At 64.7% G+C, this 55,398-nt stretch carries 53 protein-coding genes and 1 tRNA gene (2 of these 54 cut by a window edge); 28 read left to right on the top strand and 26 right to left on the bottom strand.

Annotated features, from left to right (window positions below; all coding sequences use genetic code 11):
* On the bottom strand, positions 1–1,312 hold the 5' portion of the coding sequence (locus BLQ85_RS11710) for an FUSC family protein (RefSeq protein WP_371327278.1). The gene continues 989 nt to the left of window position 1, outside the view; only the first 1,312 of its 2,301 coding nucleotides appear in the window; its start codon is at positions 1,310–1,312; its stop codon lies beyond the left edge, outside the window.
* 58 nt (positions 1,313–1,370) lie between these two features.
* Positions 1,371–2,360 (bottom strand): inositol monophosphatase family protein, encoded by a 990-nt coding sequence (locus tag BLQ85_RS11705; protein WP_074577151.1) that lies wholly within the window; start codon positions 2,358–2,360, stop codon positions 1,371–1,373.
* Between the two features lie 141 nt (positions 2,361–2,501).
* Between BLQ85_RS11705 and BLQ85_RS11700 the strand changes: the two genes are divergently transcribed.
* Together BLQ85_RS11700 and cysE are read left to right on the top strand one after the other, a co-directional pair.
* Complete coding sequence (locus BLQ85_RS11700; protein WP_074577149.1) at positions 2,502–3,293, top strand: RNA methyltransferase; 792 nt, start codon at positions 2,502–2,504, stop codon at positions 3,291–3,293.
* Between the two features lie 9 nt (positions 3,294–3,302).
* Positions 3,303–4,076 (top strand): serine O-acetyltransferase, encoded by a 774-nt coding sequence (cysE, locus tag BLQ85_RS11695; protein WP_074577147.1) that lies wholly within the window; start codon positions 3,303–3,305, stop codon positions 4,074–4,076.
* 77 nt (positions 4,077–4,153) lie between these two features.
* Here the strand turns inward: cysE and BLQ85_RS11690 are convergent, their stop codons facing one another.
* The 3 genes from BLQ85_RS11690 to yjgA form a co-directional block, all read right to left on the bottom strand.
* On the bottom strand, positions 4,154–4,492 hold the full coding sequence (locus BLQ85_RS11690; protein ID WP_007872341.1) for a DUF4870 domain-containing protein: 339 nt from the start codon (positions 4,490–4,492) through the stop codon (positions 4,154–4,156).
* Between the two features lie 75 nt (positions 4,493–4,567).
* Entirely contained in the window at positions 4,568–5,161 is a 594-nt protein-coding gene (gene mog, locus BLQ85_RS11685) for a molybdopterin adenylyltransferase (RefSeq protein WP_074577144.1), read from the bottom strand.
* Positions 5,158–5,766: a ribosome biogenesis factor YjgA gene (gene yjgA / locus BLQ85_RS11680; protein WP_254806413.1), complete on the bottom strand. Its 609-nt coding sequence runs from the start codon at positions 5,764–5,766 to the stop codon at positions 5,158–5,160. The genes mog and yjgA overlap by 4 nt, the downstream gene beginning before the upstream one ends.
* 25 nt (positions 5,767–5,791) lie before the next feature.
* Here yjgA and pmbA point away from each other — a divergent pair, with 25 nt between their 5' ends.
* The gene (gene pmbA, locus BLQ85_RS11675; RefSeq protein WP_074577140.1) at positions 5,792–7,207 is read left to right on the top strand and encodes a metalloprotease PmbA; all 1,416 of its coding nucleotides are present in this window, start codon (positions 5,792–5,794) and stop codon (positions 7,205–7,207) included.
* An 8-nt stretch (positions 7,208–7,215) separates the two neighbouring features.
* Positions 7,216–8,115, top strand: a complete 900-nt coding sequence (locus BLQ85_RS11670) for a DMT family transporter (RefSeq protein WP_074577137.1) — start codon at positions 7,216–7,218, stop codon at positions 8,113–8,115.
* A gap of 15 nt (positions 8,116–8,130) precedes the next feature.
* Here the strand turns inward: BLQ85_RS11670 and BLQ85_RS11665 are convergent, their stop codons facing one another.
* The 3 genes from BLQ85_RS11665 to BLQ85_RS11655 form a co-directional block, all read right to left on the bottom strand.
* A complete protein-coding gene (locus BLQ85_RS11665) occupies positions 8,131–8,580 on the bottom strand; it encodes a GatB/YqeY domain-containing protein (RefSeq protein ID WP_074577134.1) in 450 nt (149 codons plus the stop codon).
* 120 nt (positions 8,581–8,700) lie between these two features.
* Positions 8,701–8,913 (bottom strand): 30S ribosomal protein S21, encoded by a 213-nt coding sequence (gene rpsU / locus BLQ85_RS11660; protein WP_007872347.1) that lies wholly within the window; start codon positions 8,911–8,913, stop codon positions 8,701–8,703.
* Positions 8,914–9,239: 326 nt separating this feature from the next.
* Positions 9,240–10,196: an alpha/beta fold hydrolase gene (locus BLQ85_RS11655; RefSeq protein WP_074577132.1), complete on the bottom strand. Its 957-nt coding sequence runs from the start codon at positions 10,194–10,196 to the stop codon at positions 9,240–9,242.
* Positions 10,197–10,304: 108 nt separating this feature from the next.
* Here BLQ85_RS11655 and BLQ85_RS11650 point away from each other — a divergent pair, with 108 nt between their 5' ends.
* Complete coding sequence (locus tag BLQ85_RS11650) at positions 10,305–11,132, top strand: AraC family transcriptional regulator (RefSeq protein ID WP_074577129.1); 828 nt, start codon at positions 10,305–10,307, stop codon at positions 11,130–11,132.
* On the opposite strand, the gene BLQ85_RS11645 is transcribed toward BLQ85_RS11650, so the two are convergent.
* From BLQ85_RS11645 to nirB, 8 genes are all read right to left on the bottom strand, one after another.
* Positions 11,129–12,361: a BaiN/RdsA family NAD(P)/FAD-dependent oxidoreductase gene (locus BLQ85_RS11645; protein WP_074577127.1), complete on the bottom strand. Its 1,233-nt coding sequence runs from the start codon at positions 12,359–12,361 to the stop codon at positions 11,129–11,131. The genes BLQ85_RS11650 and BLQ85_RS11645 overlap by 4 nt on opposite strands.
* A gap of 26 nt (positions 12,362–12,387) precedes the next feature.
* On the bottom strand, positions 12,388–13,512 hold the full coding sequence (locus BLQ85_RS11640) for a sterol desaturase family protein (protein ID WP_074577744.1): 1,125 nt from the start codon (positions 13,510–13,512) through the stop codon (positions 12,388–12,390).
* A 94-nt stretch (positions 13,513–13,606) separates the two neighbouring features.
* Positions 13,607–14,599: a hypothetical protein gene (locus BLQ85_RS11635; protein WP_074577125.1), complete on the bottom strand. Its 993-nt coding sequence runs from the start codon at positions 14,597–14,599 to the stop codon at positions 13,607–13,609.
* A 67-nt stretch (positions 14,600–14,666) separates the two neighbouring features.
* Positions 14,667–15,434 carry a uroporphyrinogen-III C-methyltransferase gene (gene cobA, locus BLQ85_RS11630; RefSeq protein WP_074577743.1) on the bottom strand — a complete coding sequence of 256 codons (768 nt, stop codon included), beginning with the start codon at positions 15,432–15,434 and terminating at the stop codon, positions 14,667–14,669.
* Positions 15,435–15,439: 5 nt separating this feature from the next.
* Complete coding sequence (gene ybiB, locus BLQ85_RS11625; protein WP_074577123.1) at positions 15,440–16,348, bottom strand: DNA-binding protein YbiB; 909 nt, start codon at positions 16,346–16,348, stop codon at positions 15,440–15,442.
* Between the two features lie 43 nt (positions 16,349–16,391).
* On the bottom strand, positions 16,392–19,325 hold the full coding sequence (locus tag BLQ85_RS11620; RefSeq protein ID WP_074577121.1) for a nitrate reductase: 2,934 nt from the start codon (positions 19,323–19,325) through the stop codon (positions 16,392–16,394).
* Between the two features lie 28 nt (positions 19,326–19,353).
* Positions 19,354–19,740 (bottom strand): nitrite reductase small subunit NirD, encoded by a 387-nt coding sequence (nirD, locus tag BLQ85_RS11615; protein WP_074577119.1) that lies wholly within the window; start codon positions 19,738–19,740, stop codon positions 19,354–19,356.
* Positions 19,741–19,754: 14 nt separating this feature from the next.
* Positions 19,755–22,190: a nitrite reductase large subunit NirB gene (gene nirB, locus BLQ85_RS11610; protein WP_074577117.1), complete on the bottom strand. Its 2,436-nt coding sequence runs from the start codon at positions 22,188–22,190 to the stop codon at positions 19,755–19,757.
* Between the two features lie 390 nt (positions 22,191–22,580).
* Here nirB and BLQ85_RS11605 point away from each other — a divergent pair, with 390 nt between their 5' ends.
* Together BLQ85_RS11605 and BLQ85_RS11600 are read left to right on the top strand one after the other, a co-directional pair.
* Positions 22,581–23,864, top strand: a complete 1,284-nt coding sequence (locus BLQ85_RS11605; protein ID WP_074577116.1) for a type IV pili methyl-accepting chemotaxis transducer N-terminal domain-containing protein — start codon at positions 22,581–22,583, stop codon at positions 23,862–23,864.
* Positions 23,865–23,929: 65 nt separating this feature from the next.
* The gene (locus BLQ85_RS11600) at positions 23,930–25,678 is read left to right on the top strand and encodes a bifunctional protein-serine/threonine kinase/phosphatase (protein WP_074577113.1); all 1,749 of its coding nucleotides are present in this window, start codon (positions 23,930–23,932) and stop codon (positions 25,676–25,678) included.
* A gap of 373 nt (positions 25,679–26,051) precedes the next feature.
* Here the strand turns inward: BLQ85_RS11600 and BLQ85_RS11595 are convergent, their stop codons facing one another.
* The 9 genes from BLQ85_RS11595 to BLQ85_RS11555 form a co-directional block, all read right to left on the bottom strand.
* Positions 26,052–26,864, bottom strand: coding sequence for an alpha/beta fold hydrolase (locus BLQ85_RS11595; protein WP_074577111.1), 813 nt, complete (start codon positions 26,862–26,864; stop codon positions 26,052–26,054).
* 230 nt (positions 26,865–27,094) lie between these two features.
* Positions 27,095–28,309: an MFS transporter gene (locus BLQ85_RS11590; protein WP_074577108.1), complete on the bottom strand. Its 1,215-nt coding sequence runs from the start codon at positions 28,307–28,309 to the stop codon at positions 27,095–27,097.
* 161 nt (positions 28,310–28,470) lie between these two features.
* Positions 28,471–28,929, bottom strand: coding sequence for a chemotaxis protein CheX (locus BLQ85_RS11585; protein ID WP_007864517.1), 459 nt, complete (start codon positions 28,927–28,929; stop codon positions 28,471–28,473).
* A gap of 11 nt (positions 28,930–28,940) precedes the next feature.
* Entirely contained in the window at positions 28,941–29,312 is a 372-nt protein-coding gene (locus tag BLQ85_RS11580) for a response regulator transcription factor (protein ID WP_007864515.1), read from the bottom strand.
* Between the two features lie 63 nt (positions 29,313–29,375).
* The gene (locus BLQ85_RS11575) at positions 29,376–31,499 is read right to left on the bottom strand and encodes an ATP-binding protein (protein ID WP_074577105.1); all 2,124 of its coding nucleotides are present in this window, start codon (positions 31,497–31,499) and stop codon (positions 29,376–29,378) included.
* Between the two features lie 145 nt (positions 31,500–31,644).
* Positions 31,645–32,454: an ABC transporter ATP-binding protein gene (locus tag BLQ85_RS11570; protein WP_007864510.1), complete on the bottom strand. Its 810-nt coding sequence runs from the start codon at positions 32,452–32,454 to the stop codon at positions 31,645–31,647.
* A 16-nt stretch (positions 32,455–32,470) separates the two neighbouring features.
* On the bottom strand, positions 32,471–33,436 hold the full coding sequence (ntrB, locus tag BLQ85_RS11565; RefSeq protein WP_074577103.1) for a nitrate ABC transporter permease: 966 nt from the start codon (positions 33,434–33,436) through the stop codon (positions 32,471–32,473).
* A gap of 60 nt (positions 33,437–33,496) precedes the next feature.
* Entirely contained in the window at positions 33,497–34,741 is a 1,245-nt protein-coding gene (locus tag BLQ85_RS11560) for a CmpA/NrtA family ABC transporter substrate-binding protein (RefSeq protein ID WP_074577101.1), read from the bottom strand.
* Between the two features lie 367 nt (positions 34,742–35,108).
* A complete protein-coding gene (locus BLQ85_RS11555; RefSeq protein WP_074577098.1) occupies positions 35,109–35,741 on the bottom strand; it encodes an ANTAR domain-containing response regulator in 633 nt (210 codons plus the stop codon).
* A 194-nt stretch (positions 35,742–35,935) separates the two neighbouring features.
* Here BLQ85_RS11555 and tsaD point away from each other — a divergent pair, with 194 nt between their 5' ends.
* Entirely contained in the window at positions 35,936–36,979 is a 1,044-nt protein-coding gene (gene tsaD / locus BLQ85_RS11550; protein ID WP_074577096.1) for a tRNA (adenosine(37)-N6)-threonylcarbamoyltransferase complex transferase subunit TsaD, read from the top strand.
* 16 nt (positions 36,980–36,995) lie between these two features.
* Here tsaD and BLQ85_RS11545 read toward each other — a convergent pair whose 3' ends face one another.
* Positions 36,996–37,397 carry an Hsp20/alpha crystallin family protein gene (locus BLQ85_RS11545; protein ID WP_074577094.1) on the bottom strand — a complete coding sequence of 134 codons (402 nt, stop codon included), beginning with the start codon at positions 37,395–37,397 and terminating at the stop codon, positions 36,996–36,998.
* Between the two features lie 140 nt (positions 37,398–37,537).
* Here BLQ85_RS11545 and BLQ85_RS11540 point away from each other — a divergent pair, with 140 nt between their 5' ends.
* The 20 genes from BLQ85_RS11540 to nuoL all read left to right on the top strand — a co-directional run.
* Positions 37,538–38,803: a branched-chain amino acid ABC transporter substrate-binding protein gene (locus BLQ85_RS11540; RefSeq protein WP_074577092.1), complete on the top strand. Its 1,266-nt coding sequence runs from the start codon at positions 37,538–37,540 to the stop codon at positions 38,801–38,803.
* A gap of 54 nt (positions 38,804–38,857) precedes the next feature.
* On the top strand, positions 38,858–40,060 hold the full coding sequence (locus BLQ85_RS11535) for a pyridoxal phosphate-dependent aminotransferase (protein ID WP_256375438.1): 1,203 nt from the start codon (positions 38,858–38,860) through the stop codon (positions 40,058–40,060).
* A 154-nt stretch (positions 40,061–40,214) separates the two neighbouring features.
* A complete protein-coding gene (gene rpsO / locus BLQ85_RS11530; RefSeq protein ID WP_007864491.1) occupies positions 40,215–40,481 on the top strand; it encodes a 30S ribosomal protein S15 in 267 nt (88 codons plus the stop codon).
* Between the two features lie 221 nt (positions 40,482–40,702).
* Positions 40,703–42,820 (top strand): polyribonucleotide nucleotidyltransferase, encoded by a 2,118-nt coding sequence (pnp, locus tag BLQ85_RS11525; protein ID WP_007864483.1) that lies wholly within the window; start codon positions 40,703–40,705, stop codon positions 42,818–42,820.
* A gap of 76 nt (positions 42,821–42,896) precedes the next feature.
* Complete coding sequence (locus BLQ85_RS11520; protein WP_074577090.1) at positions 42,897–43,883, top strand: NAD(P)H-quinone oxidoreductase; 987 nt, start codon at positions 42,897–42,899, stop codon at positions 43,881–43,883.
* Positions 43,884–43,890: 7 nt separating this feature from the next.
* Entirely contained in the window at positions 43,891–44,649 is a 759-nt protein-coding gene (gene tpiA, locus BLQ85_RS11515) for a triose-phosphate isomerase (protein ID WP_074577086.1), read from the top strand.
* A 33-nt stretch (positions 44,650–44,682) separates the two neighbouring features.
* Positions 44,683–45,102 carry a preprotein translocase subunit SecG gene (gene secG, locus BLQ85_RS11510; protein WP_007864475.1) on the top strand — a complete coding sequence of 140 codons (420 nt, stop codon included), beginning with the start codon at positions 44,683–44,685 and terminating at the stop codon, positions 45,100–45,102.
* A 116-nt stretch (positions 45,103–45,218) separates the two neighbouring features.
* Positions 45,219–45,303: transfer RNA gene (locus BLQ85_RS11505), tRNA-Leu, on the top strand.
* A 99-nt stretch (positions 45,304–45,402) separates the two neighbouring features.
* Positions 45,403–45,762, top strand: coding sequence for an NADH-quinone oxidoreductase subunit A (locus BLQ85_RS11500; protein WP_007864471.1), 360 nt, complete (start codon positions 45,403–45,405; stop codon positions 45,760–45,762).
* Positions 45,763–45,823: 61 nt separating this feature from the next.
* Positions 45,824–46,303, top strand: coding sequence for a NuoB/complex I 20 kDa subunit family protein (locus tag BLQ85_RS11495; RefSeq protein WP_007864469.1), 480 nt, complete (start codon positions 45,824–45,826; stop codon positions 46,301–46,303).
* Positions 46,304–46,306: 3 nt separating this feature from the next.
* Positions 46,307–46,915 (top strand): NADH-quinone oxidoreductase subunit C, encoded by a 609-nt coding sequence (locus BLQ85_RS11490; protein ID WP_074577084.1) that lies wholly within the window; start codon positions 46,307–46,309, stop codon positions 46,913–46,915.
* Between the two features lie 24 nt (positions 46,916–46,939).
* Positions 46,940–48,193 (top strand): NADH-quinone oxidoreductase subunit D, encoded by a 1,254-nt coding sequence (locus BLQ85_RS11485; protein ID WP_074577082.1) that lies wholly within the window; start codon positions 46,940–46,942, stop codon positions 48,191–48,193.
* 5 nt (positions 48,194–48,198) lie between these two features.
* On the top strand, positions 48,199–48,693 hold the full coding sequence (gene nuoE, locus BLQ85_RS11480; protein ID WP_074577080.1) for an NADH-quinone oxidoreductase subunit NuoE: 495 nt from the start codon (positions 48,199–48,201) through the stop codon (positions 48,691–48,693).
* Positions 48,690–50,084 carry an NADH-quinone oxidoreductase subunit NuoF gene (gene nuoF, locus BLQ85_RS11475; protein WP_074577078.1) on the top strand — a complete coding sequence of 465 codons (1,395 nt, stop codon included), beginning with the start codon at positions 48,690–48,692 and terminating at the stop codon, positions 50,082–50,084. Before nuoE ends, nuoF begins: the two co-directional genes overlap by 4 nt.
* A 19-nt stretch (positions 50,085–50,103) precedes the next feature.
* A complete protein-coding gene (nuoG, locus tag BLQ85_RS11470) occupies positions 50,104–52,260 on the top strand; it encodes an NADH-quinone oxidoreductase subunit NuoG (RefSeq protein WP_074577076.1) in 2,157 nt (718 codons plus the stop codon).
* Positions 52,257–53,330, top strand: a complete 1,074-nt coding sequence (gene nuoH / locus BLQ85_RS11465) for an NADH-quinone oxidoreductase subunit NuoH (RefSeq protein WP_074577074.1) — start codon at positions 52,257–52,259, stop codon at positions 53,328–53,330. The genes nuoG and nuoH overlap by 4 nt, the downstream gene beginning before the upstream one ends.
* A 3-nt stretch (positions 53,331–53,333) precedes the next feature.
* A complete protein-coding gene (gene nuoI / locus BLQ85_RS11460) occupies positions 53,334–53,834 on the top strand; it encodes an NADH-quinone oxidoreductase subunit NuoI (RefSeq protein WP_007864440.1) in 501 nt (166 codons plus the stop codon).
* Between the two features lie 38 nt (positions 53,835–53,872).
* Positions 53,873–54,523 (top strand): NADH-quinone oxidoreductase subunit J, encoded by a 651-nt coding sequence (locus BLQ85_RS11455; protein WP_074577072.1) that lies wholly within the window; start codon positions 53,873–53,875, stop codon positions 54,521–54,523.
* Positions 54,520–54,828 (top strand): NADH-quinone oxidoreductase subunit NuoK, encoded by a 309-nt coding sequence (gene nuoK, locus BLQ85_RS11450; RefSeq protein ID WP_007864437.1) that lies wholly within the window; start codon positions 54,520–54,522, stop codon positions 54,826–54,828. Before BLQ85_RS11455 ends, nuoK begins: the two co-directional genes overlap by 4 nt.
* Positions 54,829–54,835: 7 nt before the next feature.
* On the top strand, positions 54,836–55,398 hold the beginning of the coding sequence (gene nuoL, locus BLQ85_RS11445; protein WP_074577069.1) for an NADH-quinone oxidoreductase subunit L. Its footprint extends 1,462 nt past the window's final position; only the first 563 of its 2,025 coding nucleotides appear in the window; its start codon is at positions 54,836–54,838; the stop codon falls past the right edge of the window.

The raw sequence follows: 55,398 nt of genomic DNA, 5'->3' as shown, positions 1-55,398 counted from the left end.
AGCCGGCCGCCACGGCCAGCGTGCAGCGCAGGGCGTAGCGCAGGATGGGGGCGCTCCAGCTCAGCTGGCCCAGCAAGGGCTTCCAGGACCAGTGCACGGTGCTGACAAAGAGCTGCCACTGGGTGCGCACGGCCGACAGCCCGGGCGGGATGTCGCCGCGCGCCAGCGCCGCCATCTTCACGGCCTCGTCGTTGATGTGGCCTATGCGGTCGGCCATGTTGTGCAGCAGCGCCAGCGGGTCGGTGGTGTCGACCAGCAGCGGGTCGGGTGCCAGCGGGTCGGCGCGTTTGGTGCGCGGCGGCAGCGCGCCGGCGAGCTCGGGCCGCAGGTCGGCGATGGTGGCGACCGCCGCGCCGCGCCGGCCCAGCAGCAAGTCCATGCCCAGGGTTTCGAGCCGCGCGGCGGTGCTGTCCAGCGCCAGCTGCAGGGCGGGCAGCACGGCCACGGTGGCGCTGTGCTCCAGCAAAAAATCCAGGTCCAGGTCGCAGGCGAGCTGGTGGTCGCGCGCCTCCAGCAGGCTCAGCAGCATGGCCGCCAGGCGCTGGCGTTCGGGTGTGGTGGGCGACTCCAGCACCAGGTCGCGCGTGTTTTGCAGGTGGTCGGCCAGCGCGGCCTGCTGCTGCAGCATGCGCGCCAGCAGCGCGTTGTGGTCGGGCCGCGGGCCGAAGCGCTGGGACTGGGTGCGCAAGATCTGCGCGAAGCTGTGCAGGCATTCGGCCAGCAGCTGCGCGCGAAAGCGCCGGTTCAGCAAATGGGTGGTGAACACGGCCCACAGCAGGTAAAGCCCGGCGCCGGCGGCAAACCAGGCGCCGTGCAGCGCGATCTGCTGCAGCGAGGCGACCGGCGGCGCGGCCATGGAAAACAGCGTGGAAAACAGCAGCGAAAAACAGATGGGCCCGCCGCGCTTGCCCCAGGCCATCATCATCACGGCCAGGAAAGTGGCGGCCGCAACAACGATGCCCAGCAGCAACTCGTCGTGGCGCACCAGCTGCACCAGCGTGAAGAGCGGCGCGCCCAGCAGCGGCGCAGGCAGCATCTGCATGATCTTGCGCCGGCGCGGCGCCGGCACGTCGGGCAGGCTGGTGATCATCACGCCGACGGCGGCGGTGGAGGCGGCGGCCAGCCCGGCGGCCTCGAAGATGGCCAGCATGATGAGCACCAGACCCAGCGACACCGTCAGGCCGTTGGTGACGTACTGGCTCAGCAGCACGTGCAGGCTTTTGTGCAGCCAGCCCCGCACCCGGCGCTGCAGGCGGGTCGCCAGCGCGGCTGGGGAGGTAAGGTCGGGCCGGTTCATGGTGTACCAGAGCACACTTTAACGAAACGCATGAACCTTTCCCAAAAGAAAAAGCCCGCGAGGCGGGCTTTGCTTAGAAAGGGGCGTCAGGCGCCTTGGGGGCTGGGCTTTCGCCGGCCTTGATGCGCTTGGCTTTGAGCGTGGGCTTTTCGGCTGGGGCGGCGGGCGCCGCGTTTTCTTCGGCGCCTTCTTCCGCTTCCTGCGCCGCGGGCGTGTCCTGCAGGGCCTGGCGCACCACGGCCTTGTCGCCGGCACCGGCGAATTTGCTGTATTTGCCCAAGGTGGCCACCAGCTGGCCGTAGACGCGCGGGTTGCCGGCCACACATTCGCCGTGGTCCATGAAGTCGGCTTCGCCGGTGAAGTTGCCGATCAGGCCGCCGGCCTCGGTCACCAGCAGCGAGCCGGCCGCCACGTCCCAGGGCTTGAGGTTGGCTTCAAAAAAGCCGTCGCTGAAGCCGGCGGCCACATAGGCCAGGTCCAGCGCTGCGGCGCCGGGGCGGCGCACGCCGGCGCTCTGGCTCATGACTTCGCCCAGCATGTTGAGGTAGGCCTTGAGCTTGTCGCCGGGGCGGTAGGGAAAACCGGTGGAGATCAGGCATTCCTGCAGCCGGGTGCGCTTGGCCACGCGGATGCGGCGGTCGTTCATGTAGGCGCCGCGGCCCTTGGTGGCGCAGAAGATGTCGTTGCGGGTGGGGTCGTAGACCACGGCCTGCTCGACCTTGCCCTTGACGGCCAGCGCGATGCTGACGCAATAGACCGGGAAGCCGTGGATGAAGTTGGTGGTGCCGTCCAGCGGATCGATGATCCAGACGTAGTCGGAGTCCTTGGCGCCATGCTCGCTGCCCGATTCCTCGGCCAGGATGCCGTGGCCGGGGTAGGCGCTCAGCAGGGTTTCGATGATGGCGGCCTCGGCGGCCTGGTCGACCTCGGTGACGAAGTCGTTGGTCTGCTTGACCGAGACGCGGACCGCCTCGACGTCAAGCGCCGCGCGGTTGATGATGGCGCCGGCAGCGCGCGCAGCCTTGATGGCCACGTTGAGCATGGGATGGAGATTGCTGGACATAACTTGTAGGGAAGAACGGGATAAACCGGCGCCGGCGATGCGGGCGGCGGGCAATGGGGCGTATTTTCCCATAAATGGGATTTCCCCCGGTTTTTGCCCCGCCGGAGCGGCCCGGCAGGCGCTTCTAGGACAATCCAGCCCATGCGTACCCGATTTGTCCTGATCAACACCAGCCATGCCGGCAATGTCGGCGCCACCGCCCGCGCCATGAAAACCATGGGTTTTGACGACCTGGTGCTGGTCGCGCCGCGCTGGGCCAATGTGCTGAACCGCGAGGAAACCATACAGCGGGCCAGCGGCGCGCTCGACGTGCTCAAAAACGCCCGCATCGTCGCCACGCTGGACGAGGCGCTGGACGGCATGGCCCACCTGTGCGCCACCGCCATGACGCCGCGCGACTTCGGCCCGCCCACGCGTGCGCCGCGCGAGCATTTCGCAGCCCTGCTGGGCGGCAGCCCGCCCCAAGGTACAGCCCCCGCGAGGCCTGAATCGGTGGCCTTTTTGTTCGGCTCCGAGCGCTTTGGCATGCAGAACGAGGATGTCTACCGCTGCCATGTGGCGCTGAGCATCCCGACCGACCCGAAATTCGGCTCGCTGAACCTGGGCGCGGCCGTGCAGCTGATTGCCTATGACTGGCGCCAGGCGCTGGGCGGCTTCAGCGTGCAGCCGGCGACGGCCGAGCCGGCGCAGGCCGACGCGGCGGCGGTGGCCGGCATGCTCAAACACTGGGAAGAGGCGCTGGCCGGCATAGGCTTTCTGGACCCGGCCTCGCCCAAAAAACTGATGCCGCGGCTCAACCAGCTGTTCAACCGCGCCCAGCTGAGCCCCGAGGAAATCCACATCCTGCGCGGCGTGGCCAAGGCCATGCTGCACACAGCCGCCCAAATACCGCCTAAAGACAGCACGCCAGCACGGTCTGCGGACGGCCACTAAACTCCCACCATGTTTTCCCGACTTCGCTCCGACATCCAGTGCATCCTAGCCCGCGACCCCGCCGCCCGCACGGCCTGGGAAGCGCTGACCTGCTACCCGGGGCTGCATGCCCTGGTGCTGCATCGCCGCGCGCACTGGTGCTGGAACCACGGCTTCAAGTGGCTGGGCCGCTTTATCTCGCATGTGTCGCGCTGGATGACGGGCATTGAAATCCACCCCGGCGCCAAAATCGGCGAGCGGGTGTTTTTTGACCACGCCATGGGCGTTGTCGTCGGCGAAACCGCCGAGATCGGCGACGGCTGCACGATTTACCAGGGCGTCACGCTGGGCGGCACCTCGCTTTACAAGGGCACCAAGCGGCACCCGACCCTGGGCAAGGACGTGGTGGTCAGCGCCGGCGCCAAGGTGCTGGGCGGCTTTGTGGTCGGCGACGGCGCCAAGATAGGCAGCAACGCGGTGGTGATCAAGCCCGTGCCGGCCGGGGCCACGGCCGTGGGCATCCCGGCGCGCATCATTCCGTCCAAGACCGGCGAAAGCGCCGACGTCACGCCCACGCCGTTTTCGGCCTACGGCATCACGCTGGAAGACGACCCGCTGTCCCAGGCCATGCACGGCCTGATCGACAACGCGGCCGGCCAGGAGCACCAGATCGCCCTGCTGTGGCAGGCGATTGAAAAGCTCTCCGGCCCGCAAACCGCCATGAGCAAGGACTGCGTGCCCAAGGACGCGGCGCTCACCGAAACCTTCGAGGCCGACAAGCTCAACCAGCTGGTCGGCAAATAAACAGGAAGCAGGGCGGCCAAAAAAAAGGAAGGGCAAGCCTTCCTTTTTTTTCTTTTCCGCCCGGGGCGGTCGGCGCATCAGTTGATCAGGCGCAGCGCGAAGGGCACACGAAAGGTTTTGCCGTTGGAGGCGCCTATCGCGCCCATGACGCAGAACACCAGGTGGCAAATGCCCAGCGCGACGAACACCAGGAAGCCGATCAGCACAAAGGTGAGGATCATCGCCGCCACGTAGCCTATGGCCGCCGTGATGGACCAGTTCAGCGCTTCCTTGGCCTGGTCCAGGATATAGGCGTCGTCCTTTTTCACCAGGTAAACGATCAGGCCGGGGATAAAGCCCAGGAACAGGGTTCCTATCCAGATCAGCACGGCGGTGTTTTTCGAGTCCTTGCCCGGCGTTTCAATCAGCTCGTCCATCTCAGCTCCTCGAGTTGTAAAGCCCGAATACTACGTGAGAAAAACCGGCGGGCCGAAAACCCGCGGCGGCAGGGCTCAGCGCGGCGGGCGCTGGGCGCTTTTGGGCCTGAAGGCCTGGCACACGGTGTCGTCGGTTTCCAGGTAAGGGCCGCCTATCAGGTCTATGCAATAGGGCACGGCGGCAAAAATGCCCGCCACGGCCTGCGAACCGTCGGGGTTTTTCAGCCCTTCCAGCGTTTCGGCGATGGACTTGGGCTGGCCGGGAAGGTTCAGGATCAGGCTTTTATCGCGGATGACCGCGCACTGGCGCGACAGGATGGCCGTGGGGACGAATTTCAGGCTGATCTGCCGCATCTGTTCGCCGAAACCGGGCATTTCCTTGTGGGCCACGGCCAGCGTGGCCTCGGGTGTCACGTCGCGCGGCGCGGGACCGGTGCCGCCCGTGGTCAGCACCAGCGAGCAGCCGGCGTCGACCAGCGCGATCAGCGCGGCGCTGATGCCGGCCTGCTCGTCGGGAATCAGGCGTTCTTCAAAGGTGATGGGGTTGCGCAGCGCGCGCGTGAGCCACTCTTTGAGCGCCGGCAGGCCTTTGTCGACGTAGACGCCGGCCGAGGCCCGGTCGCTGACCGAGACGATGCCGATCCTGACCGCGTCAAAAGCCTGGCTCATGCCTGGGGCTCCTCGGGCTCTCCCGGCCCCTGGGCCATGGCCTGGCGCACCAGCTGGAAGATTTCACGGTAGGACTTGCCGTGGCGCGGCGCCTCGCCGGGTTTTTCGGGCTTGGCGTCCTTGCGGGCCTGGCGCACCAGCGCGCGCAGCTGCTGGGAGTCGGTGCCGGGATATTCCCGCAGCCAGTCGCCCAGCGCGGTGTCGTCGGCGATCAGCTTGTCGCGCCACTGCTCGGCCAGGTGCAGGGCCAGCGTCAGGTCGGCCGAGCCGTTGAGCTGTTCGTTGATCGCCTCGCGAATGGGCTCAGGGTCCAGCGGGCGCATCAGCTTGCCGATGAACTGCATCTGGCGGCGCTTGCCCTCGAAATTGGTGATCTTTTTGGCGTCGGCGATCGCGTCGCGCAGTTTGTCGGGCAGGTCCAGACGCGCCATCAGGTCGGCGCGCAGGGTCAGCAGCGCTTCACCGAGCGCCTGTTTTTCGTCGGCCTCGGCCTTGAGTTGGGTTTTGCTGGGCGGGCCGGCTTCCTCGAGTGCGATTTCCTCGGGTTTGACGAAGCGGCCGTTGGACCAGTAGCCCTTGATGGCCTTGGGAGTCTTGTTGTTCATGGCAGTCAGTATCATAGCTACCCATATGACCCAAAAAGCTTCCTCTCGCGCCAGCGGCGCCAAACGCGGCGCATCCCGGCCCTCCCACCCGCCTGAAAGCGGCTTCAGCTACCACCGCGATTTTTTCGAGGACCTCGTTGACACCGCCTTGGGGCACGCCAAAAAACTGGGCGCCACGGATGCCGCCGCCGAGGCGTCCGAAGGCTGCGGCCTGTCGGTCAGCGTGCGCAAGGGCGAGCTGGAGAACGTCGAGCGCAACCGCGACAAGTCCCTGGGCATCACGGTCTATATCGGCAAAAAACGCGGCAATGCCGCGACCAGCGATTTCTCCAAGGCGGCCATAGAGCAGACCGTGAAAGCGGCCTACGACATCGCGCGCTTCACGGCCGAAGACGAAACCTCGGGCCTGCCCGACGAGCGCGACATCGCGCGCGTGCACCCCGAACTCGACTTGTTCCACCCCTGGGCCATAGACTCCGAACAGGCCGCGCAACTGGCCCTGCAATGCGAGGCCGCGGCCCTGGGCACCAGCCGCCTGATCACCAACAGCGAAGGCGCGGGCGTGTCGGCCCAGCAAAGCCATTTTTTCAGCGCCCACACCAAGGGCTTTCGCGGCGGTTATGCCAGTTCTCGCCACAGCATCTCGGTGGCGCCGATTGCCGGCAAGGGCGACCAGATGCAGCGCGATGCCTGGTACAGCTCCATGCGCGACGCGCGCGAGCTGGCGCGCCCCGAGGCCGTGGGCCGCTACGCCGCCGAGCGCGCGCTGGCGCGCCTGAAAAGCCGCAAGATCCCGACCACGCAGTGCCCGGTGCTGTTCGAGTCGCCGCTGGCCGCGGGCCTCTTGGGCGGCTTTGTGCAGGCCGTGAGCGGCGGCGCGCTGTACCGCAAAAGCACCTTCCTGGCCGACAGCCTCGGCAAGTCGGCTTTCCCCAAACACATCGACGTCGCCGAAGACCCGCACCTGCGCAAAGGCAAGGGCAGCGCGCCTTTTGACGAAGAGGGCGTGAAAACCCAGGCACGCAAGGTGGTGGCCGGCGGCCGTGTCGAGGGTTATTTTTTGAGCACCTATTCGGCCCGCAAGCTGGGCATGCGCACCACCGGCAATGCCGGCGGCTCGCACAACCTCATATTGACCAGCCGGCACACGCGCCCGGGCGACGACCTGGACGCCATGCTGCGCAAACTGGGCCGCGGCCTTTTTGTGACCGAGCTGATGGGCCAGGGCGTGAACTATGTGACCGGCGACTACTCGCGCGGCGCCTCGGGCTTCTGGGTCGAAAACGGCCGCATCGCCTTTCCGGTCGAGGAAATCACCATCGCCGGCAACCTCAAGGACATGCTGATGGGCATTGAGGCCGTGGGTGCGGACGCCTATAACTACGGCGCCAAAACTGTGGGCTCCATCCTGGTCAATCGCATGAAGGTGGCGGGCAGCTAGCCTTCCCGATGATCCTGCCCGCCGAGACCCTGGCGCTGGCCGCGGCGGCCACCTGGGCCTGCTCCAGCCTGCTGTCGGCCTCCGCCGTCGCCCGCATGGGGGCTTTTGCCTTCAGCCGCTGGCGCCTGGCCTTTGCCTGCGCGATGCTCTGGGCCCTGGCCTTCGCCACGGGCAGCTGGCGCGGTCTTCAGCTGGACGGCGCGGGCGTGCTGGCTCTCTCGGGTGTAATCGGCATTTTTGTCGGCGACACGGCGCTGTTCGCCTGCATGGGCCGGCTGGGGCCGCGGCGCTCCGGCATCCTGTTCGCCACGCATGCGCTGTTTTCCGCGGTGCTGGCCTGGCTCTTCCTCGGTGAGACTTTGTCGGGATGGGGCCTGCTGGGCAGCGCCTTGCTGGTGGCCGGCGTGATGACGGCGATTGCCTTCGGCCGGCGCGAGACTGAGCTGCACCACTGGGAGTCCACCAAAGGGCGGCTGGCCGTGGGCATTGCCCTGGGTCTGGTGGCGGCATTGGGCCAGTCGGTGGCCACGCTGATGCTCAAGCCGCTGATGCAAAGCGGCATGGACCCGGTGGCGGCTTCGGCCGTGCGCATGAGCAGCGGCCTGGCGGCGCACGCCGTGCTGCTGTTCAGCGGCTGGCGCGTGGTGCAGGCCACGCAATCGCCGCGCTGGGTCGACCTGGGCTACACCTTTGCCAGTGCCGCGCTGGGCATGACCCTGGGCATGACGCTGATCCTGAAAGCCCTGCAAAACGGCAGCGCCGGCATGGTGGGCATGCTGTCGTCCGTGACGCCGGTGCTGCTGTTGCCGCTGCTGTGGTGGGTGTACCGCCGCCGGCCCGCCCTGGGCGGCTGGTGCGGCGCCTTGCTGACGGCCGCGGGCTGCGCGCTGATTTTGCTGCGCCACTGAAGGCGCAAACAGGACTTAACCGGCCAGCGCGGCCTTGACGGCGGCCGAGACCTGGCCCATGTCGGCCTTGCCGGCCAGTTTGGTTTTCACCGCGCCCATGACCTTGCCCATGTCGCCGGGGCCGCTGGCACCCAGCTCGGCCACGATGGCCTTGACGGCGGCCGCCACTTCGTCGGCGCTCAGGCGCGCCGGCAGGTAAGCCTGCAGCACCGTCAGTTCGGCGGCTTCCTTGTCGGCCAGGTCCTTGCGTTCGGCCTTCTGGAAGGCTTCCAGCGAATCCTTGCGCTGCTTGATCAGCTTGTCGACGATGGCGATCACGGCCGCGTCGTCGAGCACCACGCGCTCATCGACCTCTTTTTGCTTGAGGGCCGCCAGCAGCAGGCGTATGGTGCCCAGGCGCTCGCTGTCCTTGGCGCGCATGGCGGTCTTCATGTCTTCGGTGATTTTGTCTTTGAGGGCTGACATTCGGGGCTCCTGAGGGGCGGGAATAGGGGGGGAGGACGGCGCGGCGGGTGCCAAAAAGCACAAAAGCCCGCAGAGCGTCCTCGTGCGGGCTTTTTGTTGCCGTGAGGCGGTACTAAAGGATTAGTACAGCTTCTTGGGCAACTGCATCGAGCGGATGCGCTTGTAGTTGCGTTTGACGGCGGCTGCCTTCTTGCGCTTGCGCTCCGCCGTTGGCTTTTCGTAAAACTCGCGGGCGCGCAGGTCGGTCAGCAGGCCGAGTTTTTCAATGGTGCGCTTGAAACGGCGCAGAGCCACGTCGAAGGGCTCATTGTCTTTTACACGGATGGTGGTCATTGTTCAATTGATCCAAAAGGTGCGCCCTAAATGATCTGATCAGGATCAGGCCAGGCGCGGGTTTGCTAGCAAAGCCTGAGATTATAGCACTGGACGTGGCCCCCACGGTCGCTCACTTCGTGTAGCTCCCTGCCCCCCGAGGGGGCCGCCCGCCTGCGGCCCGGCAAAGCCGGTTCCACGGCTCATGCTGGGCTTAAGAGTTCTTTGGACGCGGCCCAGGGGTCTTTCACCAGCGGGGGCCGCGGGACTGGCTCTGCCAGACCGCAGGCGCCGCCCCCTGAAAGGGGGGAACAGGCTACACGCAGTGAGCCTGGACGGGGGTGGGCCTATTCTCGGATGAAAGCCAGCAAATCCTGGTTGAGCCGCTCCTTGTGGGTATCGGCCAGGCCGTGCGGCGCACCGGGGTAGACGATCAGCCTGGCGTTTTTCACCAGTTTCGCGGCTGCGCGGCCGGAGGCGTCGATTGGCACGATCTGGTCATCGTCGCCGTGGATCACCAGGGTCGGCACGTTAAAGCGCTTGAGGTCCTCGGTGAAGTCGGTGGCCGAGAAAGCCGCGATCGAGTCATAGGTGTTCTTGTGGCCCGCCTGCATGCCCTGCACCCAGAACGACTGGATCAAACCTTGCGAGACCTTGGCGCCGGGGCGGTTGAAGCCGAAAAACGGGCCCGAGGCGATGTCCAGGTAAAGCTGCGAACGATTGGCCAGTTCGCCCTGGCGAATGCCGTCGAACACCTCGATCGGCAGGCCGCCCGGGTTGGCCGCCGTCTTCAGCATCAGGGGCGGCACGGCGCTGACCAGCACCGCTTTTTTGACCTTCGCGGTGCCATAACGGCCGATATAACGCGCCACCTCGCCGCCACCGGTCGAAAAACCCACCAGCGTCACGTCTTTCACGCCCAGCGTGTCGATCACCGCCGCGAGGTCGGCGGCGTAATGGTCCATGTCGTTGCCGTCCCACGGCTGGCTGGAACGCCCGTGGCCGCGCCGGTCATGGGCGATGACGCGGTAACCTTTTGAGGCCAGGAAAATCATTTGCGATTCCCAGCTGTCCGAGTTGAGCGGCCAGCCGTGGCTAAAGCTCACCACGGGGCCATTCTTGGGGCCCCAGTCCTTGTAATAGATTTGCACGCCGTCCTGGGTGGTGACGTAGCTGGCGCTGCGTGCGGCGGACACCGCTGATTGCGGCGCGGCGGCGCCTGCGGCCATCGCGGGGCTGGCGGTGACGGCGGTGACGGCGGCGGCCAGTGCAGTGGCGGCGGCGATACGGGTGAGAGCGTTCATGGCTGTTCCTTTGAGGGTTGCAACAAGTCGGAATCGACAGAACGAACTTTACGCTTCACAAAATACGATAAGTGCTTAATAATCCTGAAAAATTGATCTAGAGTATTTATGGGCGACCGGCTAGAGGCCTTGTTGCAGCATTTTTCGGTGAGCGCGAATGTGTTCCATTCGGGCGCACTTTGCGGCGTCAACGAGCTGGGCGACGATGAGGGCACCGGCCAGCTTCACCTCGTGCGCAGCGGCGAAGTCGGCATCAGCCATGGCGGCGCCGAGGTGATGCGTGTCAGCGGCCCCTGCCTGCTGCTTTACCCAAGGCCGATGGCGCACCGCTTCATCACAGATACCCGGCGTGGCGCCGACTTTGTATGCGCTCACCTGCGTTTTGAGGGCGGCGCGGCCAACCCGATCGTTGCGGCGCTGCCGTCCTTTGTGTACCTGCCGCTGGCGCAGATCGAGGGCGCCGCCGGTGTCCTGCAACTGCTGTTCGAGGAGGCTTTTGAGCAGCGCTGCGGCCGGCAGGCGCTGCTGGGCCGGCTTTTTGATGTGGTGTTGATCCAGGTGCTGCGGCACCTCATGGAAAGCGGCGAAACCCGCTCCGGCATGCTGGCGGGGCTCTCGCACCTGCGTTTGCGCCACGCGCTTGTCGCGATGCACCAGAATCCCGGGCAAGCGTGGAGCCTGGAAGCGCTCGCCGATCAAGCGGGCATGTCGCGCAGTGTGTTCGCCAACCAGTTCCGCGATACGGTCGGCTGCACGCCCGGCGCGTATTTGCAGCGCTGGCGGGTGGGTCTGGCGCAGCAGGCGCTGCGCCGTGGGCGGCCGCTCAAGCTGATTGCCGCTGAGGTCGGGTATGGCAGCGAGGCGGCGCTGTCGCGCGCCTTCAAGGCGCAAAGCGGCCTGTCGCCGCGCGAGTGGAAGCTGGCCCAGCAGGCCTAGCGTGCCGGTGTCAGCGCTTGCGCGCAGGCGTGCGCGGAGGCCCAGGCCCACTGGAAGTTGTAGCCGCCCAGCCAGCCGGTGACGTCGACGACTTCGCCTATGAAATAGAGGCCCGGCTGCTTGGATTCCAGGGTCTGGGAGGACAGGTCGCGGGTGTCTACGCCGCCCACGGTGACTTCGGCTTTTTTGTAGCCTTCGGAGCCGTTGGGTGTGAGTTCCCAGTCCGCCAGGCGCTGGGCCAGGCCCAGCAGCGCCTTGTCGGTCGCTTCGCTGATAGGTTTTTGCAGCGCAGGGTCGGTGCTGATCCAGGCGTCGGCCAGGCGGCTGGGCACCAGGGCCGCGAGTTCGTTAGCGATGAGTTTTCTGGACGTGGCCTTGGCGCGCAGTAGCAGGTTAGGCAGGTCCACGCCTGGGGCGAGATTGATGCGTATCGGTTGGCCTTCGCGCCAGAAGCTGGAGATCTGCAGCACGGCCGGGCCGCTGAGGCCGCGGTGGGTGAACAGCAGGTCTTCCGAGAACACCACGGCTTTTCTGCGCTGTTTGGGTGTGGCGTCGGCCGGGCTGGTTTCTATCAGCACCGGTAGCGCCAGGCCGGCCAGCTGGGCATAGGGTGCCCAGCCTTGGCCGTCAAAGGTCAGCGGCACCAGTGCAGCGCGCGGCTCCACCAGGCGCAGGCCGAACTGTTTCGCGATGCGGTAGCCGAAGTCGGTGGCGCCTATCTTGGGAATCGACAGGCCGCCGGTGGCGATCACCACCTGCGGCGCGGTGATCAGGCCGCGGTTGCTCTGAAGCTCGTAGTTGCCGCCCGTCTCCTGGGGGCCTTTGAGGCTCTGGATACTGCAGGGCTGCCAGCGCGTGACCCCACCGGCCTCGCATTCGGCCAGCAGCATGTTGATCACGTCTTCGGCCGAGCGGTCGCAAAACAGCTGGCCCTTGTGCTTTTCGTGGAAAGGGATGTTGTGGCGCTGCAGCAGGGCGATGAAGTCCTGCGGCGTGTAGCGCGACAGGGCCGAGCGGCAAAAGTGCGGGTTCTCGCTGAGGAACTGCGCGGGCGTGGCGTCGCGGTTCGTGAAATTGCAGCGGCCGCCGCCCGAGATGCGGATTTTTTCGGCGACTTTTTCGCTGTGGTCCAGCAACAGCACCTTGAGGCCGCGCTGGCCCGCCTGGGCCGCGCAGAACAGCCCGGCGGCGCCTGCGCCCACCACCACGGCGTCAAATTGGTGCGTCAAATCAGCCCCTGGTCCATGCGTTGCGCTCAGGGTTTCCAGGTGAACGGAAACTTGAGCTGTTTCAGGAAGCCGTTGGGCACGTAGTCGCCCAACACGCCGTAGCGCTCGGGCCAGAGCTTGGTGCTTTTGACGGCGGTGCCGAACAGGTAGTCGATGAAGGCGTAGTGCGCCGAGTAGTTGCGGTCCAGCGCCTCCTGATCCTGGCTGTGGTGCCAGTGGTGGAAGTTGGGCGTGACGATCAGGTAGCGCAGCGGGCCCAGGCGCACGCTCACATTGGCATGGTTGAACACCGCCTGGAAGCCGACGATCACGATGTAGGCGTCTATCACTTCCTTGGAAAACCCCAGCACATAGATGGGTGCCAGGATCAGTGTGCGTGTCAGCAGCAGCTCCAGGATGTGCTGGCGCGAGCCGGCCAGCCAGTCCATGCTTTTGGCGCTGTGGTGCACCGCATGCAGGCGCCACAGCACGGGCACCTCGTGGTAGGCCCGGTGCGTCCAGTACTGCACCAGGTCGGCCACCAGCACGATCAGCAGCACGCCGGCCCAGAAAGGCAGGCCCTGCACCCAGCCGCGTATGCCGTCGTTGGCGGCCCAGCCGAAGAACTTGTGCACCAGCAGGTTGGTGGCCAGCAGCACAAAGCCCACGATCATGTGGTTGACGATGAAGTGGTGGAAGTCGGTCTGCCACTCGGCGCGGAACACCGGCTGGTCCTTGCGCAGCGCGAACAGCTTTTCAATGAAGATGAAGATCAGTGAGGAGCCCAGCAGGTCCAGGATGAACCAGTCCAGGCCGATGTAGGGCGTGTTGTCGGCGAAGTCGTTGACCGGCACCTTGTGGCCGCCCAGCAGCGCCGTGGCCGCGACCAGCAAAAAGGCCGCGCCGGCCAGCCAGCGCGAGCGGTTGAAGATGATGTTGACCAGCGAGATGCCGCCGGCAATCACCAGCGAGGTGAACATCACGATACGGATCACGTCGACGTTGTAGCTCTTGCGCAGTTCGGGCGTGGTCAGGTACTCGGGGAAATGAAAAGCCAGCACGCCCAGAAAGCACAGCACGCCCAGGCTCAGCGCGATCACGCCGCTCATGATGCCGCTGCCGGGGCGCAGCTCGCCGTGGCTTTCCGTCAGTTCGTTGAGTTTGTCGAGCATCGCGTCTTTCCCTCTGCCGTTGTTTTTGACTTCGGGAGTGTAGCCGCGCACGCCGGATTCGGGGCCGGCCCTCGCCGGCCGGCCCGCCGCCTCGTCACTGTTTCACGATGACGGGCTGGACTGTGAACACATTGGGGTTCTTGGCCTCCACGCTGACGCGCACCCAGTGGATCAGCGGGCTGCCGAAGGTCTGCAGGCGCGTGAGGTTGGCCAGCAGCCTGGTGGGGCTGTAGAGCGGCTTGTCGACCTTGAAGAAATGCGTGTCGCCGTGCACCAGCAGCACCTGCCCGGCGAACTGTTCCGTTTCGGTGATGAGCTTGCTGATGAAGTTGCGGTAGCCGCTGACCCCGGGCGCCTGGCTTTCGTCGATGCCCTCGGTTTCCGGCAAGTCAAAGCCGGGGTCGGCCTGGATCACCAAAGCAAGGCCGCGCGCCTTGCCGGCCTTCGCCTGGGAGAAGGCCTCCTGCATCCAGCGCACATTGGCCGCGTCGCGCTCCAGATATTCGGCGTTGGAGGCCTCGCACTGGGCCGCGGTGCGAGCGCTTTTCTGGGTGCAGTCTTTTTCGTCCAGGATTTTGTTGTTGTTGCTGCCCGGCACATTCAGCGTCGCGAACACGATGCCCTGGTGGGCAAACCGCGTGTTCTCGACGAATTTTTCGCCCAGCGAGGCCTGGTGGGCCAGCGCCATGCTGCGCTTGCCCAGGCTGCGGGTGGTCGGGAACATGGTTTTGCGCAGGTAGTCCAGGCGCTCCAGCGCGTCGTAACCGCCGTTGTTGAGGCGGTGGCAGTCCGTCCATTCGTTGTCGCCGGGCACGTAGACCACGGGCTTTTTCAGCTCGCCGAACATGGCCAGCGCCGAGGCATAGATGTCCTCGGTGCATTTGGAGCTGCCGTCCTTGATGTCGCCGTCGTAGATCGAGAAGGCGATGTCCGACTGGTTGATGCTTTTGAGCAGCGCGGGGATTTTCGGGTCGTCGCCGGCTTTTTGGTAGGGCATGTCGCCCCAGAGGCCGAATGAAAAACTTTGCGCCTGCGCGCAGGCCATGCCGAGCGCCAGCAGCGCGCCGGCCAGGAAACGGTGGGACATCTTTGCTCCAGTCGAAAGACCGGGAGCTTAGGGCGCTTGCGTGACAGCGCCGTGACGCCGGCGCGGCTCAGGCCGCGCGCACGGCTTCGGGGTGTGCGGCCGCCAGGGCCACACCGCCGACCACGTCGCCCACGACGATGACCGAGGGGCTGGCGAGGCCGGCCTCGCGTATCGCGCTTGCCAGCTCGCCCAGCGTGGTGGTGATGTGGCGCTGCGTCGCCAGCGAGGCGTTCTGGACCACGGCGACCGGCGTGGCGGCCGGCAGGCCGGCCAGCAGCTCATCCTGGATGCGTTCGGCGCCGCTGACGCCCATGTAAATCACCAGCGTGAGGCGCGCGCTGTGCGCGGTGGCGGCCAGGGCCTTCCAGTCGGTGCCGCTGTCGCCGGGCTTGGCATGGCCGGTGACGAAGACCACGCCGTGCGCATGCTGGCGGTGCGTGAGCGGCACGCCCAGCGAGGTGACGGCGGCCAGGCCAGCCGTGATGCCGTTGACGATTTCCACCTCAATGCCGGCAGCCCGCAGGTGCTCGACCTCTTCGCCGCCGCGGCCGAAGATGAAGGGGTCGCCGCCCTTGAGCCGGACCACGTCCTCGCCCTCGCGGGCGGCCATCAACATGAGTTTTTCAATAAAGGCCTGGGGCGTGGATTTGCAGCCGCCGCGCTTGCCGACGTAGACGATGCGCGCCTCGGGCCGCGCGAAGGCCACGATCTCGTCGCTCACGAGGTCGTCCACCAGCAGCACGGTCGCGCGCTGTATCGCCTTCAGGGCCTTGAGGGTCAGCAGTTCCGGGTCGCCGGGGCCGGCGCCTACGAGGGTGACTTTTCCGTGGTTCATGGTGGTCATTTGATTTGGGGCAACAAGTGCAAGATATGTTCCACCTGCCGCGCAATCGATGGCGGCACGGGTTTGTCGCCGGCCAGCACCGATTGAATATAGGCCGCGGTGGCGGCGGCGTCCACCGTCCTGGGCAGCTCGGGCAGGGTGGCCAGCGTGCCGGCCTGGGTTTCCTGCAGCAGCGAGCGCTTTCCGCCTATGAAAGCCTCCATTTGCGGCATGCGGCGCGCATCGGCCACGCCTTCGCCTTCGGTGCCGCGCAGCAGCATCGCATTGGCGCCTGTCAACTCGAAGGTCTGCGCCATCGAGATGGCGTATTCCGGGTGTGTGTAGCTGCTCACCACCAGGCTTTTGCCCAGGCAGGGGCTCATGATCTTGACCAGGCTGTGCGCCGGGTTGCGCAGGCCCACGGCGCGGCGCACGTCGAGCAGGCGTTTCAGCGACGGCAGCAGCAGCTCGGTGGGCGCGAAAACGGCTTCGCCGCTCCCGATCTTGCGCACCGCCGCCAGCGCATGGATGCCCAGGGCCTGTAGCACTTCCGAGGCAAACACCCGGCTGGTTTCGGTGGGCGTGCCGTGCACCAGGACGGGCACGCCCTCGCGCGCCAGCAACAGGGCCAGCAGGGGCGTGAGCACCGGCAGCTTGCGCGCGCCGTTGTAGCTGGGCAGCACCACGGTGGGGGTTTCGCCGGCGGGGAAATGCGCCAGGCGCTGCTGCAGCGCCTCGAGGAAGCCCGCCATTTCTTCGGGCGTTTCGCCCTTGATGCGCATGGCCAGGCAAAAGCCGCCGATTTCCAGGTCGGTCACGCTGCCGTCCAGCACCTGGCCCAGCAGGTCGGCGGCCTGCTCGCGCGTGAGGGCGCGGGCGCCGTCCTTGCCGCGGCCGATTTCCTTGATGTATTGGCTAATGCCCATAAGCGTGATTGTCTGCGAATGCAGATAACTTCTTGTTATGAGCTTAAGCGAGCTGCCGGATAGGGATCACGGTGCGTGGCGCGGCGGCTTGTTCCTCGCTGCGCGCCGAGCGCACGCGGCGCTTGAGTTCGGGCACGCAGGAGCCGCAATTGGTGCCGCATTTGAGCGTCGCCTGCAGCGATGCCAGCCGCTCCTCGTCGGTGTGCAGGTGGCCGCCGCCGCCCCCGCCACCGGCCACCAGTGCCAGGTGTTCGTCGATGGCCGTGTCGCTGACGTTGAGGCAGGTGCAGACCAGCTTGCCGCGCGACTGCACCGCCACCGGCGGCTTGGCGCCGGGCAGCAGCAGCAGCCGGCCGTAGGCCTGCGCCGGCAGCTCGTCCTGCAGCAAGGTCTTGATCCAGGCCTGGGCGCTGGTGTCGCCGGCCAGCACAAAGCCGGCGAGCTCGGCCGCGTCATCCTTGCGCAGCAGCCGCACGGTACGCCGCTGGCCTTTTTTGCGGTCGGCGTAGCGCAGCACCTCGGCACCGTCCAGGCCGAGGATGGCCTCCAGCCTGGCCAGCAATTCATCGGGCGGGGCTTCGTGGCCGGCCGCGCGGAACAGCAGGCCGGAGCGCTCACGGCCCTGGTCGGCCAGCGCGGTGTTGTTGGAAAAAGGCACGCAGCTGGTGAACGGGAAAGCCGCCATCAGCGGCTTGAGCTGCTCGCGCGCGGCCAGCACTTCGCCGCCTGGCAGCCAGGCCATGGCCAGCAGCGTCCAGGGCATGTCGGCCTTGAGGATCTTGACCGCGGCATGTTTGAGTTCGGGCTGCTTGGACGTGGGGCAGTAGGCCGAGGTGGTGATCGCATTGACGCCGGCCAGTGTGGCGCCGTTGGTGGATTGCCCGCTCAGGTATTCCTCGCCCCAGTGCATGGCGATAAAAGCCTGGCTCACCGCTACCTCGGGTGAAGCCTGCAGCGGCACGATGATGGAGCCGCGCTTGGAGGTCACGTGGACCAGGTCGCCGTCTTTCAGCAGGCGGCGCGCCATGTCCTGGGCATTCATCTGCACGGACGGCTCGGCCACATGGCCGAACAGCCGGCCCAGGGTGCCGGTGCGGCTCATGCCGTGCCACTGGTCGCGCAGCCGGCCGGTGGTCAGCGAAAACGGGAAGCGCGACTCGCGCGGCTCGGCCACCGGCTTGTAGACGGTGTTGGCAAAGCGCGCCTTGCCGTCGGCGGTGGGGAACACGCCGTCTTCATAAAGCCGGGCCTTGCCCGCGCTCTCGCCGGGCTTGAAGGGCCACTGCCGCGGCGCTTCCTCGAGCAATTCGTAGCTCAGGCCGGTGATGTCCAGGTCGCGGCCGCGTGTGGATTCGCGGTGTTCGTTCCAGATGACTTCCACGCCCAGGGCGGCGTCGCCCAGGGGGTAGGGGAAGAGCGTGGCACGGGGGAGGGCGGGTGGGCCCTCAGGTATGGCTGCCTCGGGGGCAGAGGCCTGGCTGCCCGCCTTCAGCAGCTTTTCCAGCCGCTGCGCGAAGTCCACCACGATGGCCCAGTCATGGCGCGTTTCGCCGGGCGCGGCCACGGCCGGGCGCACGCGGCTGATGCGGCGCTCGCTGTTGGTCACCGTGCCGGTTTTTTCGCCCCAGGTGGTGGCCGGCAACAGCAGGTCGGCATAGTCGCAGCTCGAGGTGGTGGCAAAGGCTTCCTGCACGATCACCAGTTCGGCGCGCTCCAGCGCGCGGCGCACGGTGGCCTGGTCGGGCATGGACTGGGCCGGGTTGGTGCAGGCAATCCACAAGGCCTTGATCTCGCCGTCGGCGGCGGCCTGGAACATCTCGACCGCGGTCTTGCCGGGCTTTTCCGGCACCGAGGGCAGGCCCCACAGGGCGGCGATTTCCGCGCGGTGCGCGGGGTTGGCCAGGTCGCGGTGCGCGCTCAGCAGGTTGGCCAGGCCGCCCACTTCGCGCCCGCCCATGGCATTGGGCTGGCCGGTCAGCGAAAACGGCCCGGCGCCGGGCTTGCCGATCTGGCCGGTGGCCAGGTGCAGGTTGATGAGGGCGGCGTTCTTGGCCGTGCCGCTGCTGGACTGGTTCAGGCCCTGGCAGTACAGGCTGAGCGTGGCGGCCGAGGTCGCAAACATCCTGGCCGCGGCCAGCAGGTCTTCCTTTTTGATGCCGCAGGTCTCGGCCACCAGGTCGGGCGTGTAGTCGCGCACCGTGGCCTTGAGCGCGTCAAAGCCCGTGGTGTGCGCGGCGATGTAGGCCGCGTCCGTCCAGCCTTCCCACAGCATGATGTGCAGCATGCCGTTGAACAGCGACACGTCGGTGCCCGGCTGCAGGGGCAGGTAGAGGTCGGCGATCTCGGCCGTATCGGTGCGGCGCGGGTCGCAAAAAATGATCTTGAGCGCCGGGTTGGCGGCCTTGGCGTCCTCGATGCGCCGGAACAGGATGGGATGCGCGTAGGCTGTGTTGCTGCCGACGATGAAGATGCACTGCGCATGGTTGACGTCGTCGTAGCAGGCCGGCGGCGCGTCGGCGCCCAGCGTCTGCTTGTAGCCGGCCACCGCGCTGCTCATGCACAGGCGCGAATTGGTGTCGACGTTGTTGGTGCCTATCAGGCCCTTGGCCAGCTTGTTGAAGACGTAATAGTCCTCGGTCAGCAACTGGCCTGAAATGTAAAAGCCCACCGCGTCGGGGCCGTGGTCGCGGATGATCTGCGCAAAGTTTTCGCTGGCAAAACCCAGCGCGCTGTCCCAGGACACCGGCTTGGCCGCTTCGTGGCGGTGCTCGCGCCGCATGGGCTGCAGCAGCCGCGTTTGCCGCGTGACGGCGGCAGAGGCGGTGAGCGCCAGCGTGGAACCCTTGGTGCAGAGCCGGCCGAAGTTGGCGGGGTGGTCGGGGTCGCCGCGCACGCCGGTGATCTGCTCGCCTTGCGATTCGATCACTACGCCGCAGCCGACACCGCAATAAGGGCAGGTCGAGCGGGTTTCCTTCAATCCTGCATCAACAAGGGTCATTGGGCGTTCAGGCGTTGGTCAGTTCTTTGGCCGCGGGGCCGGCCACCACGGGTTGCAAGTCCAGTGCCAGTGTCGCCAGTTCGGTGGCATCAAGGTGCACGGCCCCGCCTTCGACGCGCACGCTGAATTTCTGCGTGCAGCCTTCGTCCGGCGCCTTGGCGCAGCCGCCTTCCAGGTCTATGGTCCAGTTGTGCAGCGGGCAGGCCACGCTGGTGCCGAACACGATGCCCTGGCTTAGCGGGCCGCCCTTGTGCGGGCAGCGGTCCAGCAGCGCGAAGACGCCGTCTTCATCGTTGCGGAACACCGCGACGTCGATGCCGCGCTCACGCGCCACGCGGCGCGAACCCAGCACCGGGATGTCGGTGACCAGGCAGATTTTTTTCCATTCAGACATAGTGATCTCTCAATTCAGGCGGGCGTGAGTTTTTCAAATTGCCGGGTGTCGACCGCGGCTTCCTTGAAGTCGAACCAGGGGTCCGGTTCGCCGTCGAGCGCGAACTGGAGCTGTTCCCACAGCGCCTTGCGGCCTTCGTGGTCTTCCAGGATTTTTTTCTTCACATAGTCGAGGCCGACACGGTTGACGTAGTGCACCGTGCGCTCCAGGTACCAGCCTTCCTGGCGGTAGAGCTCGCAGAAGGCGCCGGTGTATTCAAGCACCTCCGCCGCGGTCTTGAGCTTGGTGAAGAAGTGGGCCACTTCCGTCTTGATGCCGCCGTTGCCGGCGATGTACATCTCCCAGCCCGAATCGACGCCTATGATGCCGACGTCCTTGATGCCGGATTCAGCGCAGTTGCGCGGGCAGCCGCTGACGGCGAATTTCACCTTGTGCGGCGCGTACATGCGCCACATCGCGCGCTCCAGGTCCTTGCCCATCTGCGTGCTGTCCTGCGTGCCCATGCGGCACCATTCGCTGCCCACACAGGTTTTCACCGTGCGCAAGGCCTTGGCATAGGCGTGGCCGGAGGGCATGCCGATGTCCTTCCAGACGTTTTGCAGGTCCTCTTTTTTCACGCCCAGCAAATCGATGCGCTGGCCGCCGGTGACCTTGACGGTCGGTATCTTGTATTTGTCCACCGCGTCGGCGATGCGGCGCAGTTCGCTGGCCGTGGTCTCGCCGCCCCACATGCGTGGAATGACGCTGTAGGTGCCGTCTTTCTGGATGTTGGCGTGGCTGCGCTCGTTGATGAAGCGGCTTTGCGGGTCGTCCTTGGCCTGTTTGGGCCAGGTGCTGATCAGGTAATAGTTGACGGCCGGGCGGCAGCTGGCGCAGCCGTTGGGTGTCTTCCACTCCATGAATTTGAAGACGTCGGAAATGGACAGCAGCTTGTTGGCGCGGATGGCGTCGCGCACCGCCTGGTGGCCGTGGTCGGTGCAAGCGCACATGGCCTTGAGCTTGGGCGTGGCCGAGTAGTCGCCGCCGGCCGTGAACATCAGGATCTGCTCGACCAGGCCGGTGCAGGAGCCGCAGGAGGCGCTGGCCTTGGTGTGCTTGCGCACTTCGTCAAGCGTGAACAGGCCTTTTTCCTTGATGGCCTTGCAGATGGTGCCCTTGTTGACGCCGTTGCAGCCGCAGACTTCCGCGTCGTCGGCCATCAGCGCGGCCTTGTTCTGGCCTTCGTGGCCCGCGTCGCCGAGGTTGGATTCGCCGAAGATCAGCTTGTCGCGGATGTCGCTGACGCTGCGGCCGTCGCGCAGCAGCTTGAAGTAGTAGCTGCCGTCCACCGTGTCGCCGTAGAGGCAGGCGCCGACCAGCTTGTCGTCCTTGATCACCAGCTTTTTGTAGACGCCGCCGAAGGGGTCGCTCATCACGATTTCCTCGGTGCCCTCGCCGCCCATGAATTCGCCGGCGCTGAAGAGGTCAATGCCCGTGACCTTGAGCTTGGTGGAGGTCAGCGAACCCGAATAGCGGCCTATGCCGAACTGCGCCAGGTGGTTGGCCGCCACCTTGGCCTGCTCGAACAGCGGCGCGACCAGGCCGTAGGCGATGCCGCGGTGCGCCGCGCATTCGCCCACCGAGTAGATGCGCGCGTCGGTGACGGTCTGCATGGTGTCGTTGACGACGATGCCCCTGTTGCAGTGCAGGCGCATGGATTCGGCCAGCTGGGTGTTGGGGCGTATGCCCACCGCCATGACCACGAGGTCGGTGGCCACTTCGCTGCCGTCCTTGAACTTGATGGACTTCACGCGGCCTTCCTCGTTGCCGGTGAGCTCCTGGGTCTGCGCGCCTATCAGGAACTTGAGGCCGCGGTCTTCCAGCGATTTCTGCAGCAGCTTGCCCGCCACGTCGTCGAGCTGGCGCTCCATCAGCCAGGGCATGACGTGCACCACGGTGACTTCCATGCCGCGCAGCATCAGGCCGTTGGCCGCTTCCAGGCCCAGCAGGCCGCCGCCTATGACGACCGCCTTCTTGTATTTCTCGGAGGCCTCGATCATCGCGTTGGTGTCGGCGATGTCGCGGTAGGCGATCACGCCTGCCAAGTCCTTGCCGGGCACCGGCAGGATGAAGGGGTTGGAGCCGGTGCACATCAGCAGGCGGTCGTATTCCTCTTCGGTGCCGTCCTCGGCGCGCACGATACGTTTGACGCGGTCGACTTCCACCACTTTTTTGCCGGCATGCAGCGTGATGTGGTTGTCCTTGTACCAGTCCCAGGAGTTCAGCACGATCTCATCCAGCGTCTGCTCCCCGGCCAGCACGGGCGACAGCAGGATGCGGTTGTAGTTGGGATGGGGCTCGGCGCCGAAGACCGTGATGTCGTACAGGTCGGGGGCGACCTTGAGCAACTCTTCCAGGGTGCGCACGCCGGCCATGCCGTTTCCGACCATTACCAGTTTTGATTTTTTCATGGGGCTACTCCAGGGATTCAATATTTCTAGGTGCAAACGTCATGCCACGGCCGTGCCGCGCAGGTCGCGCAGGCACGCGTCCACGCGGCTTGTCAGAGGGTGCAAGCCGGTCTGGCTTGCGGGAAACAGGATGAAATTCATGATGCTCTCTCCCGGTCAACAGGGATCCGGGCCGTTGACCCGGTATGAGGCACACCATTACGCACGTCGTTGTGCGCAGGACCCGCAGTGCATTCGCTAAGGTCGGGCGCGTCGTTACGCCCGCGATAGCTAATGCAAAACTTGTGCCATATCATTGGCCTGCAAGCTGAGCCCTGAATCCGCAGCCGGCGTGTGGCGCGCGACTTGCATCCTGGCCAGCCTTGTTTCCCTCCCAAGCTATTGATTTATATGACTTCCGCATTGGTAAACCTGAACGGCCCCGCCGGCATCCACCCGCTGGTCTCCGACCTGGAGGCGGCCGGCATCCAGGTCCTGGGGGTACTCCATGAACGCAGCAAACTGGTGCAGGAAGTGCTGCGCCAGGCGCCCGACGTGCTGGTTTGCAACGATGCGCTGCCCGATGAGGCCTTGTTCAAGCTCCTGCAGGTGGTCGGCGAGACCGCGCCTTGCCCCGTCATGGTGTTCACCAGCGACAGCGATGCGGAAAAAATCACGCGCGCCACCGAGGTGGGTGTGCATGCCTATGTGGTCAACGGCTACAGCCCGCAGCGCCTGCGGCCGCTGATCCACCTGGCCCAGGCCCGCTTCAGGCGCGAGCAGGCCCTGCAGGGCGAGATGCGGGACATCGCCGGCCGCCTCGAGGAGCGCAAGGTGGTGGACCGCGCCAAGGGCATCCTGATGCGCGCCCGCCAGATGTCTGACGACGACGCCTTCCAGATTCTGCGCACCGCTTCCATGCACACCAACCAGCGCCTGGGCCAGGTGTCGCAGCACATCATCCATTCGGCCCGCTTCGCCGAAGACGTCAACCGCTCGGGCCAGCTGCGCATGCTGTCGCAGCGCCTGGTCAAGCTGGCGTTGCTGCGGCTGGCGGGCGTGCAACCCGAGCGCGTGGCGCAGTTGCTCCAGGAGTCGGTGCAACGCATAGACGCCAACATTGCCGCCCTCGGCAAAAGCCTGTCCAAGCCCACGTTTGGCGACCTGCTGGGGCAGGTGAGCCTGACCTGGGCGCGCCTGAAGCCCGCCCTGGAGGAAAGCCGGGCGGCCGGCGAGATGGCGCACCTGGACGAACTCGCCGAGCTGCTGCTGCAGGAAGCCGAGCGCATGACCGCCATCCTCGAAAGCGCCGGTGCCATGCCGCCGCTGCAGATGCTCAACCTGGCCGGCCGCCAGCGCATGCTGAGCCAGCGCTTCGCGAAATACGCCTTGCTGCAAGTCCTGGGTGGCACGGCCTCCCAGCGCAGCGAAGTGGGCATGGCCGAGTCGCAGGCGGCTTTTGAGAAAGCGCTGCAATACCTCAACGACATCCCGCTGACCAGCAAGGAAATCCGCGAGTCCCTGGACAAGGCCGCCGCGGGCTGGGCGCAGATGCGCACTGGCGCCGCCGGCATCGCCAAGGGTAAGGATGTGAAGCGGCTGGAGGGTCTGGCCACCGCCAGCGAAGACCTGCTGGACGTGTTTGAGCAGCTCTCGGTGCAGTACGAGCGCAGCATGCAGATGCTCGTCGGTTAGGGCGCCAGGCCGGTGCATTGTTGCAATGCACCAATATCGGGCATTGAACTTGCTTACATTGGTGCATGGCATTTGATCTGGACATTGGCTTCGCCACGCTGGCGGGCCGCAAAAACAGCAACGAGGACTTCTGCGCAGCCATGCTGCCCGAGCCGGGGCAGGAGGGCATGGGCTCCATCGTGGCGGTGGCCGACGGCGTGAGCACGGGCGGCATGGGCCGGGAAGCGGCGCAAACCACGGTCACCAGCCTGGTCCGCGACTACTACGGCACGCCCGAAACCTGGGACACCACGGTGGCCCTGGACCGCATCATCGGCGCGCAGAACGCCTGGCTGGCCGGCATCAACCGCCGGCGCCAGCCGGCCGTGGGCCTGACCACCCTCACGGCGCTGGTGCTGCGCGGGCAGTCCTACACCCTGGCGCATGTGGGCGATTCACGGGCTTACCTGCTGCGCGGCGGCGCGCTGCAGCAGCTCACGCACGACCATGCGGTCAACCATCCCGACTTCAGGCATCAGTTGCTGCGCTCGGTGGGCGCCGAAGACCATGTGGTGGTCGACTACATGCAAGGCGACCTGCAGGTGGGCGATGTGTTTGTGCTCGTCACCGACGGCGTGCACGGCGTTTTACGCGACGCGCGGCTGCGGGATTTTGCCGGCCTGCAGGAAGAGGGCGGCTCCCAGTTGGCCAGCCAGGGCCTGGTCGACGCCGCCCTGGCCGCCGGCAGCAACGACAACCTGACGGCCGTCGTGGTGCGCGTGCGCGGCCTGCTCGACGCCACCCTGCAGGACGTGAGCCGTATTGCGCAAACCCTGCCGGTGCCGCCCAGGCTGAAGGTCGGAGACGCCATCGACGGCCTGGTCGTGACCGCGAAAGTGGCCGACAACGAAATCCATGTGCTGTACCAGGTGCGCGACCCCGGCACGCGGGTGCTTTACGCCCTCAAGGCGCTGAACCCCGCGAGGTCCCACGATGGCGAGGAACGCGCCATGCTGGCGCACGAGGCCTGGCTGGCCCTGCGCATGCAGTCGGGCCCGGCGGCGGGGCACCTGGTGAGGCTTCATGAAAGCCCGCCGGCCGGGCAGGAGCGCAGCGCTTTTTACCTGCTGTACGACTGGCACAGCGGCGAGACGCTGCAGCAGCTGCTGGAGCGCGGCCACAAATTCAGCGTGGAACAGGTGCTGGGCGCGGCCACCCAAGCGGCGCGCGCGCTGGGCCGGCTGCACCGCCAGTGCGTGATCCACCGCGACATCAAGCCCGCCAACCTGCACCAGGGCGAAGACGGCGTGTTGCGCCTGCTGGACCTGGGCGTGGCACTCAGCGGGCGCGAGCCCGAAGCCATGCGCAAGCTGCACGCCGGCACCCCCAGCTTCATCAATCCCGAACAATGGGGCTTCAGCGCCACAGGCAGCGACGGGCCCGAGGAATTGCCCGACGCGCAAAGCGACCTGTTCGCGCTGGGCGTCACCCTGTACCAACTGCTGACCGCCAGGCTGCCCTACGGCGAGGTGCTGCCTTACCAGGCCGGCCGCTACTACCGCGACCCGGTGGCACCCAGCCGCATCAACCCCGAGGTGCCGATCTGGCTGGACCACGTGGTGCTCAAGGCCGTGGCCCGCGACAAGCGCCGCCGCTTTGAGACCGCTGAAGAACTGCTGCTGGCGCTGGAACGCGGCGCCTCGCGCCCGCTGACCGCCCCACAGGCGACGCCGCTGATCCAGCGGGATCCGGTGGTGTTGTGGAAGTTGTTGTTGGGGGTGAGCGTGCTGGTGAATATGTTGCTGATTTACTGGCTGCTGTTTTTGCCCAGGTAGGGTGATTGAGTATTGAGTTGGCTTCTGGGGCAATGGGGATGAGCGCGAGCAGCGAGTGAATTGGTAGCGACCTCTTTGCAAACTCGCTTCGCTCAGGCAGGCACGAGCCCTGACCCGCCCGACGCTGCGCTCCTCGGCCCAGTCAGCATGGGCCAGGCGGGAGCGGGAACCGAATGCGAAAGATAAGAAAAAGCAGCGCCGCAGCCGATGATCAGAATCAGACATCGTGGCCGCCCGATTGGACTCCTCTCTCTGGGGTCTCACCAATTCAATATGGCGGCCTGACTGTTCAGCACATTCAGTTCAACAAGGCCGCTGCAGCAGTGGCCCGAAATGCCTAACGCGAATGAGGACTTCGTGCGGTACGGTAATGCTACTGGGCCGAAACCTGACGTATCCAAAGAATAGCCTCGCTGGCAGCGGCAGCTGGGGCATTCAGGTGATCCGAATTGGGTTCGTACAGTCGGGTCAGCGGATGCGGCGCAAGCGCCTGGAAATTTTGATGTTTGCTTTGTTGGAGGCCGGGATAGTCTCGTTTGGGTGCGACATATAACACCGGCGTACCTTCTTTGACATTGCGGAAAGCGCGCGTGGTATGCGCGCCGTTGGGATCAAACCAGTTCAGGTAGATGGCTGCTGTCGTTGTGATGACATTGGTGCCGCGTGATCCTTCGTAGTCGGCAAAATCAGCTTTCTCGTTACCGCGTCCTTCATCGACCATTTGTTTAGCCTTGGTCACATATTGCCCCAGCGCGGTGACAAATGAACCAGCATCCACCTGTCCGCCTGGCGCAATGAGAACAAGACCGTCAACACGCTTGAGTCCGCCGTAGTGCAACGCGAACAACCCGCCTTGGCTGTGTCCGGTTACAAACACCTTACGCGCACCTTTGGCACGCATTGCATCCAGTGCGCGGCTTATTTCATCAACCCCGCCATTCATGTCTACGTCGTACTGGCGCCTGCCGGACCAGGGCATCTCCAGATTTGCAACCTGAAAGCCCTCACGTTCGAATGCAGTAGCCAGTTCATCAACAAATTTTCCGGGACGGCCGCCCTTGCCGTGCATGACCACCACTCCAATCTCTGACGCCGGGGGTGCCGCTTGAAGTGATGTGGGTAACAGGGAGAGGGAGGCCAGAAGGGCCAACAATACAGCTGCGGAACAGCGAAGTATTTTGATCATGTTTGCTCCTTGCGATTTGGAACGATGCCTAACCGGCCAAGTTCACCGGCGCGTAGCGTCGGTGTCGAATGATGGATGGCCCCCTCGCTTTGGCGGCATCATAATGCCAGCCACCCTCATTTTTTTGAGGAGCAGCGCACGCCGATCAAGCACTGCGCGCCCGCCCCCTTCTAGCGACGGCACGCTTCGCTTAACTTTGCTGAAAAGGTGGGCCTTCGCTGAAAAGGTGCTTAGGCGCTACGCGCCCTCCCACCTTTCTCAGCCCATGTTCGAGTCCAGCGAATCTGCATGACCCGAAGCATCACCAACATCCCCAAAGCCAAAGCCGCAAAAAAGAAGAACCCCCACATATAGGTCCCGGCATATTGTTTGGAGATACCCATGGCGTTGGGCACCAGGCCGCCGCCCAGGGCGCCTATTTCGCCGATCATGGAGCCGGCGACCGCGGTGGCCAGGGGCCAGCGCAGGGGCACGAGCTGGAAGAGGGCGCCGTTGCCTGCGCCCAGGGCGGCAAAGCACAGCATCACCAGCAGCGTGGTGGCGGCCAGGGAGCCGCCGGCCAGGCCGCAGGCGATCAAGGTGCCGGCGATGGTGAGCAGCACCACGCTCAGGGTGTTGACGCCGCCCCAGCGGTCGGAAATCCAGCCGCCGAAGATGCGCAGCGCCGCGCCCATAAAGGCCGCCAGCATGGACAGCTGGCCCGCCTGCACTTTGCTGACGCCGAACTGGTCGTAATAGTAGGAGGGCAAAAACGTGGCCAGGCCTATGAAGCCGCCGAAGCTCACGGCGTAGATCAGGCTGAAGGCCCAGCCGTCTTTCTCGAACAGGCAGGCGACATGCTCACGCAGCGTGGCGTGGCTGTCCACGTCATCGGGCTCTTTGGCAAAAAGAATCATCGCGATCATGGGCAGCAGCATGGCCACAGCGGCAATGCCGTAGACCGACTGCCAGCCGAAGCGCTGGGCCAGCGCCGGCGCGACGAGCACGGAAACGGCGGTGCCCACATTGCCGGCACCGACCAGGCCCATGGCCAAACCCTTGTAGCGCGGCGGAAAGGAGCCTGAACCCAGGCTCAGCGCGACACCGAAGCTGGCGCCGGCAATACCCAGCAGCACGCCCATGGCCAGCAGGCTGCTGTAGGAGTCGACGATGAAATAGCCGAACAGCAGGGCCACCATGATCAGGCCCATTTCCACCAGGGTGGCGTTCTTGCGGCCTATGTACTGGGCCAGCACGCCCAGCGGAAAGCGCATCAGCGCGCCGGCGAAGATGGGCACCGAGAGCATCACGCCCTTCTGGGTGGGCGAAAGGTTGTAGGTCTCCGAGATAAAAGGGGCCATGGCCCCGTTCATGACCCAGATGCAACATGAGAAGGCGAAGTAAAAAAACGCCGCGCCCAGCGTGGGTGCGTGACCAGCCTTGAGAAAATTACGGAACCCCGCCATGGTGCAAGCTCTTTCTGTGAGATGGTTGATTCACAGATTCAGTGCGAAAAGCGTGCCACCTTGGGGCGCACAAAACGCACCCTCACGGCGCGATTTCAGCCCGTTTTCCGGTTTCTTTTGGTGCGCCGCACAAAATGCGTGCGCCCTGGCGGGAATTCAGCTCAGTTCTTGCGGTCCATGTCGACGCAGACCATGGCCGAATAGTGGTTCCAGCGCAGCGTGATGACGTAAGGGCGGGTGCGCACCCGGGCTTTCATGCCCTGCGTGCCCTGCATCTTGACGGGCACCGAAATCTGCAGCTCGGAGCCCAGGGCTTTTCGCGCGTTGCCGGCCAGCGTGTTGGCGATTTCGCCCACGGCGTCCAGCAGGTTGCCGTCGCTGAGGTCGGTTTCATGCTGCAGCAGCAAAATTTCACGCACCAGCTTGCCCGGCATGGAGACCATCACATGGCCGTTGTGGCTGCCCGAAAAGGCCACGATGCCGTTGAATTCAAAGCCCTCGATATCGCCCGAGCCGAGGTAGGCCGAGGTGATCTGCGGCTCCTGCCGCGTGGTGACCTTGAGGTAATGCCGGATCGAGTCGACAAACAGCTTGAGGTCGTTTTCGTTGAGTGTGGCCATAGCAGCCCTCCTTAGCGCATGTCGGCGATGTCGAGCAATGCCATTTGCAGCTCGTCATCGGTGAAGGGTTTGGCGACGAAGCCGCGCGCGCCCAGCTTGAGCGCCTGGATGGCCGTCGACTTGTCGCTGAGCGCGCTGACCACGAGGATCTTGACGGCCGGGTCCAGCTTGAGCAGCGCGGAAATGCATTCGATGCCGTCCATCTCGGGCATGGTCAGGTCCATGGTGACGACTTCGGGCCGGGTCGCTCGGGCCAGCCGCACGGCCTCGTTGCCGTTTCTGGCCAGGCCTGCGAGCACGATGCCCTTGATGCCGCCGTTTTGCACCACACGCGAGATGCGGGTGCGGATCATGTTGGAGTCGTCAACAATCAGCAATCGCATGGTGAGCCTCCTTGGGGGTTTTGGATGTTTGGGATGTCTGGGATGGGGTCATGTCGGGCGGCTTCAGGAAAACACGACCCGGAACTCGGTGTGCTGGCCGGGCGTGCTCGACAGCAGCAGGCGCGCGCCCAGGCTTTGCACATTGGCCTGCACCAGGTCCAGGCCGACACCGCGGCCGGCATGCCGCGACGCCGTGCCGGCGGTCGAAAAGCCGGGCTTGAAGATGTTCGCGACGATCTGCTTGTCGCTGAAACTCTGCAACTGCTCGGCGTTGTACCAGCCCAGCTCCAGCAGGCGGCGGCGCACGTCGGCAGCGTTCAGGCCGGCGCCGTCGTCGCGAACCGTGAGCTGCCATTGGCCGGCTTCGTCAGGGCCCAGCACCACGCTGAGCTGGCCTTCGGCGGGTTTGCCTACGGCCTGCCGCGAGGCCGGGGTTTCCACGCCGTGCACCACGGCATTGCGCAGCAGCTGGATGGCGATTTCACGCACCAGGTTCATCTTGGCCGGCGGCATTTCCGGCGCGCCGGCCATGCGAACATCGGCCTTCACGCGCTTGCCGCAGTCGGCCGCCACCTCGGCCGCTAGTTGCGACAGCGCGGTATGCAGGCTTTCCGGCGAGTTCGCTTGCCGGGACGGCGCGTCCTCACCGGAGCGTTTCTGGCCCAAGGCCTTGAAAGCCCCCACCTTGGAGAGCAGGTCCTCCAGCGGCAAGGGCAGGGCAAGCAAGGCGTCGCCGGTGGCCGCGCCGCTGTCCTTGAGCTTTTGCAATTCACTCTCGAACTGGTGGGCCAGCGTGGCCAGGATTTCCAGGCCCAGCGAGGCGGCGTCGCCCTTGAAGGCGTGGATGCGGCGGTAGGCGCCGTCCACCGCCTTGAGCACCTGGATCTCGGAGGCGGCCGAGGAGGTGCTGCGCAGCAGATCGTTGACTTCCAGCAGCGAAGCCTCGGCGCGCTCGACGAAGGCCCGCATCATGGCCGGCTCGGTCTCGAAGGCCTTGAGCATCATGGACAGCTCTTTTTGCGAACGCTGGCGTTCGCCGGCGAGCCTGGCCTGCAGTTCGACCTTTTGCGTGATGTCCTGCACGGTGACCAGCAGGTGCCGCACGGTGGCGCCGTCCTGCACCCGGTTGAAATGGAAGGACAGGTAACGGGTGGTCTGCTGGCCCAGGCGGTTGGCAACGGTGAGTTCCACTTCCGACAGCGGGTTGATGCCCTGGACCAGCTGTTCCTTTACATGCGGGGAGAACAGCAGCTCGACATAGTCGCGCGCGTCGGTGAGGGCCTTGAGGGACACCATCGTTGACAGCACCTCGAAAAAATTCTGCCCCGGCGCCAGCGTCTTGCCGAACAGCACATGGGTGGAGCGGGACAGCTGGGAGCCCAACTGGTGCCCCGGCGTGAGCAGGAACAGGCCTTCGCGCACGCTCGCGAGGATTTCGCGGTTTTCCTCTGTCGCCGCTTCAATCGCGGCGTCGGAGGTTTTCAGGCGGCGCAAAAACTTGAACAGGATGAAGGCGAAGTTCAGCAGGGCCAGCACGATGCCGCCGGTTTGCACCATGCGCAGCACGCTGGCGCGCGACGCGCCTATCTGCTGTGTCTCGGTCACGAAATCATTGGCCGCGCCCAGCAGTTCGCTGTTGTGGGCCTGGCTGTAGGCCAGCGCGGCGGCCAATTCCTGCTGCGTGAAGTTGTCACCGGTCAGCAAGGGCTGGAGCAGGGCGAAGTAGGGTTTCCACAGGACTTCCACCTTTTCTTCGAGCTCGCGGCCGCGGCTGGATGTCACGGGATGCAGGTAGACCGGCTTGCCGTCGCCGCCGGGAATCGTTCCGCCTTCGCGAAAAGCCACCTGCGAGATCTGGAAGATCTTGGCGCCCGAGCGCAGCTCCGCCAGGGTCTCGGGCTTGTAGAAAAGCCCGGCGGCGCGCGTGGCGTCAAGCTCCAGCAGGGTGCGCGCGACGCGCTGCGACACATAACGCTGGCGCCCCGACAGGTTGATGGTCACGGTGTCCTGGTCGATCTTGAACGAGGTGTAGAAGTTCAGCACCAGCACCCCGAGGTCGAACAGCAGGAAGAAGGCCACCGCGATGATGATTTCGCGGTATTTGCCGAACAGGCCCGGACCGGCTTTGCGTGTGGGCCGGGCGGCCGCGATCCTGTCGGCGCCATGGACTGGCAAAACTGCGGACATAGAAAACCTCCCTTGTGCGAACTTGCGGAAAGACGCGGGCCCCCACGCTCCGCCGCTGCGCGGGTCGCTGCCCCCCAAGGGGGCGCTGCGCCTGCGGCCCGGCAAAGCCGGTTCCGCGGCCCCTGCTGGTTTGTTCTGGCCTGCCTCAGGCCGCTTTTTCGACGTGGCCCTGGCGCGTATAAAGAAAGTCGATCACGGCCTTGCGGTAGCCCAGGTAGCGGATGTCCTCGGCCAGCGCCACGCGCGAACGGGGCCGCGGCAACTCGACCTGCAGCACCTCGCCTATCGTGGCCGAGGGGCCGTTGGTCATCATCACGATGCGGTCGGAGAGCAGAACCGCCTCATCGACGTCATGGGTCACCATGACCACTGTGCTTTGCGTGGTGGCCACGATCTGCAGCAGCTCGTCCTGCAGCTTGGCGCGGGTCAGCGCGTCCAGCGCGCCGAAGGGTTCGTCGAGCAGCAGCACCTTGGGCTCCATGGACAGCGCGCGCGCGATGCCGACGCGCTGCTTCATGCCGCCCGAGATTTCGCCGGGGCGTTTTTGCGCCGCCGCCGTCAGCCCGACCATGGCCAGCGCCGCATCGGTGCGGGCTTTGAGTTGCGCCTTGTTTTCAGTCTCCGAGAACACGCGCTCGACCGCGAGGTAGACGTTCTCAAAACAGGTCAGCCAGGGCAGCAGCGAATGGTTCTGGAACACCACGGCGCGCTCCGGACCGGGCCCGGCGATTTCGCGGTTGGCGCACAGCAGGCTACCTTCGGTAGGCGTTGTCAGGCCGGCGATCAGGTTCAGCAGGGTGGACTTGCCGCAGCCCGAGTGGCCGATCAGGGCGACGAACTCGCCCTTGGCGACCGTCAGGTTGATGTTCTGCAGCGCGCGGAACGGCCCCTTGCGGGTCTTGAAGGTCTGCGCTACGCCCTGGATTTCGATGTACTTGGTGGTGAAGGATGTCATGGCGTATTCCCCGTGTTCAGTTCTTGACTTCTTCGAAGGTGAAGGCCGTGGCCAGCTTGATCAGCGCGAATTCCAGCACCAGGCCGACGATGCCGATCACGAAGATCGCGATGATGATGTTCTTGACGTTGAGGTTGTTCCACTCGTCCCAGACCCAGAAGCCTATGCCGACGCCGCCGGTCAGCATTTCGGCCGCCACGATCACCAGCCAGGCGGTACCGACGGCCAGGCGCACACCGGTCAGCATGTAGGGCAGCACGGCGGGGAAGAGGATCTTGGTGACGATCTTCCATTCGCTGAGCTTGAGCACGCGCGCCACGTTCATATAGTCCTGCGGCACACGCTGCACGCCGACGGCGGTGTTGATGATCATGGGCCAGATCGAGCAGATGAAGATGGTCCAGATGGCGGCTGGGTTGGCGCCCTTGAAGACCAGCAGGCCTATCGGCAGCCAGGCCAGCGGCGAGACCGGCCGCAGCAGGCTGATCAACGGGTTGAACATGCGGCTCAGGAAGTTGAAGCGGCCGATCATGAAACCGACCGGTATGCCGACGACGGCCGCCATGCCGAAACCCATGGCCACGCGCTTGAGCGAGGACAGCACGTTCCAGCCCACGCCCTGGTCATTGGGCCCCTTGCTATAGAAGGGGTCGCTGAAAATCTGCACCGCCTGGGCGAGGGTGTCCTTGGGAGACGGGATGCTGCCGCCCGTGCCCATGAACACCAGCTCCCAGACCAGCGCCAGAAGGCCCAGGCCCAGCAACGGCGGCAGCACCGCCAGCCAGAGAAACGAGGCATCCCAGGGCGCGCGGGCCGGTGCGACAGGAGCGGCCGCCTGTGCCGCGGGGGAAATGGTGGAGGGGTTTGTCATGTTGTGGGTAGCCGCCAATGGGGCAGGGCCGGCATCCCTGGCTTTGGGTTTGTCGCCGCCGCGGGCCGCGGGGGCGGCCTCAAGCGGGCTGTGGAATACGGCACTGACCATGGCGTGACCTCTTTGCGTGGGGTGGAAGGTTCGGTGGATGAGCTGGGGCGGGGCGCGGGCTCAGGCCTGGAGCTTGAAGCTGTCGGCGTACTTTTTCGGGTCCTTGCCGTCCCAGACGGCACCGTCCATCAGCTTGCTGCTGCGCATCACGTCCTTGGGAACGCTGGCCTTGGCGGCGGTGGCGGCCTGCTTGTAGACATCGATCTGGTTGATCTTTTTGGCGATGCCCAAGTAGTCCGGATGGTCCTTGATCAGGCCCCAGCGCTTGTGCTGCGTGAGGAACCACATGCCGTCGGACAGGTAGGGGAAGGTCACTGCGCCGTCGTTGTAGAACTTCATGTAGTTGGGGTCGTCCCAGGTCTTGCCCATGCCGTTCTGGTAGCGGCCCAGGATGCGCTGGTTGATCGCGTCGACGCTGGTGTTGACGTAACTCTTGTCGGCCACGGTCTCGGCCATCTTGTTCTTGTTGGTGAGGCTGGCGTCAATCCACTTACCGGCCTCGATGATGGCGGCGGTCACGGCGCGCGCCGTGTTGGGGTATTTCTGCACGAATTCCGCGGTGGTGCCCAGCACCTTTTCAGGGTGGTCCTTCCAGATGTCCTGGGTGGTCACGGCGGTCACGCCAATGCCGTCGATGATGGCGCGGTGGCCCCAGGGCTCGCCCACGCAGTAGCCGTCCATATTGCCCACGCGCATATTGGCCACCATTTGCGGCGGCGGCACGGTGATGACCTTGGCGTCCTTCATCGGGTTGATGCCGTTGGCGGCCAGCCAGTAATAAAGCCACATGGCGTGCGTGCCGGTGGGGAAGGTCTGGGCAAAGGTGTATTCGCGTTTGTCGCTGGCCATCAGCTTGGCCAGGCCCGCGCCGTCCACCGCGCCCTTGTCGGCGAGCTTCTTGGACAGCGTGATCGCCTGGCCGTTGTTGTTGAGCGTCATCAGCACGGCCATGTCCTTCTTGGGGCCGGCCGTGCCCATGTGCACGCCGTAGACCAGGCCGTAGAGCACGTGGGCGAAGTCCAGTTCGCCGTTGACCAGCTTGTCGCGCACGCCGGCCCAGCTGGCTTCCTTGGTCGGGATGATCTTGACGCCGTACTTCTGGTCTATGCCCAGCACCGAGGCCATCACCACCGAGGCGCAGTCGGTCAGGGGAATGAAGCCGATCTTGACCTCTTTTTTCTCCGGTGCGTCCGATCCCTGGGCGTATACGGCGGCGCGCAGGGCAGGGTTGATGCCCACGGCGCCCACGGCCGCGGCTTGCAGAACGGTGCGGCGTGTCAGCGAAGATTTCAGCAGTTCAGTCATGTGGTCGGCTCCAGCTAAAAAAAACAAAAGACAAAAACAAAAAAGGCGCTCGACCCGGGCAACACGTTGAACGTGATGCAGGGTGCGAACGCCTTTGTTCCTTGGGGCACCACACACTTCGTCGTTGAAGTGCTGTGCCGTATGGCCATCCTTGGCCAGTGCTTAGTGCAGTGCAAAAGCTGTGCCAGGGGCTCCGAAAGTTGACGAAAGCCTTGTTCTAGAGAGGGGGCGCGCGGGAAAACTCCCTTTGTACGCCCCCCAGGGCCAGGAGTTGCGGGGCGGGGCGCCAAAACGGCGCGGCTTGTTATTCGCACCTAATTTGTGCGCTGCACCAATTGAGGGTGGCCGGGGCGGCCCGGCCGGCGGATCAGCCCAGCAGGTCCAGGGCGTCCAGCATGCGCTGGGCCACCTCGCCCAGGCGCAGGCCCTTGTCCATGGCGGCCTTGCGCAGCTTCTCGTAGGCGGCCTGCTCGGACAGTCCCTGGCGCTGCATCAGCATGCCTTTGGCCCGGTCTATGACTTTTCGCTCGTGCAGCTCGGTTTTGGCATGCGCCAGTTCCTTTCGCAGGCCTTGCTCGTGCTCAAAGCGCGCCATGGCCACGTCCAGGATGGGGCGGATGCGGTCTGGCGAGAGCCCGGCCACCACGTAAGCCGATACGCCGGCCGCGACGGCGTCCTTGACGTGGCTGGTGTCGTTGTCGTTGGTGAACAGCACGATGGGCCGCCGCGCGTCCCGCGTCGCCATCACCACATGCTCCAGGGAATCGCGAGCCTCGCTTTCGGCGTCCACGATGATCATGTCGGGCTGCAACTGCGCCAGGCGTTCATCCAGAAAGGTGTCGGCCGGCAGCACCGCGACGATGTTGTAACCGTTTTCCAGCAGGCCTATGCGCAGCTGGCGCGAGCGCTCGGCGAGCTCCCGTGCATGGTCGTCAGCGGACGCGGACTCCAGGAGGTCCGGTGCGATGATGACCAGGCGCAGGGATTGTGACGGCGTCATGGAGGTGTAAGTGCAAGAAACGTGCCCCCACGGTCGCGCACTTCGTGTCGCTCCCTGCCCCCCGAGGGGGCCGCCCGCCTGCGGTCTGGCAAAGCCAGTTCCGCGGCTTGTGCTGGGTAGAAGAATTCCCACGAACCACAACATGTGATGGCTAAGTATCCGGGGGCGCGCTGTCTAAACCTTACACTTGAACGATGCTAGTTCTAGGTATCGAATCGAGTTGTGATGAAACCGGCGTGGCGCTGGTGGATGCCAGCGGCGCCGGCGTGCCGCGCCTGCTGTCGCATGCGCTGTACAGCCAGATCGCCATGCACCAAGCCTATGGCGGCGTGGTGCCTGAGCTGGCGAGCCGCGACCATATACGCCGTGTATTGCCCCTGACGCAGCAGGTGATGGCGGAGGCGGGCAGCAGCCTGGCGCAGGTGGATGTGGTGGCTTACACGCGCGGGCCCGGATTGGCCGGCGCGCTTCTGGTGGGGGCCGGGGTGGCTTGCTCGCTGGCGGCGGCGCTGGGCAAGCCGGCCATGGGTGTGCACCACCTGGAAGGCCATCTGCTGTCGCCCTTCCTGAGCGCCGACCCGCCGGAGTTTCCGTTTGTGGCGCTGCTGGTGTCGGGCGGCCACACCCAGCTGATGCGGGTGGACCGCGTAGGCAGCTACGAGCTGCTCGGTGAAACCATTGACGACGCGGCCGGCGAGGCCTTTGACAAGTCGGCCAAGCTCATGGGCCTGCCCTATCCGGGCGGCCCGCACTTGTCTAAGCTGGCTGAAGGAGGCGACGGCGCGGCTTTCAAGCTGCCGCGGCCCTTGCTGCACAGCGGCGACCTCGATTTTTCCTTTGCCGGGCTCAAGACCGCGGTGCTGACGCAGGCCAAAAAGCTGGGGCCAGACCTGGAAAGCCGCAAGGCCGACCTGGCGGCTGCCACGCAGGCGGCGATTGTGGAAGTGTTGGTCAAAAAATCACTGGCCGCTATGGCCCAAACCGGGCTCAAGCGCCTGGTGGTGGCCGGTGGCGTGGGCGCCAATGCGCTGCTGCGCAGCCAGCTCAATGCCGTATGCAAGCAACGCGGCATACGCGTGCATTACCCCGAATTGCATTTGTGCACCGACAACGGCGCGATGATTGCGCTGGCGGCCGGCATGCGGCTGCAGGCGGGGCTGGAAACGCTGCAGCGCGGCTACACCTTTGACGTGAAGCCGCGCTGGAACCTGGCAGAGCTGCAGGCTGAAGCAGCCTGAATCCCGGACTACCCGGTTATTGAATATCGAGGTGCGTGACGTTGCTGACGGGGACTTTTTTGCCCAGCGTCAGGGTCAGCACGCCGTTCTCGAGCTTGGCCGAGCTGTTGGCGGTGTCGATTTCCAGCGGGAAGCGCCAGGCGGCCTTGACCTTGCGGGGCGCGTCCTCTTTGCTGGCCACGCGGACCACATCGCCTTCGATGCCGATGTCCAGGTGTTCGCGGGCGAGACCCGGGACGTCGAGCTGCAGGGTGTAGGCTTTTTCCTGGTCCTCCACGCTGGCGGACTTGGCGGCGCCGGCATCGGAGAGCGAGGAGAAGGTGTCATTGAGGAATTTTTCCAGGGCGCCGTTGCTCACGACGGGCGCGTAGTGGCGATGAAAGGCGCGAGCGGGGCGATGGGCGAGAGAGTAAAACATGGCTGTTCCTTGATGGGTTAACAAGGGGCGGTTTCCCCTTACACTGCGCGGCGTTCACCGTGATTGCCGCATGCACACCAGTTAGGTGTGCAGCCGGTTTATTCAAGCCAGATTCAGCGAAAAACAGGGAGTTCTTTTTTATGCGCCAACACTTGAAACGCCTTTTCACGGCCCTATGTCTTTGCGCCGCCTTGGGTGCCGGCGCGCAGACCGCCGGCCAGCCACCGGTACGCATCGCGTTGATCGAAAGCCTGTCGGGCGCCTTTGCCAACACCGGCGAGGCGGTGTTCCGCAACCTGGTCTGGGCCACCGAACGTGTCAACGCGCGCGGCGGCGTGAAGCTGGCTGGCGGGCCGCGCAACCTGGTGGTCGAGCGCTACGACAGCAAGGGCCAGAACGAAGAGGCGCTGGCGGCTTTGCGCTCGGCCATCGACGACGGCGTGACCATCATCGCGCAGGGCAATTCGTCGGCCATCGCGGCGGTGCTCATAGACGCCATCAACAAGCACAACGAACGCGAGCCGAAAAAGCGCGTGCTCTTCCTGAACTACTCGGCGGTCGATCCCATCTTGACGAACGAAAAATGCAGCTACTGGCATTTCCGTTTCGACGCGCACGCCGACATGCGCATGGCCGCGCTCATGGACGTGCTCAAGGACGACAAGGCGCTCAAAAGCATTTACCTGATAGGCCAGGACTACAGCTTCGGCCAGGCGGTGTTGCGCGAGGCCCGCAAGCAGCTGGGCGCGCAACGCCCCGACGTGCAGATCGTGGGCGATGAGTTGCACGCGCTGGGCCGCGTCAAGGACTTCATTCCCTATGCCGCGAAGATCAAGGCCAGCGGCGCGCAGGCGGTGCTCACGGGCAACTGGGGGAACGATCTGACCCTGCTGATCAAGGCGGCCAGGGAAGTGGGCTACGAGGGCAAGTTCTACACCTTCTACGGCAATGCGCTGGGCGTGCCGGGCGCGCTGGGGGAGGCCGGCGTGGGCAAGGTGGTCGCCGTGGCCGACTGGTTCCCCAACGAGGCGGGCGCGCAGTCCGAGGCGTTTTACCAATCCTTCCGCCAGCGTTTCCCGAAACCGCAGGACGACTATGTGCACATGCGCATGCAGCTCATGGTCGAGGCCCTGGCCCAGAGCCTTGACAAAGCCGGCAGCACCGAGGCCGGCGCGGTGGCGGCGCAACTCGAGCGCGGTGCCGTCAATTTTGCGGGCCACCAGGGCGCCATGCGCGCGCTGGACCACCAGTTCCAGCAGCCGCTGCTGGTGGCGCTGATGGGCAAGCAGGGCTCGCCGGGCGTGAAGTTCGACGTGGAAGGCTCGGGCTACGGCTTTCGCGTGATCAAGACCATCTCGCCCGAGCGGGCTGAGCAGCCGAGCAGCTGCAAGATGGTCCGGCCTTGAGTTTCAATTTCTTTGTTTTTTTGACGGACGCCGGCAGGCAGATCGAACATTCCCATGACCATGAGACAAGCTGTTTTAAACCTTGAAGAATCCATGATCCGCCAGGTCGCCAATGCCGGCATGGGGCGCAGCGACGTGCTCAAGTTCTGGTTTGGCGAAAGCGACGAGGTCACGCCGGCCTTTATCCGCGACGCCGCCGCCGCTTCGCTGCAGCAGGGCGAGACCTTTTATGCCCACAACCTGGGCCTGCCCGAGCTGCGGGAAGCCATCGCGGCTTACGCCGCGGGTCTGCGCTGCCCGGGCGCCGCGCCCATCACGGCGGAGCGCATTGCGGTCACCTCGGGCGGCGTCAATGCCTTGATGCTGGCCGTGCAGGCGCTGGTGGATGCCGGCGACGAAGTGGTTGCCGTCACGCCGGTCTGGCCCAACCTGACGGCCCAGCCGGCCATCATGGGCGCGCGGGTGCGCTGCGTGAGCCTCAAGCCGGTGGCGGGCGAATGGCGGCTGGATATGGCCGAACTGCTGGCCGCCATCACGCCCAAGACCAAGCTGCTGATCGTCAATGCACCCAACAATCCCACGGGCTGGACCCTGGCGCGCGCCGAGCAGGAGGCCATCCTGGCGCATTGCCGTCAAACCGGGACCTGGATACTGGCCGACGAGGTGTATGAGCGGCTGTATTACGAGCCCACCCCGAATGGCTGCGCGCCCAGTTTCCTGGACATCGCGGCGCCTGAGGACCGGCTGGTGGTGGTCCACAGCTTTTCCAAGAGCTTTTTGATGACCGGCTGGCGCCTGGGTTGGCTGGTGATGCCGGCCACGATGACACCGCACATGGGCAAGCTGGTGGAGTTCAACACCTCCTGCGCACCCGTTTTCGTGCAGCGGGCCGGGCTGGTGGCCCTAAAACGCACGGCCGACATCACGCCGCGGGTGGTGGCGCACCTCAAAACCTGCCGCGATACCCTGGTGCCGCTGCTGCAGGCCGTGCCCGGCGTGCAACTGGCCCCGGCCAAAGGCGGCATGTACGCCTTTTTCCGGCTGCAAGACCCCGCAAACCCTGGGCGTTTTGGCGACTCGCTGGAAACGGCCAAGCGTCTGGTCGTGGAGGCTGGCCTGGGCCTGGCGCCGGGCAATGCCTTTATGGTCAATCCCGGGCCCGAGGCCCAGGGCTGGCTGCGCTGGTGCTTCGCCAGCCAGGACGTGGCCAGGCTGGGACAGGGGGTGGAGCGGCTGAAAGGCTGGCTTGGAGCCTGAACTGCTTCTCAGGCTATAATCCAAGGCTCTGCGCAGTTTGAGGCCTTTTTGGGGCCTTTTTCATGCCGGAACACGACGAAAGCGGTTTATTCATCTCCCATGTCGGGAACACTGCTTCGCTCGCAAGCGCACCTCGGTGCAGGAAAGAGAAAACATGATTGCAAAATCCGTCAAGGCCGAAATCGTCCAGGCCAACGCACGTGCCGCCGGCGACACCGGCAGCCCTGAAGTTCAAGTGGCGCTGCTGACCGGCCGCATCAACGAACTGACCCCCCATTTCAAGGCCAACGCCAAGGATCACCACGGCCGCCGCGGCCTGCTGCGCATGGTGAGCCGCCGCCGCAAGCTGCTGGACTACCTGAAGTCCAAAGACGCAGACCGTTACACCGCGCTGATCGCCAAGCTTGGCCTGCGCAAGTAATCGGTAACAAGAATTTGAAAGCGCCTGAGTTAGTTCACTAGCTCAGGCGCTTTTTACTTCGGAGCAAGGCAAAACGAGCACGCGCTGTGTCATTCCACAAAAAAAGCCCTGGGCAAGCCCGCTGAGCCCAGGCATTTTGTGGAATGGCATCGTGTTCAGCCAGCCGCCGCTCCGGGCCTCCCGCGCTGCCTCAAGCGTGTGAATTTAGTGGAGATAAGAACATGAGCATTTTCAACAAAGTCACCAAGTCCTTCCAATGGGGCCAGCACAAGGTCACGATGGAAACCGGCGAAATCGCCCGGCAGTCCAGCGGCGCCGTCGTCGTAGACATGGACGGCACCGTGGTGCTGGCCACCGTGGTCGCCAAGTCCGATGCCAAGCCCGGCCAGGATTTCTTTCCCCTGACCGTCGACTACCTCGAAAAAACCTATGCCGCCGGCCGCATCCCCGGCAGCTTCTTCAAGCGCGAAGGCCGCCCCAGCGAATTCGAAACGCTGACTTCCCGCCTGATCGACCGCCCCATCCGTCCGCTGTTCCCCGAAGGCTTCTTCAACGAAGTGCAGGTCGTGATCCACGTGCTGTCGCTGAACCCTGAAGTCGAAGGCGACATCCCCGCGCTGATCGCTTCTAGCGCCGCCCTGTCGATTTCCGGCATTCCCTTCAACGGCCCCATCGGCGCCGCGCGCGTGGCCTACATCGACGGCCAGTACGTGCTGAACCCCGGCAAGACCCAGCTCAAGGATTCGAAGATGGACCTCGTCGTGGCCGGCACCGAAGCCGCCGTGCTGATGGTCGAGTCCGAAGCCCAGCAGCTGTCCGAAGAAATCATGCTGGGCGCCGTGGTGTTCGGCCATGAGCAGGGCAATATCGCGATCAACGCGATCCACGAACTCGTGCGCGATGCCGGCAAGCCAGTCTGGGACTGGCAAGCCCCCGCCAAGAACGAGCCGCTGATCGCCAAGGTCAATGAACTCGCCGGCGCCAAGCTGCAGGCCGCCTACCAGATCCGCGCCAAGCAGGCGCGTACGCAAGCCTGCCGCGTGGTGACCTCGGACGTGATGGCCGCCCTGAAGGCCGACGGCGTGGAATTCGACAGCGTCGCCGTGGAAGGCATGCTGTTCGACATCGAAGCCAAGATCGTGCGCAGCCAGATCCTGGCAGGCGAACCCCGCATCGACGGCCGCGACACCCGCACCGTGCGCGCCATTGAAATCCGCAACAGCGTGCTGCCACGCACCCACGGCTCGGCCCTGTTCACGCGCGGCGAAACCCAGGCCCTGGTCGTGACCACGCTGGGCACCGAGCGCGACGCGCAGCGCATCGACGCGCTGTCCGGCGACTACGAAGACCGCTTCATGCTGCACTACAACATGCCTCCGTTCGCCACCGGCGAAACCGGTCGTGTCGGGAGCCCGAAACGCCGTGAAATCGGCCACGGCCGCCTGGCCAAGCGCGCGCTGGTCGCGGTGCTGCCCACCAAGGAAGAGTTCCCCTACACCATGCGCGTGGTGTCCGAGATCACCGAGTCGAACGGCTCCTCGTCGATGGCTTCGGTCTGCGGCGGCTGCCTCTCGCTGATGGACGCCGGCGTGCCGATGAAGGCCCACGTGGCCGGCATCGCCATGGGCCTGATCAAGGAAGACAACCGCTTTGCCGTGCTGACCGACATCCTGGGCGACGAAGATCACCTGGGCGATATGGACTTCAAGGTCGCGGGCACCACCTTCGGTATCACCGCGCTGCAGATGGACATCAAGATCCAGGGCATCACCAAGGAAATTATGCAGGTCGCGCTGGCCCAGGCCAAGGAAGCCCGCATGCACATCCTGGGCAAGATGCAGGAAGCCATGGGCGAGGCCAAGGCCGAAGTCTCCGACTTCGCACCCCGCCTCTACGTCATGAAGATCAACCCCGAGAAGATCCGCGACGTGATCGGCAAGGGCGGCGCCGTCATCCGCGCGCTGACCGAAGAAACCGGCACGCAGATCAACATCGAGGAAGACGGCACCATCACCATCGCCTCGAATGACAGCGCCAAGGCCGACGAAGCCAAGCGCCGCATCGCCGAGATCACCGCTGAAGTCGAAATCGGCAAGGTCTACGAAGGCCCGGTCACCAAGATCCTGGACTTCGGCGCGCTGATCAACCTGCTGCCCGGCAAGGACGGCCTGCTGCACATCAGCCAGATCGCCCACGAGCGCGTCGAGAAGGTCACCGACTACCTGAGCGAAGGCCAGATCGTCAAGGTCAAGGTTCTTGAGACCGACGAAAAAGGCCGCGTCAAGCTGTCGATGAAGGCCTTGCTGGACCGCCCGGCCCAGGACCAGGACCGGGGCTGATCCGCACCGGCCATGGATGTTGCGCCGCTTGCGCCCGGATGCCGGGCGCCGGCGGTGCAAATGAATTGCATACCCCATGAAAGCTGTTGAAATTACCTCCTACGGCGGGCCCGAGGTGTTGCGTCTGGGCGCGCGCCCGGCACCCGTCGACGGCCCGGGCGAGGTGGTGATCCGCGTGAGTGCCAGCGGTGTGAACCGCCCTGACGTGCTGCAGCGCATGGGCCACTACCCGGTGCCGCCGGGCGCATCCGATATCCCGGGCCTGGAAGTGGCCGGCGTGATCGTCTCCGGTGACGCCAAGGCCATGGCCGCGGCCGGCCTGAAGCCCGGCGACCGCGTCTGCGCGCTGGTCGCCGGTGGCGGTTATGCCGAGCTGTGCGTCGCGCCCGTCGGGCAATGCCTGCCGGTGCCCGAGGGCCTCAGCGACATCGAAGCGGCTTCGTTGCCCGAGACCTTCTTCACGGTCTGGAGCAATGTGTTCGAGCGCGCGGGCCTGCAGCCCGGTGAAACCCTGCTGGTCCAGGGCGGCTCCAGTGGCATAGGCGTGACAGCCATCCAGATCGCCAAGGCCCTGGGCGCCACAGTGCTGGTCACTGCCGGCAGCGACGACAAGTGCGCGGCCTGCGTCGCCCTGGGGGCGGACCACGCCATCAACTACAAGAGCAGCGACTTCGCCGAAGAGGTGAAGCGGCTCACGAACGGGCAGGGCGTCAACGTCATCCTGGACATGGTGGCCGGCAGTTATGTCGCGCGTGAAGTCGAATGCCTGGCCGAGGACGGCCGCCTCGCCATCATCGCGGTGCAGGGCGGCATCAAGGCCGAGGTCAACGCCGGCCTGGTGCTGCGCAAGCGCCTGACCATCACCGGTTCGACCTTGCGCCCGCGTTCCGTCGAATTCAAGGCGGCGATCGCGAAAGCGCTGAAAGAAAAAGTCTGGCCGCTGATGGCCCGCGGCGCCGTCAAGCCGGTGATCCACAGCACCTTTGCCGCGGCCGACGCGGCCAAGGCCCATGCGCTGATGGAGTCGAATTCGCATATCGGCAAAATTGTTTTGACCTGGTAAGCCAAAGATGAAAAAACTCATTGCAGGAAACTGGAAGATGAACGGCAGCCTGGCGGCCAATGCAGCCTTGCTCGACGCGCTGGCGCAGGGCCTGGGCCGCGCGCCGGCCTGCGAGGTCGCCGTTTGTGTTCCCGCGCCCTACCTGGGGCAGGTGCAGGCCATGCGTTCCACGCAAGCCGGCCTCGCGGCGATCGAACTCGGCGCGCAGGATGTCTCGGCGCAGGCCTCGGGTGCGTACACAGGCGAGGTGAGCGCCGCCATGCTCAAGGATTTCGGTTGCCGTTTTGCCATCGTCGGCCATTCGGAGCGCCGCCAGTACCACGGTGAAAGCGATGCGCTGGTGGCCGACAAGGCCAAAGCCGCGCTGGCATCGGGCATCACGCCCATCGTCTGCGTGGGCGAGACGCTGGCCGAGCGCGAAGCCGGCCACACCGAAGAGGTCGTCAAGCGCCAGCTGGCCGCGGTGATCCACACCAACGGCCACTGCATCAGCGAAATCGTCGTGGCCTATGAACCCGTGTGGGCCATAGGCACCGGCAAGACGGCGTCGCCCGAAGAAGCCCAGGCCGTGCACGCGGTGCTGCGCGCCCAGCTGAAGGCCGCCACGGACCAGTTCGCGCGTGTGAAAATCCTGTATGGCGGCAGCATGAACGCCGCCAACGCGGCAGCGCTGCTGGCCCAGCCCGACATCGACGGCGGCCTGATTGGCGGCGCCTCGCTCAAAGCCCCCGATTTTTTGACCATTATTGCTGCAGCCCGCAAATAACGAGCGCAGAACGCTATTAATTTAGGAGTAGATATGAACGTTGTATTGACCATTGTCCTCGCTGTGCAAATGCTCTCGGCGCTCGGCATGATTGGCCTGATCCTGGTGCAGCACGGCAAGGGCGCCGACATGGGCGCGGCGTTCGGCAGCGGCGGCTCGGGCAGCCTGTTCGGTGCCAGCGGCAGCGCCAACTTCCTGTCGCGCACCACCGGTGTTCTCGCCGCGCTGTTTTTTGCCTGCACCTTGCTGCTTGCTTACTTCGGCGGCAGCTCGTTGCCGCGCAGCGGCTCCAGCGTTCTCGAAGGCGCTGCCGTGACGGCACCGGCCCCTGCCGGCGCGGCTTCCGGCGCGGCCCAAATCCCCGCGACCACGGCACCCGCGAGCGGCAGCGCCGCGGTTCCCGCGCCGCCTGCGCCCGCCGCATCGGGCGCCGCGCAAATCCCGACGAAATAACGTGATTTTGCTGCCGCCTCTCGTCGGGAGAGGCGGTATTTCAGGGTAAACTCTGAGACTGTCTGGAAAGCCCAAAACCGCAAGGTTTCCTCATGCCATCCAGTCAGTTAAATACCGCGGACGTGGTGAAATTGGTAGACACGCTATCTTGAGGGGGTAGTGCCGAAAGGTGTGCGAGTTCGAGTCTCGCCGTCCGCACCAGATTGACAAGCATCGGCAGCAGCGCTCCGGCGGTGCTGTCGGCTCAAACGGCAAGCTGAAACAAACCGCACAGGTGGCTTTTCAGAAGTTGAATCCACGATGAACCTCGATCAATACCTCCCTGTTCTCCTGTTCATTCTGGTTGGTGTGGGTGTCGGCGTGGTGCCCCAGGTCCTGGGGCGTTTGTTGGGCCCCGTGCGCCCCGACAGCGAAAAAAATTCTCCTTACGAATGCGGCTTCGAGGCTTTCGAAGATGCCCGCATGAAATTTGATGTGCGCTACTACCTGGTCGCCATCCTCTTCATTCTGTTTGACCTCGAAATCGCCTTCCTCTTTCCCTGGGCCGTGGCGCTCAAGGAAATCGGCCCCGTCGGTTTCTGGTCGGTCATGATCTTCCTGGGCATTCTGGTCGTGGGCTTCGTCTACGAGTGGAAAAAAGGTGCGCTGGACTGGGAATAAGAAGCTAAAAATCCCGAGGGTTCTCTAGGGCTAGGGCGAATCTCGCCACAAAGGTACGGGTATGTCACTTGAAGGTGTTTTCAACGAAGGCTTCATGACCACGAGCTATGACTCGGTGGTGAACTGGGCCAAGACGGGTTCGCTTTGGCCCATGACGTTCGGCCTGGCCTGCTGCGCCGTCGAAATGATGCATGCCGGCGCGGCGCGCTACGACCTGGACCGCTTCGGCATGTTGTTCCGCCCCAGCCCGCGCCAGTCCGACCTGATGATCGTGGCCGGCACGCTGTGCAACAAGATGGGTCCGGCCCTGCGCAAGGTCTACGACCAGATGTCTGAGCCGCGCTGGGTGCTGTCCATGGGCTCGTGCGCCAACGGCGGCGGCTACTACCACTACAGCTATTCCGTGGTTCGCGGCTGCGACCGCATCGTGCCGGTTGACGTTTACGTGCCGGGCTGCCCGCCCACGGCCGAGGCGCTGATGTACGGCATCATCCAGCTGCAGCAGAAGATCCGCCGCACCAACACGATTGCGAGGGCATAAAGCATGTCCTCTTCCCCCGTGTCCATGGAGCAGCTCGCCGAAACGATTCACGCCGTCCTCGGCGACAAGGTCAAAAGCCTGAAGACCGCGCTCGGTGAAATCACCCTCACAGTCTCCGCCGCCGACTACCTGGCGGCCGCCACCCAGCTGCGCGATGCGCCAGGCTGCCGCTTCGAGCAACTGATCGACCTGTGCGGTGTTGACTATTCCGAATACCGGGACGGCCAGCACGACGGCCCGCGCTACTGCGTGGTGTCGCACCTGCTGTCGGTCAGCCTCAACCAGCGCGTGCGCCTGAAGGTGTTTTGTCCTGACGACGATTTCCCCGTGGTGGATTCGCTCAACGGCATCTGGAACTCGGCCAACTGGTTCGAGCGCGAGGCCTTTGACCTCTACGGCATCATCTTTGAAGGCCACAACGACCTGCGCCGCATCCTGACCGACTACGGTTTCATCGGCCATCCTTTCCGCAAGGACTTCCCGACCTCGGGCCATGTGGAGATGCGTTACGACCCCGAACAAAAGCGCGTGATTTACCAGCCGGTCACCATAGAGCCGCGCGAGATCACCCCGCGTGTGATCCGCGAAGACAACTACGGCGGCCTGCAATAAGCGGCGCCGGCAAGAGATACCCACATGGCTGAAATCAAAAACTACACGCTTAACTTTGGGCCACAGCATCCCGCGGCGCACGGTGTGCTGCGCCTCGTGCTCGAGCTTGACGGCGAGGTGATACAGCGCGCCGACCCGCACATCGGCCTCTTGCACCGCGCGACCGAAAAACTCGCCGAGAGCAAGACCTATATCCAGTCGCTGCCCTACATGGACCGGCTGGACTACGTCTCCATGATGTCCAACGAGCACGCCTACTGCCTGGCCATCGAGAAGCTGCTCGGCGTCGACGTGCCGGTGCGCGCGCAGTACATCCGCGTGATGTACGCCGAAATCACGCGCCTGCTCAACCACCTGCTGTGGCTGGGCGCGCACGGTTTTGACTGCGGCGCGATGAACATCCTGATCTACTGCTTCCGCGAGCGCGAGGCCCTGTTCGACATGTACGAGGCCGTCTCCGGCGCGCGCATGCATGCGGCCTATTTCCGCCCGGGCGGCGTCTACCGCGACCTGCCCGAGAGCATGCCGCAGTACCGCGTCAGCAAGGTCAAGAACGCCAAAGCCATCGCGGCGCTCAACGAGAACCGCCAGGGCTCGCTGCTCGACTTCATAGAAGACTTCGCCAACAAATTCCCGGGCTACGTCGACGAATACGAAACCTTGCTGACTGACAACCGCATCTGGAAGCAGCGCACGGTCGGCGTGGGTGTCGTCTCGCCCGAGCGCGCCCTCAACCTCGGCTTCACCGGCCCCATGCTCAGGGGTTCGGGTTTTGCCTGGGACCTGCGCAAGCAGCAGCCTTACGACGTCTACGACAAGATGGACTTCGACATCCCGGTCGGCAAAACCGGCGACTGCTACGACCGCTACCTGGTGCGCGTCGAAGAAATGCGCCAGTCCAACCGCATCATCAAGCAGTGCGTGGACTGGCTGCGCGTGAACCCCGGCCCCGTGATCACCAGCAACCACAAGGTCGCCGCGCCGGACCGCGAATCCATGAAGACCAACATGGAAGAGCTGATCCACCACTTCAAGCTCTTCACCGAAGGCTTCCACGTGCCCGAAGGCGAAGCCTATGCGGCGGTCGAGCACCCCAAGGGCGAGTTCGGCATCTACATCGTCAGCGACGGCGCCAACAAGCCTTATCGCCTGAAGATCCGTCCGCCGGGTTTCCCGCACCTCGCGGCCATGGACGAAATGTCACGCGGCCACATGATCGCCGACGCCGTCGCCGTGATCGGCACCATGGATATTGTGTTCGGTGAAATTGACCGGTAGTCCCCATGATTTCTGAACAAACCAGAGCGCGCTTCGACCGCGAAGTCGCCAAATACCCCGCGGACCAGAAACAGTCGGCCGTCATGGCCTGCCTGACCATCCTGCAGGAAGAGCACGGCTACGTGAGCGCCGAGAGCGAAAAAGCCGTGGCCGAATACCTCGGCATGGCGCCTATCGCCGTGCACGAAGTCACGACCTTCTACAACATGTACAACCAGCGTCCCGTTGGCAAGTACAAGCTCAACGTCTGCACCAACCTGCCGTGCCAGCTGCGCGACGGCGCCAAGGCGCTCAAGCACCTGGAGCACAAGCTGGGCATCGCCATGGGTGAGACCAGCGCCGACGGCCTGTTCACGCTGCAGCAATCCGAATGCCTGGGCGCCTGCGCGGATTCGCCGGTGATGCTGGTCAACGACCTCACCATGTGCAGCTTCATGAGCAACGAAAAGCTGGACCAGCTCATCGAAGGTCTCAAATCCGCCGAGGCAAAGCAACCATGACGCTCGCTCCCTTGTCTTCCAACAGCGCGGCCGCGCAAAGCGTGCTATCCCAGTTCGCGGCCACCGGCGTGCAGACCTGCTTCCACGGCCGGCACATCAACCCGCAAATCCTGGCCGACCTCAACGGCAGCAACTGGCGCCTGAAGGACTACGAAGCCCGCGGCGGCTACCAGGCCCTGCGCAAGATCCTCAAGCAGGACGGCGGCGAGGGCATGACGCCCGACCAGGTCATCGCCGAGGTCAAGGCCGGCAGCCTGCGCGGCCGCGGCGGCGCGGGTTTCCCGACCGGGCTCAAGTGGAGTTTCATGCCGCGCCAGTTCCCGGGCCAGAAATACCTGGTGTGCAACTCGGACGAGGGCGAGCCGGGCACCTGCAAAGACCGCGACATCATGCAGTACAACCCGCACAGCGTGATCGAGGGCATGGCGATTGCTGCTTACGCCATGGGCATCAGCGTGGGCTACAACTACATCCACGGCGAAATTTTCGCGACCTACCAGCGCTTTGAAGAAGCGCTCGAAGAGGCGCGCGCCGCCGGCCTGCTGGGCAACAACATCTTCGGCAGCGGCTTCAGCTTCCAGCTGCATGCCTCGCACGGCTTTGGCGCCTACATCTGCGGCGAAGAAACCGCGCTGCTCGAGTCGCTCGAAGGCAAAAAAGGCCAGCCGCGCTTCAAGCCGCCGTTCCCGGCCAGCTTCGGCCTCTACGGCAAGCCCACCACCATCAACAACACCGAGACCTTCGCGGCCGTGCCCTGGATCATCCGCAACGGCGGCCAGGCCTACCTCGAATGCGGCAAGCCCAACAACGGCGGCACCAAGATCTATTCGGTCTCGGGCGACGTCGAACTGCCGGGCAACTATGAAGTGCCCATGGGCACGCCGTTCTCCAAGCTGCTGGAACTCGCAGGCGGCGTGCGCAAGGGCCGCACGCTCAAGGCCGTGATCCCCGGCGGGTCGTCGGCCCCCGTGCTGCCGGCTTCGATCATGATGGAATGCACCATGGACTACGACTCCATCGCCAAGGCCGGCTCCATGCTGGGCTCGGGCGCGGTGATCGTCATGGACGACAGCCGCTGCATGGTCGAGTCGCTCAAGCGCCTGTCCTACTTCTACATGCATGAATCCTGCGGCCAATGCACGCCTTGCCGCGAAGGCACGGGCTGGCTCTGGCGCGTCGTGGACCGCATCCACAACGGCCACGGCAAACAGACCGACATGGACCTGCTCAACTCGGTGGCCGACAACATCCAGGGCCGCACCATCTGCGCGCTGGGCGATGCCGCGGCCATGCCGGTGCGCGCCATGATCAAGCATTTCCGCCATGAGTTTGAAGCCATGATCAAGCCACAAGTCTCCCACGCTCCGGTTTCGGCTGCCGCGCAAGCCTGAACCGCGGAAAGAAAAAAATATGGTTGAAATAGAACTCGACGGCCAGAAGGTGGAAGTGCTTGAAGGCAGCACGGTGATGCATGCGGCCGAAAAAGCCGGCACCTACATTCCTCACTTCTGCTATCACAAGAAGCTCAGCATTGCCGCCAACTGCCGCATGTGCCTGGTCGATGTGGAAAAAGCGCCCAAGCCCATGCCGGCCTGCGCCACGCCCGTCACCCAGGGCATGATAGTCCGCACCAAGAACGACAAAGCCATCAAGGCCCAGAAGGGCGTGATGGAGTTCCTGCTGATCAACCACCCGCTGGACTGCCCGATCTGCGACCAGGGCGGCGAGTGCCAGCTGCAGGACCTGGCCGTCGGCTACGGCGGCAGCGAATCGCGCTACGAGGAAGAAAAGCGCGTGGTCTTCCACAAGGACGTCGGCCCGCTGATCTCCATGCAGGAGATGAGCCGCTGCATCCATTGCACGCGCTGCGTGCGTTTCGGCCAGGAAGTGGCCGGCGTGATGGAACTGGGCATGTCGCACCGCGGCGAGCACGCCGAGATCGAAACCTTCGTCGGCATGTCGGTAGATTCCGAACTGTCCGGCAACATGATAGACATCTGCCCGGTCGGCGCGCTGACCAGCAAGCCTTTCCGCTACAGCGCCCGCACCTGGGAACTGTCGCGCCGCAAGTCGGTCAGCCCGCACGACTCGACCGGCGCCAACCTGATCGTCCAGGTCAAGAGCAACAAGGTCATGCGCGTCGTGCCGCTGGAGAACGAAGACATCAACGAATGCTGGATCGCCGACCGCGATCGTTTTTCGTATGAAGCCCTCAACGGCGACGAACGCCTGACCAGCCCCATGCTCAAGCAGGGCGGCGAATGGAAAACCGTCGACTGGCAGACCGCGCTCGAATACGTGGCCAACGGCCTCAAGCAGATCAAGGCCGACCACGGCGCCGCCAGCATCGGCACCCTGGCCAGCCCGCACAGCACGCTCGAAGAACTCTACCTGGCCGCCTCGCTGATGCGCGGCCTGGGCAGCGAAAACATCGACTACCGCCTGCGCAACGCCGAGTTCGCCGCGCCTTCGGCCATTCGCTGGCTGGGCACCTCCATCGCTTCGCTGTCGCAGCTGCAGCGTGTGCTCGTGGTGGGTTCCAACCTGCGCAAGGACCATCCGCTGTTCGCACAACGCATACGCCAGGCCGTGCGCAAGGGTGGGGCGCTGAGCACCATCAACTCTGCCACCGAACTGGCAAGCGCCGATGCCTGGGCCATGCCCATCGCCAACACGCTGCTCGCAGCGCCTGAGGCCTGGGCCCAGGCCCTGGCCGATGTGGCGGCCGCGGTTGCCGCCGACAAGGGCGTCACGGCACCGGCAGCCGGCCAGGCCACCGATGCGGCCAAGGCCATCGCCAAGTCCCTGCTGGGCGGTGAGCGCAAAGCCATCTTGCTGGGCAATGCCGCCGCGCACCACGCCAAGGCCTCCAGCCTGCTGGCGCTGGCCAACTGGATTGGCGCGCAGACCGGTGCCAGCGTGGGCTACCTCACCGAAGCGGCCAACACCGTGGGCGCCCAACTGGCCGGCGCTGTGCCTGCCGGCAAGGGCCTGCATGCCGGCCAGATGCTGGACGGCCAGCTCAAGGCGGTGATCCTGCTCAACAACGAACCCGAGTTTGATTCGGCCGCGGGCGCCAGGGCCAAGTCCTCGCTCAACACCGCGCAAATGGTCGTGACGCTGAGCCCCTTCAAGGCCAACATGGCTTTCAGCGACGTGCTGCTGCCTATCGCCCCTTTCACCGAAACCTCCGGCACTTTTGTGAACGCCGAAGGCCGCGTGCAGGGCTTTCACGCCGTCGTCAAGCCGTTGGGCGATACGCGCCCAGCCTGGAAGGTGCTGCGTGTGCTCGCCAACTTGCTGGGCTTGCCCGGCTTTGATTTTGAATCCTCGCAGGACGTGCTCAAGCAGGTCGCCGGCGCCGATGCGGCGCAGCTGCCCGCGGACAAGCTGGGCAACGGTACCCAGGCAGGCATCGACCTGTCGGCGCTTGCCGCCCAGGCGCCTGCCGTGGCCAGCATTTACCAGCTCGACGGGTTGGTCAGGCGCGCGACCTCGCTGCAGCTCACGGCCGATGCCCGCCAGGCCGCCGGCCTGCAGGCCCAGCTTGAAGGAGCAGGCGCATGATTGACGGAATCTTCGCCTTCGGCCAGGGTTTGATGGGCGGCATCTGGCCGGGCACCGTGTGGCCCGTGCTGTGGACGCTTATCAAGATCGTCTGCGTGCTGGCGCCGCTGATGGGCCTGGTGGCTTACCTGACCTTGTGGGAACGCAAGGCCATCGGTTTCACCCAGATCCGACTAGGCCCCAACCGCGTCGGGCCTTTCGGCCTGCTGCAGCCCATCGCCGACGCGCTCAAGCTGCTGACCAAGGAAATCATCATCCCCACGGCGGCCAGCAAGGGCCTGTTCGTGCTGGGCCCCATCATGACCATCATGCCGGCCCTGGCCGCCTGGGCCGTCATTCCCTTTGGCCCGGAGATCGCGCTGGCCAACATCAACGCGGGCCTGCTGTTCCTCATGGCCATCACTTCGCTGGAAGTGTATGGCGTGATCATCGCGGGCTGGGCCTCCAACTCCAAATACGCCTTCCTGGGAGCCATGCGTGCCTCGGCGCAAATGGTGAGCTATGAAATCGCCATGGGTTTCTGCCTGGTGGTGGTGCTCATGGTGTCGGGCAGCCTCAACATGACCGACATCGTGATGAGCCAGGGCAAGGGCATGCTGGCAAGCAGCGGCTGGACCTTCCTGTCCTGGAACTGGCTGCCGCTGTTGCCTATCTTTGTCGTGTACTTCATCTCCGGCCTGGCCGAGACCAACCGCCACCCCTTCGACGTCGTTGAAGGCGAATCCGAAATCGTGGCCGGCCACATGGTCGAATACTCGGGCATGGCCTTCGCGATGTTCTTCCTGGCTGAATACGCGAACATGTGGCTGGTCGCCATCCTGGCGGTGCTGATGTTCCTGGGCGGCTGGCTGCCGCCCGTTGAAGCCCTGAGCTTCATCCCGGGCTGGATCTGGCTGGGCGCCAAGACTTTTGTCGTGGTCACCATGTTCCTGTGGGTGCGCGCCACCTTCCCGCGTTTCCGTTATGACCAGATCATGCGTTTGGGTTGGAAGATTTTTATCCCCGTGACCCTGGTCTGGCTGGTGGTCGTTGGCGCCTGGATGCAGACGCCCTACAACATCTGGAAATAAACCATGTCTTCCGCAGTAGCTTCCGTCAAGGATTTTGTTTCGAGCTTCATGCTCACCGAGCTGTTCAAGGGCATGGCCCTGACCGGCAAGTACATGTTCAGCCGCAAGATCACGGTCCAGTTCCCCGAGGAAAAAACCCCGCTCAGCCCGCGTTTTCGCGGCCTGCACGCCCTGCGCCGCTATGACAACGGCGAGGAGCGCTGCATCGCCTGCAAGCTCTGCGAAGCGGTGTGCCCGGCCATGGCCATCACCATTGAATCCGACGTGCGTGAAGACGGCAGTCGCCGCACCTCGCGTTACGACATCGACCTGACCAAATGCATCTTCTGCGGTTTCTGCGAAGAAAGCTGCCCGGTCGACTCCATCGTCGAGACCCACATCTTTGAATACCACGGCGAAAAACGCGGCGACCTGTATTTCACCAAAGAGATGCTGCTGGCCGTGGGCGACCGTTATGAGTCCGAAATTGCCGCCAACCGCGCGGCGGATGCCAAGTACCGCTGAACCCCAGGCCGCTGGCTCAAGAAAGAATCCACAACAACATGGACGCTAAAACAGGTCTTTTTTATGTTTTCGCCGCGGTGCTGCTGTTTGCGGCATTCAAGGTGATTACCGCGCGCAACCCGGTGCATGCGGCGCTGTACCTCGTGCTGGCCTTCTTCCAGGCGTCCGCCGTCTGGATTCTGCTCAAGGCCGAGTTCCTGGCCATCACGCTGGTGCTGGTCTACGTGGGCGCCGTGATGGTGCTCTTCCTGTTCGTCGTGATGATGCTGGACATCAACATCGACAGTGTGCGCAAGGGCTTCTGGAAGCATTTCCCGCTGGCCGGCTCCGTCGGCGCCATCATCGCGCTGGAAATGTCTTACGTGCTGATGGGCGGCTTTCGTGAGCCGCCCAAGGTCGCGTCCGGCGCGGGCCAGATAGGCGCTCAGCTTTCCAATACCAAGGAGCTCGGCAAGCTGCTGTACTCCGAATACCTCTACCCGCTGGAAGTCGCCGCGGTGATCCTGCTGGTGGCCATCATTGCCGCCATCGCGCTGACCCTGCGCGCGCGCAAGGACTCCAAATACCAGAACCCGTCGGAGCAGATCCGGGTCAAGCGTTCGGACCGCGTCAGCCTGGTCAAGATGAAATCCGTCGTGGCCGCACCGCCGGTCGTCGCAGCTGTACCCGCCGAGGAGAAGAAGGCATGACGCTCACCCTGGGACATTTTCTTTCACTGGGTGCGATGCTGTTCGCGCTGTCGGTCATCGGCATCTTCCTGAACCGCAAGAACCTCATCGTGCTGCTCATGGCCATCGAGCTCATGCTGCTGGCGGTCAACATGAATTTTGTGGCCTTCTCGTATTACCTGAACGACATGGCCGGCCAGGTTTTTGTGTTCTTCATCCTGACCGTCGCCGCGGCCGAATCGGCCATAGGCCTGGCCATCCTGGTGCTGCTGTTCCGCAACAAGTCCAGCATCAACGTCGACGAACTCAACACGCTCCAAGGCTAAAAACAAGATGAGCCAAACCCTTTCCGCATCGGCCCTGCTGGCCGTCCCGCTGGCGCCGCTGGCCGGCGCCCTGGCGGCCGGTATCCTCGGTACCTCCTTCGGCGGCAACTGGATAGGCCGGCGCCTGTCGCACAGCCTGACGATTCTCGGCGTGCTGGTGGCCTTCATTATTTCGGCCATGACGCTCAAGAGCGTGGCCATCGACGGTGCGCGCTTCAACGAAACGCTCTACACCTGGATGAACGTCGGCGGCCTGAAAATGGAAATCGGCTTCCTGGTTGACGGCCTCACGGCCATGATGATGTGCGTGGTGACTTTTGTGTCCCTGATGGTGCACATCTACACCATAGGCTATATGGAGGAAGACGAGGGCTACAACCGCTTCTTCGCCTACATCTCGCTGTTCACCTTCTCCATGCTGATGCTCGTCATGAGCAACAACATGCTGCAGCTGTTCTTCGGCTGGGAGGCCGTGGGCCTGGTGTCCTACCTGCTGATCGGTTTCTGGTTCAACAAGCCGACCGCCATCTTCGCGAACATGAAGGCCTTCCTGGTCAACCGCGTGGGTGA

Origin of the sequence: Polaromonas sp. JS666, assembly GCF_900103405.1 — a bacterium.
Lineage (GTDB): Bacteria > Pseudomonadota > Gammaproteobacteria > Burkholderiales > Burkholderiaceae_C > Polaromonas.
The sequence above is the reverse complement of the archived record's forward strand: the minus strand, read 5'-3'. Positions and strand labels throughout refer to the sequence as shown.

Bases quoted from the DNA above. Each gene is read 5' to 3' on its own strand.
- BLQ85_RS11705 (WP_074577151.1), bottom strand. From the start codon at position 2,360: ATGTCCAGCAATCTCCATCCCATGCTCAACGTGGCCATCAAGGCTGCG.
- BLQ85_RS11700 (WP_074577149.1), top strand. From the start codon at position 2,502: ATGCGTACCCGATTTGTCCTGATCAACACCAGCCATGCCGGCAATGTC.
- cysE (WP_074577147.1), top strand. From the start codon at position 3,303: ATGTTTTCCCGACTTCGCTCCGACATCCAGTGCATCCTAGCCCGCGAC.
- BLQ85_RS11690 (WP_007872341.1), bottom strand. From the start codon at position 4,492: ATGGACGAGCTGATTGAAACGCCGGGCAAGGACTCGAAAAACACCGCC.
- mog (WP_074577144.1), bottom strand. From the start codon at position 5,161: ATGAGCCAGGCTTTTGACGCGGTCAGGATCGGCATCGTCTCGGTCAGC.
- yjgA (WP_254806413.1), bottom strand. From the start codon at position 5,766: ATGAACAACAAGACTCCCAAGGCCATCAAGGGCTACTGGTCCAACGGC.
- pmbA (WP_074577140.1), top strand. From the start codon at position 5,792: ATGACCCAAAAAGCTTCCTCTCGCGCCAGCGGCGCCAAACGCGGCGCA.
- BLQ85_RS11670 (WP_074577137.1), top strand. From the start codon at position 7,216: ATGATCCTGCCCGCCGAGACCCTGGCGCTGGCCGCGGCGGCCACCTGG.
- BLQ85_RS11665 (WP_074577134.1), bottom strand. From the start codon at position 8,580: ATGTCAGCCCTCAAAGACAAAATCACCGAAGACATGAAGACCGCCATG.
- rpsU (WP_007872347.1), bottom strand. From the start codon at position 8,913: ATGACCACCATCCGTGTAAAAGACAATGAGCCCTTCGACGTGGCTCTG.
- BLQ85_RS11655 (WP_074577132.1), bottom strand. From the start codon at position 10,196: ATGAACGCTCTCACCCGTATCGCCGCCGCCACTGCACTGGCCGCCGCC.
- BLQ85_RS11650 (WP_074577129.1), top strand. From the start codon at position 10,305: ATGGGCGACCGGCTAGAGGCCTTGTTGCAGCATTTTTCGGTGAGCGCG.
- BLQ85_RS11640 (WP_074577744.1), bottom strand. From the start codon at position 13,512: ATGCTCGACAAACTCAACGAACTGACGGAAAGCCACGGCGAGCTGCGC.
- BLQ85_RS11635 (WP_074577125.1), bottom strand. From the start codon at position 14,599: ATGTCCCACCGTTTCCTGGCCGGCGCGCTGCTGGCGCTCGGCATGGCC.
- cobA (WP_074577743.1), bottom strand. From the start codon at position 15,434: ATGAACCACGGAAAAGTCACCCTCGTAGGCGCCGGCCCCGGCGACCCG.
- ybiB (WP_074577123.1), bottom strand. From the start codon at position 16,348: ATGGGCATTAGCCAATACATCAAGGAAATCGGCCGCGGCAAGGACGGC.
- nirD (WP_074577119.1), bottom strand. From the start codon at position 19,740: ATGTCTGAATGGAAAAAAATCTGCCTGGTCACCGACATCCCGGTGCTG.
- nirB (WP_074577117.1), bottom strand. From the start codon at position 22,190: ATGAAAAAATCAAAACTGGTAATGGTCGGAAACGGCATGGCCGGCGTG.
- BLQ85_RS11605 (WP_074577116.1), top strand. From the start codon at position 22,581: ATGACTTCCGCATTGGTAAACCTGAACGGCCCCGCCGGCATCCACCCG.
- BLQ85_RS11600 (WP_074577113.1), top strand. From the start codon at position 23,930: ATGGCATTTGATCTGGACATTGGCTTCGCCACGCTGGCGGGCCGCAAA.
- BLQ85_RS11595 (WP_074577111.1), bottom strand. From the start codon at position 26,864: ATGATCAAAATACTTCGCTGTTCCGCAGCTGTATTGTTGGCCCTTCTG.
- BLQ85_RS11590 (WP_074577108.1), bottom strand. From the start codon at position 28,309: ATGGCGGGGTTCCGTAATTTTCTCAAGGCTGGTCACGCACCCACGCTG.
- BLQ85_RS11585 (WP_007864517.1), bottom strand. From the start codon at position 28,929: ATGGCCACACTCAACGAAAACGACCTCAAGCTGTTTGTCGACTCGATC.
- BLQ85_RS11580 (WP_007864515.1), bottom strand. From the start codon at position 29,312: ATGCGATTGCTGATTGTTGACGACTCCAACATGATCCGCACCCGCATC.
- BLQ85_RS11575 (WP_074577105.1), bottom strand. From the start codon at position 31,499: ATGTCCGCAGTTTTGCCAGTCCATGGCGCCGACAGGATCGCGGCCGCC.
- BLQ85_RS11570 (WP_007864510.1), bottom strand. From the start codon at position 32,454: ATGACATCCTTCACCACCAAGTACATCGAAATCCAGGGCGTAGCGCAG.
- ntrB (WP_074577103.1), bottom strand. From the start codon at position 33,436: ATGGTCAGTGCCGTATTCCACAGCCCGCTTGAGGCCGCCCCCGCGGCC.
- BLQ85_RS11560 (WP_074577101.1), bottom strand. From the start codon at position 34,741: ATGACTGAACTGCTGAAATCTTCGCTGACACGCCGCACCGTTCTGCAA.
- BLQ85_RS11555 (WP_074577098.1), bottom strand. From the start codon at position 35,741: ATGACGCCGTCACAATCCCTGCGCCTGGTCATCATCGCACCGGACCTC.
- tsaD (WP_074577096.1), top strand. From the start codon at position 35,936: ATGCTAGTTCTAGGTATCGAATCGAGTTGTGATGAAACCGGCGTGGCG.
- BLQ85_RS11545 (WP_074577094.1), bottom strand. From the start codon at position 37,397: ATGTTTTACTCTCTCGCCCATCGCCCCGCTCGCGCCTTTCATCGCCAC.
- BLQ85_RS11540 (WP_074577092.1), top strand. From the start codon at position 37,538: ATGCGCCAACACTTGAAACGCCTTTTCACGGCCCTATGTCTTTGCGCC.
- BLQ85_RS11535 (WP_256375438.1), top strand. From the start codon at position 38,858: ATGACCATGAGACAAGCTGTTTTAAACCTTGAAGAATCCATGATCCGC.
- rpsO (WP_007864491.1), top strand. From the start codon at position 40,215: ATGATTGCAAAATCCGTCAAGGCCGAAATCGTCCAGGCCAACGCACGT.
- pnp (WP_007864483.1), top strand. From the start codon at position 40,703: ATGAGCATTTTCAACAAAGTCACCAAGTCCTTCCAATGGGGCCAGCAC.
- BLQ85_RS11520 (WP_074577090.1), top strand. From the start codon at position 42,897: ATGAAAGCTGTTGAAATTACCTCCTACGGCGGGCCCGAGGTGTTGCGT.
- tpiA (WP_074577086.1), top strand. From the start codon at position 43,891: ATGAAAAAACTCATTGCAGGAAACTGGAAGATGAACGGCAGCCTGGCG.
- secG (WP_007864475.1), top strand. From the start codon at position 44,683: ATGAACGTTGTATTGACCATTGTCCTCGCTGTGCAAATGCTCTCGGCG.
- BLQ85_RS11500 (WP_007864471.1), top strand. From the start codon at position 45,403: ATGAACCTCGATCAATACCTCCCTGTTCTCCTGTTCATTCTGGTTGGT.
- BLQ85_RS11495 (WP_007864469.1), top strand. From the start codon at position 45,824: ATGTCACTTGAAGGTGTTTTCAACGAAGGCTTCATGACCACGAGCTAT.
- BLQ85_RS11490 (WP_074577084.1), top strand. From the start codon at position 46,307: ATGTCCTCTTCCCCCGTGTCCATGGAGCAGCTCGCCGAAACGATTCAC.
- BLQ85_RS11485 (WP_074577082.1), top strand. From the start codon at position 46,940: ATGGCTGAAATCAAAAACTACACGCTTAACTTTGGGCCACAGCATCCC.
- nuoE (WP_074577080.1), top strand. From the start codon at position 48,199: ATGATTTCTGAACAAACCAGAGCGCGCTTCGACCGCGAAGTCGCCAAA.
- nuoF (WP_074577078.1), top strand. From the start codon at position 48,690: ATGACGCTCGCTCCCTTGTCTTCCAACAGCGCGGCCGCGCAAAGCGTG.
- nuoG (WP_074577076.1), top strand. From the start codon at position 50,104: ATGGTTGAAATAGAACTCGACGGCCAGAAGGTGGAAGTGCTTGAAGGC.
- nuoH (WP_074577074.1), top strand. From the start codon at position 52,257: ATGATTGACGGAATCTTCGCCTTCGGCCAGGGTTTGATGGGCGGCATC.
- nuoI (WP_007864440.1), top strand. From the start codon at position 53,334: ATGTCTTCCGCAGTAGCTTCCGTCAAGGATTTTGTTTCGAGCTTCATG.
- BLQ85_RS11455 (WP_074577072.1), top strand. From the start codon at position 53,873: ATGGACGCTAAAACAGGTCTTTTTTATGTTTTCGCCGCGGTGCTGCTG.
- nuoK (WP_007864437.1), top strand. From the start codon at position 54,520: ATGACGCTCACCCTGGGACATTTTCTTTCACTGGGTGCGATGCTGTTC.